Here is a 46,726-nt window from a genome sequence, read left to right on the forward strand (position 1 = left end):
GGAAGACGTCCAGCATGGACGGCACGAACTGGGCGACGCTCACGCCCTCGCGCTGGATCAGCTCCGCCAGGTAGGCCGGGTCGCGGTGCCCGTCGGGCTTCGCCAGCACCAGGGTGGCGCCGGTGATCAGCGGCCAGAAGAACTCCCACAGCGAGATGTCGAAGCTGGCCGAGGTCTTCTGCAGCACGCCGTCCCGGGCGCCGAGCCGGTACTCCTCCTGGCCCCAGCGCAGCCGGTTGGCGATGGCGTGGTGCGGGACGAGCACGCCCTTCGGCCGCCCGGTCGAGCCCGAGGTGTAGATCACGTAGGCCGGGTCCCCGGGGCCGGGGGCGGTCAGTGTGACGCCCTCGGGCGCCGGCAGGTCCTCCGGCGACAGGCAGGGCACGCCCTCGGCGGGGCGCAGCGCGGCGGCCTGCTCCGGGGCGGCGATCACCGCGGCCGGGCGGGCGTCCGCCAGCATGTACGCGAGCCGGTCGGCCGGGTAGTCCGGGTCCAGCGGCAGGTAGGCGCCGCCGGCGCGGTGGACGGCGCACAGCGCCACCACGAGCTCCACCGAGCGGGGCACGGCCACCGCGACCCGGCTGCCCGGGCGGACACCGACCGCGGCGAGCCGGCGGGCCAGCGCGTCGATCCGGCGGTCCAGCTCGGCCGGGCCGAGCGCCCGGCCCTCGAACACCAGGGCGGGGGTGTCGGACGGCGCGGCGAGCCCTGCCGACACCAGGGCGGCCAGCGTGGTCGGGGCCAGCTCCCGCCGCTCGCCGGCGGAGCGCTCCAGCAGCCGCGGCCGCTCGCCCTCGGCGGACAGTTCGAGCCGGGAGATCGGCCGCTCGGGATCGGCCGCGGCCGCGCCGAGCAGCCGCGTCAGGCAGCCGGCGATCGCCTCGACCGTGGCCCGGTCGAACAGGTCGGCGCGGTACTCGACGGCGCCGGTCAGCTCGTCGTCCGGGCCGGCGGGCGCGCCCAGGGTGACGGTGAGGTCGAACTTGGCCGGCGCCGGGCCGGCGGTGACCAGCTCGCTGTCGAGGCCGGGGATCTCCACGGCCGCGCCCGCCTGCTCCATCACCAGGGCGACCTGGAAGAGCGGGTGGCGGCCGGGGGAGCGCTCCGGGTTGACCAGCTCGACGATCCGCTCGAACGGCAGGTCCTGGTGGGCGTAGGCGGCGAGGTCGGCGTCCTTGACACGGCGCAGCAGCTCCCGGAAGCCCGGGTCCCCGTCGGTGTCGGTGCGCAGCACCAGCGTGTTGACGAAGAAGCCGACCAGGTCGTCCAGGGCCTCGTCGGTGCGCCCGGCGATCGGGGTGCCGATCGGCAGGTCGGTGCCGGCGCCGAGGCGGGTGAGCAGCGCCGCCAGACCGGCCTGGACGGCCATGAAGAGGCTGGCGCCGTCGGCCCGGGCGAGCTCCGCCAGGGCGCGGTGGTCCGCGCCGCTCAGCCGCAGCGGCACCCGGCCGGCCTCCTGGCCGGTCTCGGCGGTGCGCCGCCGGTCCACCGGCAGCGCGATCTCCTCGGGCAGGCCGGCCAGCGCCCCGCTCCAGTACTGCCACTGCCGGGCGGCGGTGCTGCCCGGGTCCTCGTCGTCCCCGAGCAGCGCGAGCTGCCACTGGGTGTAGTCGGCGTACTGGACGGGCAGGGCGCTCCACTCGGGGGCCCGGCCGGCCGTCCGGGCCTGGTAGGCGGCGCCCAGGTCGCGGGCGAGCGGGCCCATCGACCAGCCGTCGCAGGCGATGTGGTGGACCGTCAGCAGCAGGACGTGCCGCTCGGGGGCGAGGGCGAAGAGGTGGGCGCGCAGCGGCGGCTCCGACGCGAGGTCGAAGGGCTGGGCGGCGGCGGTGCGCAGGGCCTCGGCCAGGCCCTCCTCGGTCACCGTGGCGGCGCCGGACTGCCGCAGCAGCGGCGGGAGTTGCTCCGGGGCGAGGATCCGCTGCCGGGGGGCCGCGTCCTCGCCGCGGGGGAGCGGGAAGACGGTGCGCAGGGCCTCGTGGCGCACGGCGCAGTCGTGCAGCGCGGCGGCGAGGGCGTCCCGGTCCAGGGCGCCGGTCAGGCGCAGGGCCAGCGGGATGTGGTACGCGTCGCTGTGCGGGTCCAGCTGCTGGAGGAACCAGAGCCGGCGCTGGGCGTGCGAGAGGGGGATCCGCTCGGGGCGGGCGGCGGCGGTCAGCGCCGGGCGACATCGCCCGGCGTCCACCGCGCGGGCGAGCCCGGCGGCCGTCGGGCTCTCGAAGACCGCCCGGATGGGCAGTTCGGCCCCCAGCGCGGTGCGCACCCGGCTGACCAGCCGGGTGGCGAGCAGGGAGTGGCCGCCGAGCGCGAAGAAGTCGTCGTCGGGGCCGACCTCGGCCACCCCGAGGACCTCGGCGAGCAGCGCGCACAGCGCGGCCTCGCGGGCGTCCCGGGGGGCCCGGGAGCGGCCGGTGGCGGCCCGCAGCTCGGGCTCGGGCAGAGCGGAACCGTCCAGCTTCCCACTGGAGTTGAGCGGGAGCCGGGCCAGGACGGCGTAGGCCGCCGGGATCATGTAGTCGGGCAGTTGCCCGGCCAGCAGCTCGCGCACCTCGGCGAGGTCGGGGGCGTTCCCGTCCTCGGTCACCAGGTAGGCGGCGAGGTGGCGCTCCTCGGCGCCGGCGCCCCGGGCCAGGACGGCGGCCTGCACGATCGCGGGGTGGCGCAGCAGCACCGCCTCGATCTCGCCGGGCTCGATCCGGAAACCGCGGATCTTGATCTGCCCGTCGGCCCGGCCGAGGTACTCCACCTGGCCGTCGCGGCGCATCCGGGCGAGGTCGCCGGTGCGGTACATCCGGGCGCCGGGCGGGCCGTACGGGTCGGCGACGAAGCGCTCGGCGGTCAGGGCGGGGCGGCGCAGGTAGCCGCGGGCCAGGTGCGGCCCGGACAGGTAGAGCTCGCCGGGCACGCCGAGCGGGACGGGGCGCAGCAGGTCGTCCAGCAGGTACGCCCGGGTGTTGTCGAGCGGGCGGCCGATGACGGGGGTGCGGCTGTCCGCCAGGGAGCAGGCGAGCGCGTCGACGGTGCACTCGGTCGGGCCGTAGTAGTTGAACACCGCCACGTCCGGCAGGGCGGAGAGTTCGCTCCACAGCGCCGGCCCGACGGCCTCGCCGCCCAGCATCAGCACGGCCGGGCGGTGGTGGCCCTCGGCGAACAGGCCGGCGGCGGTGAGCGCCGGGACGTACGTCGGGGTGAGGTCCAGGAAGTCGAGGCGCTCCCGGCGGACGTAGCCGACCAGGGCCTGCGGGTCGAGCCGGACCTCGTCGCTCAGCAGGTGCAGCGGGTGGCCCTCCAGCAGCCAGAACAGCGGCTCCCAGGCGGTGTCGAAGGTGATCGAGGCGACCAGGCCGAGCTGGAGGCGCTGGCCCCGCGGGCCGCCGGACGGGCGGACCATACGGGTGCGGTGGTGGTGCATCAGGCTGCTGAGGCCGCCGTGCGGGATCACCACGCCCTTGGGCACCCCGGTCGAGCCGGAGGTGTGGATGACGTAGGCCGGGTCGTCCGGACCGGTGGGGCCGGTGCGGTCGGCGTCCGCCAGGTTCCCGCCGGGGTGGGCGGCGACGGCGGCCCGCGCCCCGGGCTCGTCCAGCACCAGGACGGGCGCGCCGTCCGGCAGCCGGCCGGCGTCGGCGGCCGTGGCGAGCACGCAGACCGGGGCGGCGTCGGCGAGGATGCCGGCCAGCCGCTCGCGCGGCATGGCGGGGCTGACCGGTATGTAGGCGGCGCCCGACTTGAGGACGGCGAGCAGCGCGATCAGCAGGTCGGTGGTGCGCGGCAGCGCCAGGACGACGTAGCGCTCGGGGCCGGCCCCGCGCCGCACGAGCTCCCGGGCGAGCCGGTTGGCGTGCTCGTTGACCTCGGCGAAGGTGAACCGGCCGTCCTCGGCGACGAGGGCCGTGACCTCGCCCTCCAGGGCGGCGCGCTCCTCGAAGGCGCCGTGGTACGTCACCGCGGGGGCCGCCAGGGTGGGCAGGGCGGGCCCGTGGCCGCGCTCGAACAGGTCGAGCCGCTCCTCGGCGCCGAGCAGGTCGTACCCGCCGATCCGCTGGTCCGGGTCGGCGGCGGCCGCGGCGAGCAGCCGGCCGAGCCGGGCGGTCAGGGCCTCGGCACCCGCGCGGGTGAACAGGTCGGTGCTGTACTCGACGAAGCAGCCGAGCCCGGCCGGGGCGCCGTCGGCGTCGTGCACCTCGCGCATGTTGAAGGACAGGTCGAACTTGGCTCCGCCCGGGCCCGCCTCGGCGATCTCGGTCTCGATGCCGGGCAGCGCGAGGGAGGCCTCGGGGGTGTTCTGGAAGGCCAGCATCACCTGGAACAGCGGGTGCCAGCCCAGCGAGCGGTGCGGGTTGAGCGCGGTGATCAGCCGCTCGAACGGGAACTCCTGGTGCGCGAAGCCCTGGAGGTCGGTGCGGCGCACCCGCTTGAGCAGCTCGCGGAAGGTCGGGTCACCGGAGGTGTCCAGGCGCAGGACCAGCGGGTTGACGAAGTAGCCGACCACGTCGTCGTAGCGCTCGTCGGTGCGGCCCGCGATCGGGCTGGCGATCGGGATGTCCGTACCGGCCCCCGACCGGGTCAGCACCGTCGCCAGCGCCGCCTGGAGCACCATGAACATGCTGACCCGGCAGGAGCGGGACAGCGCTAGCAGCTCGCGGTGCAGCTCGGCCGGGAGGTCCCACGGGAAGTACTCGCCCCGGTGCGACATCACGGCCGGGCGGGGGTGGTCGGTGGGCAGCTCCAGGAAGTCCGGCAGGCCCGCCAACGCCTGTCGCCAGTAGGCGAGTTGGCGCCCGCCCTGACCCTGCGGGTCGTCCAGGTCGCCGAGGTTCGCGTGCTGGCGTACGGCGTACTCGGCGTACGTGCCGGGCAGCGGGGACCACACGGGCGCCCGGCCCTGGCTGCGGGCCAGGTAGGCGGTGCTCAGGTCGCGGGCCAGCGGGGCCAGCGACCAGCCGTCGCCGGCGATGTGGTGCAGCACCATCAGCACCACGTGCTGCTGCGGGCCGAGCACGAACAGGTGCACCCGCAGCGGGGCCTCGGCCTCCAGGTCGAAGACGTGCCCGGCCCCGGCCTCGATCAGGGCGGGCAGCTCCTCCTCGGTGACGGGCACCACGGTGAGGACCGGCGGCAGCTCGGCCATCGCCAGCACCTGCTGGCGCGGCACGCCGTCGCGCTCGGGGAAGACGGTGCGCAGGGCCGCGTGCCGCTCCACCACGTCGGCCAGGGCGGACCGCAGCGCCTCGTGGTCGACCGTGCCGGTCAGCCGCAGCGCCACCGGGACGTTGTACGAGGCGTCGCCGCCTTGGAGGCGGTCGTTGAACCAGAGCGCCAACTGTGCGTACGACAGCGGTGTCTCCGCGGGCAGGCTGTGTTCGCCCAGCACGGGGCATCCCTCCAGGTGGAACCGCCCCGCCGGCCGGGTGGGTCGGGCGGGCCGGACGGTGGTTTCCGGTGGCTCTTGGCCGTTGTGGGCCCCGGCCGTGGTGAGTCGCGGGGCGTCGTGGGCGCCGCCGTGGTGATGTACGGACCGTGGTGATTCGCGGGCCGTCGGGGGCCCCGGGGCCGTCGCGGGCCCCGGCCGTGGTGGCTTCCGGGGGTCCTTGTGGGCTCCGGGGCCGTGGGGGGCCCACCGACGTCCCTCGGCGGGGGGACTACCGGCTACCGCGCTGTGCGGGCGGGAGTCACGCGGTCCAGCGGTAGGTCATGTCCGGCTCGTTCTCCTCGTTGCGGCTGCCGTCGTTGGTGTCCACCACGACGAAGCCGTGCCGCTCGTAGAAGGCGCGCGCCTCGGTGTTCTTCTGGAAGACGTGCAGCGAGAGCTCCTGCGGGCTGGCCGACCTGACGGCCTCCAGCAGCACCGTCCCGATGCCGCGGCGGCGCGCCTCGGGGCGCAGGTAGAGGTGGTCGAGCAGGCTGCCGTCGAGCGAGGCGAAGCCCAGCACGGCCCCGGTCCCGGCGTCCTCGGCCAGCCACACCCGGGTGTCCGGGAGCACGACGTGGGTGATCCAGCTCAGGGTGGCCTCGTCACTGTGCAGACGGGGCAGGTACGGCATGGTCGCGGTGCGGGAGGCCAGGAAGACCTCGGTGACGACACCGGCGTCCTCGGCTACCGCGGCCCGCAGGCGGACGTTCGCGGTGAGCGGTCCGTCGGACTGCATCCACATCTCCTCAGTCAGGTGCGTGAAGGGGTGGTGGTGCCGCGGGTGACGACCGAAGGAGGAATACGTGATCAGCACCCGTCGCACACCGACGCTACGGTCGCGAACTACGGGTGATGGAGCCGAATTTCCCCCCGGATGGGCCGACATAGTGCGTCCCGGCGGCATTGATCTTCGAGCAACCTAACACCTGGTCATGGACAGGGGAACCCCCGAAAGCAGGTTCCTGACAAGTCGATTCTGCGGTTAGATGATCGCGCGGGCCCGGCCCCCGGGGAGCGAGGATTTCGGCGCACCGGGCGGTGACATTCCCCGACTTCCCTTGTACCTTCCCCGACGCCGAACTTCCCCTGGCTTCGCCCGACTTCCTCCGCCTTCCCCTGCACATCCCCTGCACTTCCTCTGCGCTTCCCCTGTACTTCCCCTGCCTTCCCCGACTCCCCGAAAGGAGCGCCCGCGTGGACACTCCTGCCGTCCGAATCAGCGGCGCGGTCAAGACGTTCGGTGCCACCACCGCGGTGGGCGGCCTGGACCTGGAAGTGCCGCCCGGCATGTTCCTCGGCCTGCTCGGGCCCAACGGCGCGGGCAAGTCCACCACCATGCGGATGCTCACCGGGCAGACCCGCGCGGACGCGGGCACCGTGGAGGTGTTCGGGCACCGGATGCCGGAGGACTCCCGCCGCGCCCGCTCCCTGGTCGGCGTCGTCCCGCAGCACGACAACATCGACCCCGAACTGACGGTGCGCCAGAATCTCGACGTCTTCGTCCGGTTCACGGCCCTGCCGCGCGAGCGCTACCGTGAGGCGGTCGACCAGGCACTGGCCGCCGTCCGGCTGACCGACCGCGCGAACACCCGCGCCGACGCGCTCTCCGGCGGCATGCGCCGACGGGTCCTGCTGGCCCGGGGCATCGTCAACAACCCGCGGCTGCTGCTCATGGACGAGCCCACCGTCGGCCTGGACCCGCAGATCCGGCAGGACCTGTGGGACGTCATCGACGGGATGCGCGAGAGCGGCACCACGGTGGTCATGTCGACCCACTACATCGAAGAGGCGGAACGGCTCGCCGACGAGGTGGCCGTGGTGACCGGCGGCCGGGTGATCGCCCGGGGCACCCCCGCCGAACTGCTGCGCGCGCACGCGGGCGCACAGGCCGCCGAGTACCGGGGCGACGCGGCCCGGCGCGAACTCGTCGAGGCCGAGGCCGCCCGGGCCGGACTGCCCAGCCGGCGGACCGGGCCGGCGGTCTCCGTCCTGCGCGCCGAGACCATCTCCGCGCAGCTGCGCGAGCGTCTCGGCCCGCCGGACGTGCTGCGCCCGACCTCCCTGGAGGACGTGTTCGTCGCGCTGACCGGAGAGCTGTTCGGCTGAGCCCGGGCCGGCCGCTCCCTCGCCCCCCCGCTCCCTGGCCTACCGCCCGCCTGATCGCCCGCCCGATCGCTCCCACAGAGAGGACACCCGATGACCACGGCGACGCCCACGCCCCGCACCGAGGCCCAGACCGGCCCCGCCCCAGGCCTCCCGCCCGCCCTGTGGCCGACCATGCGGGCGGTGTGGCTGCGCGAACTGCTGCTCTTCCGCCGCTACTGGCCCGCCATCACCTTCGGCTCGCTGATCGAGCCGCTGGTCTACATGACCGGCTTCGGCATCGGCTTCAGCCGGCTGATCGACTCGGTCCAGGGACACCCGTACCCGCAGTTCGTCGGCGTCGGCATGGTGGTCACCTCGGTGCTCTTCGCCTCGGCCTTCGCCGGGATGTTCGAGAGCTTCAACCGCCGCAAGTACCAGAAGATCTACGACGCCGTCCTGTGCCAGCCCGTCGACGTCTGGGAACTGGTCACGGCCGAGGCGTCCTGGATCGCCGTCAAGTCCTCCGTCTACGGCACCGCGCCGCTGCTGGTCTGCCTCGCCATCGGCCTGCCGCCGGGGCCGGAGCTGCTGCTGGTGCCGCTGGTGGCGCTGGTCTCCGGCTTCGCCTTCGCCCTGCTCGGCATGTGGGTGTCCTGCCTGGTGCCGGCGATCGACTGGCTGCGGCTCGTGGTGTCCGGCGTGCTCACACCGCTGGTGATGGCCGCGGGCGTGTTCTTCCCGCTGGACGGGCTGCCCGACTGGGTCCAGGGAGTGGCGGCCGTCAACCCGATCTACCACTGCACGCAGCTGGTGCGCCACGCCGCCTTCGGGACGCTCGGGGCGGGCGACGCCCTGCACGGGGCCGTCCTGGCCGCATTCGCCGTCCTCGCCTGGTTCCTGGCCGTCCGCGGGATGCGCCGCCGGCTCATCGACTGAACCGGCCCCGGACCCTCCCGGAGCAACACGAAGACCCGCAGACCCGCAACACGTAGACCGTGCAGCACGCAGACCAAGGAGAACCACCCCGATGACAGCCCGCGCCGCGAGCCCGCGCCGTTTCCTGATGTGCCGGCCCAGCCACTTCGGCGTCAGCTACTCCATCAACCCCTGGATGCACCCGGAGAAGCCGGTCGACGGCGCGCTCGCGCTCGCCCAGTGGACCAGGCTGCGCGACCTCTACCGCGAACTCGGCCACACCGTCGAGGAGATCGACCCGCTGCCCGGACTGCCCGACATGGTCTTCGCGGCCAACGGCGCGACCGTGGTCGACGGAAAGGTCCTGGGCGCGCGCTTCCGCCACGCCGAGCGCACCGCCGAGGGCCCGGCCTACCTGTCCTGGTTCCGCGAGCGGGGCTGGTCCGAACTGCTGTGGCCCGAGCACATCAACGAGGGCGAGGGCGACTACCTGCTGGTCGGCCGCCGGCTGCTGGCCGGCACGGGCTTCCGCACCGACCCGAGGTCGCACGCCGAGGCCCAGGAGTTCTTCGGCGTCCCGGTGACCAGCCTGACCCTGGTCGACCCGGAGTTCTACCACCTGGACACGGCGCTCGCCGTCCTCTCCGACGACGAGATCATGTACTACCCGGAGGCCTTCACCCCCGGCAGCCGGGCGGTACTGCGCGAACTGTTCCCGGACGCCATCCAGGCGACCGCCGAGGACGCCGCCGTCTTCGGCCTCAACGCGCTCTCCGACGGCCGCCACGTCCTGCTCCCCGAGTCGGCCACCCACCTGATCGGCGAACTGCGCCGACGCGGCTTCGAACCGATCGGCGTGGACCTCACCGAACTCCTCAAGGCGGGCGGCAGCGTCAAGTGCTGCACCCTGGAACTGCGCGGCCACTGACCGCACCGACAAGCCCACCGGTTTTCACCAAGCACGAGAGGACGACGTGGTGACGAATCCCTTCGACGACCCCGACGCCGACTACCTGGTCCTGGTCAACGGAGAGGGCCAGCACTCACTGTGGCCCGCCTTCGCCACCGTGCCCGAGGGCTGGAAGACGGTGTTCGGCGCAGCGCGACGCCAGGCCTGCCTCGACCACATCGAGCAGACCTGGCCCGACATCCGCCCCCGCACTCTGACCCACGACTGACCACCACACCGCCCCGCCCACCAGCGCAGCCGCCCCGCGCAGTGGCGGGGCGGCTGCGCTGGTGGGCTGGTGGACTGCCGTCCTGGAACGTGGTCCGGGGCGATGATCGGCCGGCGCTTGCCTACCGGTATCCGTCCGAAGATCAGAAGGGCGACCAGCCGCTCCAGTTGCCGGAGAGGTTGTTACGGGAGTTGACCCACTGCCTGCCGTCGGTGCCGATCGCCGAGATGGTGTAGCTGTCGGGGTTGGCCCACGTGCGGACGGCCGGTGTGTTGACCTGGAAGTGCCCCCCCATGCTCTTCCAGTCGCTCAGCCATGTCCCGTTCATCCCGTTCCAGCGGGTCCAGACCTGCCCGTCCGTGCCGATGACGAATATTTCGTCCTGGCCCTGGGGCAGGTGCAGCCATGCCTCGCCGTGGTTGGGGTCGTCCGAGGCACAGTAGAAGTCCCCGCCCCAGACGGAGTGGCAGATGCCGACCGTCGCCGTGCCCGCCTCCGCCGGGGCCGCCGCGAACGCGAGCGATCCCGAGACCGCTGCGGCCACCATCAGTGCCTTGATCCTGCTCCTCATGATCTGTCTCCTTCTTGCCGCCCCCGATGGGTCCGGGTGGTGGCATGTGTGGAACATGACATGGTTATTGGTGCTGTCGGGCGGCTCGGCCTGGGCTGTTCGAACGATCGGCCGGGACGCGTCTCACGCATCCTCACAATGGCAGCGGGTTCATGACAATCCCAGATTTCTGGGATGTCGATCCGACGAATCTCTGTGCTCGCCCCGGGCTCCGAGCGGCCTGCCCTCGTCGCCGAACCCTGACCCACGACTGACCACCGCACCGCCCCACCCACTCGCCCCGGCCGGTCGTGCCGCAGAAACGCAGCACCCCTCCCCGGCCTGCAGACGGCTGTCCCACGGGATGGCAGAGTTCCTGCTGGGGCCGCTGCGCGACGAGTTCGACGGATGGCCGATCAGGAAGCGGGCCGGGAGCTGCCGAAGGATACCCGGGAGTGACCGGCTGCGCCCGGTTGAGAACCTTTGGGGTGGGACGTTGTACACGGAGAGTCCGGTCAGGGAATCGGCGCGGGTGATGTGGGAGCACAAGGCGCTGCTGCTCCTGCCCGGGATCGCCGGCGTGGTGCTCGCCGGGTTGGTCGGGGCGCTCGCCTTGGGGGTGGCGGGGCTGTGGTCGGGGGCCGTCCTGGGGAACGTGGCATTGGTGGTGGTCGCGATCCTCGTCGTGGCGGTCTTCGCCACGTTCTTCAACGCGGTGCTGATCGTCGCGGCGGATGACGCGATGCGGGGGCGGCCGGTCGGGATCGGGGCCGGCTACGGGCGGGCGCTGCGGCGGCTGCCGGCGATCGTGGTGTGGGCGCTGGTCGGTGTGGTGGTGATCTTCTTCGGGTCGCTGCTGCTGGTCGGGATCCCGTGGGCGATGGCCTCCTACCTGGTACTGCCGGCGATGATGATCGACGGCATCGGGGTCCGTGAGGCGATGCGGACTTCCCGGCAGGCGTTCCGCGCCCACGGCGGGGATACCGCGCGCAGTTCGACCTGGATCGCTCTGCCCGTCACGCTGTCCTTCTTTCCGTCGGTGGCGGTCTTCGGCGTGGGCCTCACGGCGGTCGACCGGGTCTTCGGGGTGCTGGCCATGGCGGGCTCCACCCTGTGGCTGGCGGTCGCCGTGACCGTGATGGCGACCCTCTCCGGGATGTTCCGGGTGCGCCATTACCGCGAGTTGACGGGACGACCGGCCACGGCGCCAACGCTTCCTGCTCTGCACGTTTCGCCGGTGGAGTAGCGCGGGTGGTCGGCGGCCGTCGACCACCCGCGCTCTCGTACTCACCGGGGAGGCGGCGTCGAATGACGTACGCGGTCGGCCGGTGCTACTTGGAGTCGACCCGGCCGAGCGGGTCGGCTTCGGCTGACAGTGCGTCGCTTGCCGCCTGCCAGGCGGGGTCGCCGGGGTGGAGCGCGGTGCGCAGGTAGGCCCAGGTGAGTCGTTGGAGCAGCGCGACCCGTGCGGGGTTCTCGTCCGTGGTCTCGGCGACGTCGTATCCGGAGATCCCGCCGAGTCCGTGCTCCGCGTCGAACAGGGTGAGCAGCGACTTGGGGCCGGGGGAGAGGGTGTACGGATCGGTGTGCCAGTCCGGGCCCCGGACCGTCAGGTGGGCGGAGGCGTCCTTGTCCCCGGCGACCACGAGCGTGGGCGTCGTCATCCGGGAGAAGTCCGGGGTCGAGAGGAAGGGGTAGTTCTCGGCCACCTGCGGGGTGAGGGCGTCGCCGCCCCTGCCGGGTGCGGCCAGGAGGACACCCGCCGTGATCCGGGGCTCGGCCAGGTTCACGGTTGTCCCGTCGTCGGGGTCGGTGAGCCGGGCGCCCAGCAGCAGGCTCGCGGTGTGCCCGCCCATCGAGTGTCCGGCGACGGCGACCCTGCCGTGGTCCAGGCGTCCGAGGAGCTGGGGGACGGCGGCCTCGATCGCGTCGAGCCGGTCGAGGATGTGCGTCATGTCCTCGGCCCGGGACCGCCAGTACATGGGCGCCCCGGGGGTGTTGGGGGCGAGGTCCAGCGTCGTCGAGCTGAGGTGGGTGGGCTGGATCACGGCGAAGCCGTGCGCGGCCCAGAAGTTGACGAGGGGGGCGTAGCCGTTCAGCGAGGAGAGGTTGTTCGAGTGGCCCTGGCCGTGGGAGAGGAGGACGACCGGCAGGTCGGTCCCGGTCAGTGGCGCGGAGACCCGCACCTCCAGGTCCACGGCCCGGCCGGGCACCGGCAGGACGACCGGACTGACGGAGAGGACGGGGACGGGGGCGGGCGGGCCGAAGGTGTCGGCCGGGTGCGTCGATTCGCTCATGGTGCGCATGTCCCTTCGGGGGCCTCTCCTCGTCGGGCCTGAGCGGCCGGCGGCGGGGGAGGCGGTCGGGAGCGTCCGGTTTCGGCTATGCTGAAACCGGAACCTTGTTCCACTTACTATACGGAACATTGTTCCGCTTAGTCAACGGCCAATGGTCATCGGTCATCGGCTGTCGGAAGGAGAACGTCGTGTCCACTGCGGGCCAGTCCAGGGAGACCCAGCCAGGGGAGACTCAGTCAGGGGAGGTCCGATCCGGGGAGGTCCGATCCGGGGAGTCGCCAGCCAGGGGAAGGCGGGCCGACGCGCAGCGCAACCGGCAGACGCTACTGGCCGCCGCCGCCGAGGTGTTCGTCTCCTCCGGCGTCGACGCGCCGATCCGCGAGATCGCGGCCAGGGCGGGCGTCGGAACGGGGACGATCTACCGCCACTTCCCGACCCGCGCGGATCTCGTCGTCGCCGTCTACCGCCACCAGGTCGAGGCCTGCGCCGAAGCCGGCCCGGCCCTGCTCGCCGAGGCCGACTCCCCGTTCGCGGCACTTCGCCAATGGGTCGACCTCTTCGTCGACTTCCTGGTCACCAAGCACGGACTCGCCAACGCGCTGCAATCGGACGGCAGCGGCTTCGACGCGCTGCACGCCTACTTCCTCGACCGCCTGGTGCCCGTCTGCGCCCAACTGCTCGCCGCCGCGGCCGAGGCCGGCGAGATCAGGCCCGGAACGCAGGCCTACGAACTGATGCGCGGCATCGGCAACCTCTGCGCCGGCCGCGACGGCGACCCCCGCTACGACCCCCGCCGCCTGGTCGACCTGCTCCTCCAGGGTCTCCAGCGACCCCCGTCATCCTGACGCGCGAGGGCCTTCCGCAACCGCGAGCTCCCCGGTTCAGCCCGTCCTGGCCAGCATGGCGTGGACGGACCTGATCACCACGTCGGGGCGGTCGAGCGGGACGTCGTGCGAGCTGTTGTCGGCCACGACCAGGTCGCGGTCGGGGGCGGCGTGAGCGAACGCCGCCTGCGCGTCGCGCCAGAGCTGGGCATCCTGCGGCGAGGTCCCGAACGGTGTCCTGGCCGAGGCGATGACCGTCGCCGGAAGGTCCTGAGGCCAGGACGCCTGGTGGTACGCGCGGTGCATGGCCGCGTAGTCCTGTGCCACGGAGAGCAGTTGGCGGGTCTGGGGGGTGGAGGGCTGGGACGCGAGGGCGGCGACCTGGTCCTTGTTCGCGGCCACGACCCGGTCGATCTCGCCGTCGGTGTAGAAGTCGGGCAGGCTGGCGTCGATCAGAACCGCACCCCCGACCCACCCGGGGTGGCTGCGCACGAAGTAGGTGGCGATCTCCCCGGCCTCCGAGTGCGAAGCCAGGACCACGTGACGCGTGGCGCCTGCCGCCGTCAGCACCGCCGCCAGATCCGACACGGCGTCGTCGACCCGCCACGGTCCGGCCACCTCCTCGCTGGCACCCAGACCGGCCCGGTCGTACGTGATGATCTCCGCACCGGTGTCCTTGGCCAGGGCCGGCACCAAGTCCTTCCAGTAGGACGAGTCCTGCCCGCCGCCGGCATCCAGCACGACCGCCGGCAGACGGCCGGGCGTGACATGGAAGACCAGCCGGTGCCCGTTGTTGACGACCGTCCGGGCGGAACCGCCGGAGCCGTCGGAGTCGCTGGAGCCGTCGGAACCGGCGGAGCCGGCCGCCGAACCGGGCGAGCCGACCGCACCCGGCACGCGGGACGTGCCGCACGCGGCCGCGCTTCCCAGTGCGAGAGCGGCGGTGGCGAGCAGGAGCACTGCTCGCCGACTGCGTGACGTCATGATCCGTCCTCCGATTGCATGATGAAGGCGCGTCAGGACAAGTCACCCGCCACCGACGCCCGGCCTTCGCCTCTACGAGACGACCACCAGTCTTCGCCGCCGCCCCGCCCCCGGTCGATGCGACCAACCCCCCGACACCCCCGGGGGCTCCCCCCACCACCCACACCAGGGCGCACCCCCGAGCCGCGTCCGGCAGGAGGACCCGGTATCGCGGCAGTGCACGTCACCGTGTGGCGGCGGCTGCGGCAGTCCGAGGTGGAAGTCGACTCCGTACGCGTCGCGCACCCGCTCGCCGCCCTCCCCGGTCGCGACGGCGGCGAACTCCTCACGGACCGGCTCGAACCCGGGCCTGCACGACCGCGCACCTCGCCCCGGGCCTGGCCGACCGCGTTGAGATGGTCCGGCGGAGTGACTATCTTCGTGAGGTGAGTGAACGTGTGATGCAAGAGCCCACCCTGATGGTGCTGACCGCCCTCGCGGACGCGCCCCGGCACGGATACGCCATCGCGCAGGAGGTCAAGACGATGACCGGCGGCCGGGTCGCGCTGCGTACGGGTGCGCTGTACGGAGCCCTGGACCGGCTGCTGGCCGACGGTCTGATCGACATCGACCGCGAGGAGATCGTCGACGGCCGGGCCCGGCGGATCTTCACCCTGTCCCCGGCGGGGCGGGAGCGGCTCGCGGTGGAGGCCGAGCGCCTGGCCGCGGCGGCGAAGGAGGCGACTCGCCGCCTGTCCATCGCCGAGCCGCCGGCGGCCTCCGCATGATCGAGCGCGTCCTGCGGCTCTATCCCGCCGCCTACCGCCGGGCCCACGGCGGGGAGATCGTCGCGACCTTCCGCGAGATGACCGCGGGCGAGCCGCTGGGCTCGCGGCTGCGGGAGGGCGCGGGTCTGGCGGCGCACGCGACGAGGATGCGGATGGGGCTGGGCACGGCCGCGCCCGTCGTGAAGGTCCTCGCGCTGGCGTACCCCTTCGCGCTGGCCGCCGCGGCCGCCGCTTGCGGCCTGCACCTGCTGACCTGGTACGCCGGTGTCGTCTCCTCGCCCGCCCCGCTGGGGGTACGACTCGGAACCGACCTGTCGGGGGCGTGGGGCGCGCTGCTCGTGTCGTCGCTGGTCGTGGTCGCGGGGTCGGTGGCGGCGCTGGCCGGCCGGTGGCGCGTGGGGGTGCCCTGCGCGGTGGCCGGGCTGCTCTCCTTCGCGGCGGCCGCGGTGGTCAGCGGGCGGGCGTTCGGTGATCCGGTGGTCACCCCGGCCGCGATGGTCCTGGCGGCGGCTGTGCTGCTCGCCTGCCCGCAGGACCGGCGGGCGGAGGGCGTCGCGGCGGGGCGGGCGGGCGCGGCCGGTGCCGTGGTCGCGCTCGTGGTCGTGCCACGGGCGGCCATCGCCTCGCACGGGGTGCCGTGGGTCAGCACCGACTACGGGTGCTGGCCGCTGGTCGTCCTGGCCGCGACCGGTGTCGCGCTGACCTGGTCCAGCGGATCGCGGGGCGGCCGCGAACTGGCGGCGATGGCCCTGGCCTCCCCGCCGCTGCTCGCCCACGCCTACACGGTGGCGTGGGGCGAGGCGGCTGTCGTCGCGTGCCTGGCGGCCGCGTTGCCGGCCACCGCGGTGGCCGCCGGGCTCGCCGGCCGCCTGAGGCGAAGCGGCCGCATCCTCCGCTGAACGGCCTGCCGCGGCTGGTGAACTTGACGGGGTGATGTCGGAGCCGATTTCTTCGGAATGGCTGGGGCGCTGGCTCACCTTCCGCCCGGGAGCAGATGCTTCAGGCAGCACGAGGGCCCAGCCGCAACCAGCGGCTGGGCCCTCTTCGCATCCCCGTTCAGCCTGGCTGCGAGCTGCTTGACGTCGGGTGCGAGGTGTCCGTCCTACGGGTCGGATCGACGTCGGCCGGGATGCGCGGTGCGTCGAGCGGATGGTCGGCGTACGGGTCGGGCGAGCGGGTCAGCTCTTTCCGTCCTCGGCCCAGGTGATGTCCATCTGGTCGATGAAGTAGCGGCCGTCGAAGCAGAGGAAGACCTTGGACGTGGTGTCGTTGTCCGCGATCCAGGTCTTGTTCCACTGCACGACGGTGCCGGCGCCGTCGCGCTTGGGGAAGTAGAGGCCCTCGCGGCGTTCGGGCTGGTTGTAGAAGGCGTGCCCGTTGGGCAGCCGGTACGGCGTCCGGAAGATGGCGTCGTGGCCGCCGATGCGGTCGAAGAGCGCGGCGGGGAAGTTGGTGCGGGCGACGAGCTTCGGAGGGACGTAGTGGACATCGACCTCGTCGGCGTCCACGTAGCGGGCGGGTTCCCCCGGCAGCCGGTGGAAGGCCCTGCGCACGGCGCCCGCGGTGTCGTAGCTGTCCGTGAAGGTCACGAGGCTTCCCTCCCGCCCCTCCTTGTACCAGTCGCCCTGGGAGTACTGGTCGAAGTCGAAGGTGCCGATGCGGGTGCCCGGGGCGAGGAGCTCGCCGGGGACCTCCCGGAAGCTGGTCTCGTCGAAGATCTGCTCGATGGTTCGCACGTGCTTCTCGTAGCGGCGGGCCGGCACCCGGACCCGTCCCGTCCCCACCGGGAGGTCGGTGGCCTTCGGCGCCGGAGCGGGTGCGGGCTTCGGCGGCGGGACGGGCGCGGGCGCCCAGGCGGTGCAGGACCGGTCCTCGGCCCCGGCACCCTTCTCCAGGACCAGCGGTCCGCCCGGCCGTTCGGCGGCCGGGTCGGCCAGGCCGAGGAGGCAGTTGGAGGAGTCGTGGAGGGCCATCAGCCGACCGGTGTCGCGCTGGACGAAGGCCCGCCACGCCTGCCGCCAGTACGAGGAATCGCTGCCGGTGTCGGGGAACTTGGGCCGCAGGGTGACCGTGGCACCCCGGCTCGATTCCTCGGCGGTCAGGTAGAGGCCGGTGGCGACGTGCCGGATCCGGTGGTTGATCACCCGGAACCGCTCGGCCACCCACTGCTCGCCGTCACCACCGGTCTCGGGTCCGAGCACCACGGGGGTGCCCTCCGGGCTCCCCGCCGGGGCACCCGCCACCAGGCCGGGAATGCGGTGCAGGCGCAATACGAAGGTCTCGGCGGGCCAGTCGACCAGCATCGTGAACAGCCTCTCGGTAGTCGAATATGACATGACGTCACAACATGATCACCTGATCGGGTGGGGATGCGCCATGGCGTACGGCACACCGCGGGCGCCGCACCAGGAGGCTGCGCTCCGGCACCCGCCGAAGGCCACCCGCCGAAGGCCGCCGGCGGGTCGGGCCCCGGCAGCTGTCCGGCTGGGACCGGGCTGAACGCGCGCTGCTGGCGCTGGTGGCCGAGCGCCGCATGAGCAACGCTGGTGATGCGCGGTGAGAGGGTCCCGGACGGGGGCGCTGGCTGGGCAGCCCGATCGCCGCCTGGCCGGCGGCCGGGGCCGCCGCCGCGGTCGTGGCGGAACCGGCGGAGGCGCTGGGCCGTGGCGGAAGGGGAGTACGTCAAGGTGCGGTAGTCGTCACGGACGGCACACTGCACCGGGTGTCGGTCGCGGTACGCGTTCCCCGCGTACGGCGGCCGGCGGCGTTGCGGAGCGGTCGCGGGTGGCTGGACCTCGGGCGGGGGCGTCGGGCGGGGCCGTCAGGGCGCCGGGCTCTGCGCGCCCTCGACGTCGGCGAGCAGTTTGCGCAGGAGCCCGTCCAGGGTGGCGCGTTCCTTGCCCGAGAGGGCGGAGAGCAGCGCGGTCTCGTTGGCCGCGTGGTCGGTGAAGGCGGCGTCCACGAGGGCTCGTCCGGCCGGGGTGAGGGCGATGCGGACGCTGCGCCGGTCCGCCGGGTCGGTGCGGCGTTCCACCAGGCCCGCCGATTCCAGCCGGTCGATCCGGCTGGTCATGCCGGCCCGTGACATCAGCAGCAGCGCGGCGAGTTCGGAGGGCGTCAGTTCGTACGGCGTACCGGAGCGGCGCAGGGTGGCGAGAACGTCGAACTCGCCGCGCTGGAGGCCGTGTTGCTTGAACACCTCTTCGACGACCCGGCCCGCGAGCAGCGCGAGGCGGCCGAGGCGGCCGACGGTGCCGACCGCCGCCAGGTCGAGGTCCGGTCGCTCCCGGCTCCACTGGTCGAGCATGACGTCCACGTGATCCATGGGGGCATGTTATTCGATGGGAGATAGTTAGACGTAGTACTATCAGTCACGGAACTATCGGAGCGCTCACTGTAGGGAGAGGCCAATGACGTTGATCGGACCGGAAGCCGTGGTGGTGCGGGGCGACGAAGCCGAGACCGTCGGAATGCTCGGCGGCAAGGGGCGGCTGCTGGCGGACTCCAGCGCCACCGGCGGCGCCCTGAGCACCCTGCGCGTCACGCTGGGGCGCGGCAAGGACGGCGCCACCCCGCACTACCACGGGGGCTCCTCGGAGCTGTTCTTCGTCGTCGACGGCTCGGCCCAGGTGCTGGTCGGGAACGAGGTGGTCACCGCCCGCAGCGGCGACCTCGTGGTGGTGCCGCCCCATCTGCCGCATGCCTTCGCGGCGGCGCCGGACTCCGGGGCGGACCTGCTGATCGTGATCACCCCCGGGGTGGAGCGCTTCGACTACTTCCGCCTGCTGGAGCGCATCCGCGCGGGCGAGGCGACGGTCGAGGAACTGCTCGCCAAGCAGGACCTCTTCGACAACCACTTCCTGGAGTCGCCGAGTTGGCGCGACGCCCGGGAGGAAGCCGCCCGGTCCGAGCCGTAGACCGCCCGGCACCGAGCTCGGCCCGACACCAGGGAAGGAACCCCGTGACCGACACCCGCACCATCACCAACCCGCCCGGCCTGCACGACCCGACGCCGTTCGGCTACAGCCACGCCGCCTCCGCGCCCGGCGAACCGGTGTTCATCGGCGGCCAGTACGCCTCCGACGCCAGCGGTCAGGTCGTGCCCGGCGACTTCGCCGCCCAGGCGGAGCTCGCCCTCGCCAACCTGCGCACCGCGCTCGCCGGGGTCGGCCTCGGCTTCGAGCACGTGGTCCGGCTCGGCTCGTACATCGTCGACCACGACCCGGAGAAGCTGGCCGTCCTCGGCAAGGCCCTGGCCGGGGCCTGGGGCGACCGGCTGCCCGCGCAGACGCTCAGCGGGGTCGCCTCGCTCGCCCTGCCGGGGATGCTCTTCGAGATCGATGCGGTCGCCGTCCGGCCGACGCCGGGGGCAGCGGGCTGACCCACCCGCGCGCAGGGGTCCCGCCGGTCGGTGGGACCCCTCGCCGTGCCGCCGCCGTTCGAGCCGGCGCGGACCGCTCACACGGCCCGGGTCGCCGCGCACAGCCGTCGTTCCACGGTGTCGGGGCCGTCGCCGAGGAACAGCACCCGCAGGAACGGGCCCTCATCGGTGGCGGCCGTGTCGAGGATCCGGAGCAGGGTCGGATGCCGAGCCAACCGCGGTAGCCCACGCGGGTTCGAGTGCGATCTCGTCCAGGAGTCTCGGAACCTGCGCGCTTCGGCCGGTACGGACAGCAAGGGATGACGCGGTGCTTCCGCCAGAGGCTATTAGTCCGTTTGACGTAGCATTCCGTTCGACGGACTATTGGGGTCTGTGCGAGAGGATGCTCATGCCGTTCACCCTGGCCCACCCCGCGGCCGTACTGCCGTTGCTGCGGAGGCCCTTCAGTCGGGCCGCGCTGGTCGCCGGAGCCGTCGCACCGGACCTGCCCTACTTCGTCGTCACCACGGGACTGCCCGTCAGCGCACAGTCCTGGTACGAACCCTTCGTCAACGCCACGACCTCGCACAGCGCCCCGGGCGCCGTCACCGTCGCCCTGCCGTACGCCCTCGCCCTGTGGGCGCTGCTCCGCGCCGGCCATCGCCCGCTGGCGTCCCTGCTGCCGGTGCCGGCACCGGTGCCCGTCACTCCGTCGCGGCGGCTCCGCACTGCCGGCGCGCCGGCGCGGCGAGCCGGGTGGATCGTGCTGTCCGCCCTGATCGGCATCGCCACGCACCTGGTCTGGGACGCCTTCACCCACTTCGACGGCTTCGTGGTCACCCGTACGCCCTGGCTCAACTCCACGCTGGTGGGCAGCCTCACCTGGGCGCGGGCGTTGCAGCACGCGAGCACGATCGGCGGGCTGGCCGCCATCGCGGTGTACGGGTGGCCGAGGCGGGCCCGCCTCCTCGCCGGTGAGGGCCGCACGAAGCCCGGCAGCGCGCTCCGGCGCCCCGTCCTCCTCGCCATGGCCCTGGTCACGGTCGTCGGAGCCGTCGCCCACGCCTGGCGGTGGCTCGCCGGCCCGGAGGCGGCGACGGACGGGCTGCCGCTGGGCGCCGTGATCGAAGGGGTGCTGTCCGACGCGGCGAAGGGCGCGGGCGCCGGCCTGATCGGCAGCCTGACCCTGTACGTCCTCATGTGGTGGAGTCGGCGCGCCCTCACGGCAACCCGCCTTCGCAGGGTCAGAGTTGACACAGTATGCCCGGGCCCGCAGGGAGAACCCGGGGCCGTTGGCCGACAATCGGAACACCAGCCAGAGGCTGATGGCCGGTTCGGCACCCGGCCGACCAGATGAGGGGAACATGTGCGTCCAGATCATGATCAGGATTCGCTGAGCTTCGCGTTGCTCGGCACGCTGCGGGTCCGGCGCGCCGGCACGGACCTGCACCTCGGCGGCCCGCAGCAGCGGTCGGTGCTGGCCGCCCTGCTGCTGCGCCCGAACGCGGTCGTGACGGTCGACGAGCTGATCGCCGACCTCTGGGGAGACCAGCCGCCCGGTGCGCCCGACACCACCTTGCGCACCTACGTGTGGCAGCTGCGGAATCTGCTGGAGCCCGTGCGCACGGCGCCCACGGTGCTGATCTCCCGAACGGGCGGCTACCGTCTGGCCGTCGAGCCGGACCGCGTGGATGTGTGGCGGGTCAAGCGCTTGCAGGAGCTGGCCGGAACGTGCGCCGCCGAGCGGCCGCAGGACGCCCGGAACGTACTGGGAGAAGCCCTGGCCCAGTGGCGCGGAGAGCCGCTCGCCGGCCTGCCGGGACCGCTCATGTGCCGCGAGCGGGAACGGCTTTCGAGGCTGCGCCTCACCCTCCTGGAGGAGCGCCTCGCCCTCGACGTAGCCCTCGACGTAGCCCCTGACGTAGCCCCTGACGTGACCCCTGACGTGGCTCTCGACGCGGCACTCGACGCTCCCTCCGGCTACCTGCCGGAGCTGGAGCAGCTGGCCGGTGACCACCCGCTCCACGAGCGCCTGCAGGAACTGCTCATCCGCGCGCTGCACCGGCAAGGCCGCACGTCCGAGGCGCGTGCGGTCTACGACGCGCTTCGATTACGGCTGGTGGAGCAGCTGGGGATCGAACCGGGGCCCGTGCTCACGGAGTTGTGTCACGATCTCGGTGTGGATGCCACCATGCGATCGAGGACCGGTGCACCCGGGCCGGACTTACGCCCAGACGTACCGTTACCGCCCGAGTCGGCCGACCGCCGGGCCGACAGTGCGGCCGACCGAGACGCCGACCGCGGCGCCGACAGTGCGGCCGACCGCGAAGACCTGGACCAACTCCCCCCAGTGCTGCCGCAGTTCATCGGACGGCAGGACCACGTCGCCCGGATCGGGCAAGCACTGACCGGACAGGGGCCGACCGGGCAAGCACCGACCGGACGGACCAGCCCCGCACTGCGACTGGTGACCGTGACCGGGATGGCCGGGGTGGGGAAGACGACCCTCGCGGTGCGAGCCGCCCACGCCGTGCGCCCGGACTTTCCGGACGGCCGGCTGTACGCGGATCTGCGCGGCGCCGACCTGGTGCCCGCGAACGCGTCCGACATCCTGGCGGACTTCCTGACAACGCTGGGCGTGCGGGCGGCAGTTGTGCCCAAGGACCTCGAAAGCAGGGCGGCGCTGTTCCGGACCGCCAGCGCGGGACGACGGCTGCTCATCCTCCTGGACAACGCACGCGACGAGGCCCAGATCCAGCCGTTGCTGCCCGGCTCGTCGGACTGCGCGGTCATCGTCACCAGCCGCACGGTGCTCACCAGCGTGCCGTCGGTCCTGCACGTCGCGCTGGACGTGTTCAGCGAGCCCGAGGCGATCGGCCTGCTCGACTCGGTCATCGGCGTGGCACGCCGGTCCGAACAGGGCCCCCAGGCCAGGATGCTGGTCGATGCCTGCGGCCGGCTCCCGCTGGCCGTACGGATCGCCGCGGCCCGGCTCGCCGCCACCCCGGACCAGCCGATCGCCGAGCTCGTCCGGAGCCTGGCCGACGACCGCGAGGGCATCGACGCCCTCCGTACGGGCGACCTGGCGATCGAGCAGGTCTTCGAGCTCAGCTACCGGCTGCTCCCCCCGCCCCTGGCCACGGCGTTCCGGATGCTCTCCTGGGCGGAGCCCGACCTCGGTCTGGCGTCGGCAGCCGCGGTCCTGGGTCTGGCGGAGTACCAGGCGGAGCGGCTCGCGGAGTCGCTGGTGGACCAGGCGCTGCTGGAGTCGATGGGCGCCGGGCGCTACCGCTACCACGACCTGGTGCGCGCCTTCGCCCGCCGGGCGTCGTTGCGGACCGGCGACCACGAACGGGCCGGCGCCCAGCAGCGGCTGCTGACCCATCTGCTCGGCTGCGCCCGTACGGCCTTCACCCTCGCCGTACCCGGCGACCCGGTCGCCGACGTCTTCGGCGAGCCGCTCCGGCAGCCGACCGCCCGTCCTGGCCGCCCCCCGGCCGCCCCGGCTTCCTTGCGCGCTCAGGTCGCCCCGGTCTCCCCGGTCTCCCCGGTCTCCCCGGTCTCCCCGGTCTTCGCGGATCTGGCGGACGCCCGCCGGTGGGCCCGGACCGAGACACCCGGCGCCGTGGCGCTCGCGGCCGCCGTCGCGACGGACACCCTGCGAGTCCCCGCCGACGGCCGGCCCTCGGCGGGGACCAACCTGCGCGCGGCCGTCAACCTGCTGATCGCCCTCAGCCCGCTCGGCCTCGGCGCCGTGGGCGGCCGGGCGGAAGACGCCACCCGCACGCTGATCGCCGCCGCCGTCGCGGCCGGCGACCGTTGCGCGGAGGGCCGGTCGCGGTTCCTCCTCGGCACGGTCCTGCTGGCCCGGGCCCGGCTCGGCGAGGCCGGCGGACAGGCCCGGCAGGCTGCCGAAGCCTGCCGGGAGGCGGAGGACCCGGCCGTTCTCCGGCAAGCCCTCAACGACCTGGGCCTCATCGCCCAGGCCGAGGGCCGGCACGAGGAGGCGATCGCCGCCTTCGACGAGGCGGTGGTGCTCGCCCGGCGGCTCGGCCACCGGTCCGGCGAGGTGGCGAGCACCGCGAACGCGGCCCTGTCCCGCATCCGCACCGGTCACGCGGCCACGGCGGTGCAGACCTGTCAGCGGATCCTCGCCGAGCCCGGGGGGACCGCCGACGTCGCGATGACCGCGTACGTGCACTACGTCCTCGGCCTCGCCTACCAGGAGCTGGGCCGACTCGACGACGCCGCGGCGCAGTTGCAGTCCTGTATCTGCTGCGCGGGCGTCACCGGCGATCTCAACCGGGAGTCGGCCGCCCGAAGCCGCCTGGCCGACGTCCTGCGCCTGCTCGGACGGCTCGACGAGGCCGTGCAGCAGGCGGAGCGGGCACTGGACCTCGCAGAAGAAGGTGGGCGACAGCGCGAACGCGCCCTCGCCCACCTGGTGTTGGCCCACGCGATGACCGCCCGCGGCGACCACCACGCCGCCCGGCATCAGGAGGCGAAGGCGCGTCTACTGCTCAGCCGCCTCAGCGCCCCGGAGGCCGCCGACGTGACGTCGATGCTGGCCGCCCTGGCGACCGCCGACCGGACTCCTCACCCCCGGTAGCGGATGACGAGACCGGTCCCGTTCCACGTGATGTGCCCCGAGAGGCAGTGCACGTCGGCCGACCCGCCGCAGGCCTGTGCCGACGGCTCGGTCGGCGAGCCCTGTCGCACGGGGGCCCCCGCGCCCACGGCAACAGCGCCCACCACCGGCGCCAGCACGGCCGCACCGGTAACAGCCGTACGGACAACAATCGTTCGAAACACGGATGACGCTCCCTACGTACCTATGGCAAGACGTCCGAACGCTCGCAGGGGCCGGTAGACATCAGATCAACGCAACCGTCACTCCAGTCACTCCCGCACACGGACACCGCCCCGCACCACATCGCACCGCACCGCACCAACAGGAGGTTGGGAACCATGGCCCAGCAGTTCGGTGACTACCAGAACGAGATCTACTTCGACGGCCTGCGCGGGGTGCTGCCCGCCCTGCCGATGACGTACGCCGGGCTGGAGGCCGGGGCGCAGGCCGCCCTCCCCCCGTCGATCTGGTCGTACGTGGCCGGCGGCGCCGGGGACGAGCACACCCAGCGCGCCAACGTCCGGGCCTTCGAGCGGTGGGGCCTCTACCCCCGGATGATGGTCGGCGCCGCCCGTCGCGACCTGACCGTCGACCTGTTCGGCCACACCCTGCCCTCGCCGCTGTTCCTGGCGCCGGTCGGTGTGATCGGCCTCTGCGCCCAGGACGGCCACGGAGACCTCGCCGCGGCCAGGGCCGCCGCCCGTACCGGCGTGCCGATGGTGGCCTCCACCCTCACCGTCGACCCGCTGGAGCAGGTCGCGGCCGAGTTCGGCGACACGCCCGGCTTCTTCCAGCTCTACACCCCGACCGACCGCGACCTCGCCGCCAGCCTGGTGCACCGCGCGGAGGCGGCCGGCTTCCAGGGCATCGTGGTCACCCTGGACACCTGGATCACCGGCTGGCGCCCGCGCGACCTCGCGACGTCCAACTTCCCCCAGCTGCGCGGCCACTGCCTGGCGAACTACTTCACCGACCCGGTCTTCCGGGCCCGCCTGGCCAAGGCCCCTGAGGAGGATCCGGGTGCGGCGATCCTGGAGTGGGCCGGTCTCTTCGGCAACCCGCTGACCTGGGACGACCTGCCGTGGCTGCGCTCGCTCACCGACCTGCCGATCATCCTCAAGGGCGTCTGTCACCCCGAGGACGTCCGCCGGGCCCGGGACGGCGGCGTCGACGGCCTCTACTGCTCCAACCACGGCGGCCGCCAAGCCAACGGAGGCCTGCCCGCCCTGGACGCGTTGCTCGCCGTGGTCGAGGCGGCGGGCAGTCTGCCGGTGCTCTTCGACTCCGGGGTGCGCAGCGGCGCCGACGTGGTCAAGGCGCTCGCCCTCGGCGCCACCGCGGTCGGCGTGGGCCGCCCGTACGCGTACGGGCTGGCGCTCGGCGGCGAGGACGGCATCGTGCACGTGCTGCGCTCGCTGCTGGCGGAGGCCGACCTGCTCATGGCGGTCGACGGCTACCCGACCCTGGCCGATCTGACCCGCGAGGCGCTGGTACGCCTCTGAGGCGGCCGGCGCCCGAAATTCACGACACGTATTCGTTGGCGATGCGGTCCGTACTTCCCCGAACTACTTGAACCCGGTTGGGGGGAAAGCGGTCCTGGCCGGATCCCTGCGGTCGGCCTTGACCATCAGGAAGTCATATGGATGACTGACCGTCACTTGACTGTTATCTACGGGTTCGTGGAACAGTCAAGACCTTGAACCAGCCATGTCGCGTACGTAGATCTATCGTTGACTGATCATTGATCAGCGGCCCATAGGTTTTTCTCGTCGGAGGCGATCGGTTCCACCCCGGGCGGACGTCGCCGATGGCACGAGAGGTCCCGCGGGGAGTCGTCCCCTGAACCGAAACGGAGTATCCATCTTATGAACACCAACGACTTCGACCAGGTCATAGCCGAGTTGACCCGGATCAAGAAGGAGTACGTCGAGCAGCGTTCGGCCTTCGTCCCCGGAGAGCGCATGGCCGGCTTGCTGAAGGGGCTCGGCGCCACCGATGCCGACCTGGCCCAGCTCCAGCGGGTGAGTGACGACCTGCCGGACGATCCCACCCTCCCCTTCCGTCAGTCGAAGAACAGCCGCTTCCACTTCGACGTGAAGAACGGGACGGTCGACCGGGGCGAGTTCCAGCCGTTCGCGCTGTCGGCCGACGAGGACTTCGTCCGTCATGACTCCGGACAGAAGCGTGAGTTCGCGGAGGTCGGTGACGACCTCCAGCTGAACCGGGCTTTCCAGGGGCTGCTCCTGTTCAAGGCGTTCATGGTCCAGGACGTGGAGATCGCGCACCGCCCGAAGCTGGACTACGACTACCCCGGCTGGGTGTGCACCCTGTTCAACCTGCGGACCGTCACCACGCCCGAACTCGTCGGCGAGCCCGCCCTCGAAGGGGTGCACAGCGACGGCGTGGACCACACCATGACCACCCTGCTCGGCAGTGAGAACATGACCGCCGACAGCGCGATCACCTTCCTCCACGACATGCAGCAGATCAACGCCGTCCGCTGGGACGAGGTCGACCCGGAGCTCGTCGTGGGCCAGTACCAGCACCGCCACTTCCTCGACACCATGCTCGTCGTCGACCACGAGCGGAAGCACAGCCTCTCCCCGGTGGTCGCCGCCGACCCGCAGCAGACCTCCACCAGGGACATGCTGATCTTCTTCACGCGGAAGCCTGCCCTGGAGGGTCACATCTCCCACACGCACGACTCCCTCGCCTGCCATTCCGCCCTACCGATGTCGGTCGAACTGCTTCCCTCGGTGGCGGTCTGATGGCGGCGGACGAGATCACGATCACCGACTTCCTGAACGTCGACATCCGTGCGGGCCGGATCGTCCGCGCCGAGGCGTTCCCGCGCGCCCGCCGACCTGCGTACAAGCTGTGGATCGACTTCGGTGACCTGGGCGTTCGGAAGTCCAGCGCCCAGATCACCGACCTGTACGCGCTCGATGACCTCGAAGGCCGCCTGGTGATGGCCGTGGTGAATCTCCCGCCCCGGCAGGTCGCGGACTTCATGTCCGAGGTCCTCGTCCTCGGGGTGCCGGGCGAGGGCGGCGGCGACGTGGTCCTGATCGCCCCGGACCGGGAGGTCAAGCCGGGAGCACGGCTGCTCTGACCCGAACCGGCAGGTGACCGGCCGGACTTCACTCTGTGGGGGCCCGGGGGTGAATTCCCCCGGGCCACCCTTCCGCTGATGGCTGCGGCCGGGGGCGGCGTCGGCTACGAAGGGCTGGTCGAGCGGATGCTCCTCGGCGCTTCCACGCCGTGCGACGGAGGGGGAATGAGGAGGTCGCCGTGGCGCTGGTGGAGGAGGCGTTCGTGGTCGGGGCTGAAGTGCTCGCGCCAGCCGCGCACGGGGAGTTCACCGTTCTCGGCACTGACGTTCCGCGGCCCGGGCAGGGTGGCGAGGGCCGCGGCCGGGTCCGGGTGGCCGGTGGCGGCCAGCAATCGGCTGAGGGCCTGGTCACGGGCTTCGGCGGGGCCCGTGAGTTCTTCGTGGGTGAGCACGCAGACGGCGGGGTGGCGCAGCAGCCACTGGCAGCGGCGGGCTTCGCGCATGCCGGGGAAGCCGGGGTCGGTCAGGGCGAGGGTGATCCTGGCGTCCATGGTGGGCAGGGCGCTGACGATGTCGCGGTAGACGAGGTGTTCGGGCATGGAGCCGACGTTGCCGGCGGGTTGGGAGAGCAGACGGATCTGCTCGACGATGCGGTCGCGGACGTCGCGGTGGTGGTAGACGATCGGCGGCCGTGCGGTGGCGTGCCAGGCGCGCAGGAAGCCGGCGTCGGCACGCTCCAGGTCCAGGCTGTTGACGTACCAGCAGCCGCGGCCCGGCAGCAGCCGGGGCAGGTCGGCATCGGGGACGCGGGCCAGGCGGTCTTCGAGGCCGGGGTCGACGGGTGAGGCGGCGGTGACCGGCTGGCCCAGTCGTGTCCACCACACCCGCCACAGGGCGTTCACCGCCTTCTGGAAGGCGGTTTCCAGCTCTTCCAGGTGGTCGCGCTGCCTGCTCAGCAGGCGTCCGGCCTCGTCCTGCCCGTAGGCGGCCCGGAGCAGCGGGGAGACCTCGCCGGGGCCGGGCCGCTCGTCGCCGTCGTCCTGGAAGCCGCTCATCGTGCCGTAGGGGGTGTAGCCGAGCGCGGAGGTGATGCGGGCGAGCAGGGGTGTGCCGCTGCCGCGCAGCGAGACGACGATCAGCTGGGGCACGGCCATGGGAGGGCTCCCGGAGAAGAGGGGGCGGCGGAGGAGTCAGTGGGTGGGGTGAGGAGGAGGTCCTCGTAGGTGTGGTGGCGCCGGGTTGTGACGCGCTCGTGCAGCAGGTGGGCCGCGCGGGCGTGCTCGCCGGTGTCGATCAGGGCGCGGGCCAGCGTGTCCTGGACGATCTCGCGTTCCACCCGTACGCCGCCGATCCGCTCGACCTGCCCGCCCAGTCCGGTCGGGCCGCCCAGGCCGGTCAGGAGGTCGACGGCGGCCTGCGGGCGCCCTGCGGTCACGTGGGCGAGGGCCCGGACCACCGGGGCGAGGACTTCGCTGTAGTCGGGGCGCTGGTCGGCGGCCGCCTGGCGGGCCAGGGCCTCCAGGTCGTCGGTGGCGGACTCGACGGCCAGGGCCAGCGCCAGGTTGAAGGTGTGGAAGACCTCCGCCATGCCGCCCGGACCGGCCAGCAGGCCGCGTACGTGGTCGAGGTCGCAGCGGCCGGCCGGCTCCTGCCCGGCGAGCAGCAGACGCCAGTTCGTCGCCGACCGCATCCCCACGTCCGCGCGGCCCAGGACTTCGTCGGCCCGTCGGCGCGCGTCCGCGAAGTCCCCGCAGGCCAACGACTGCAGGGCGGCATGCCAGTTCAGGTGCTTGAACTGCACCGCCAGCGGGTCGACGGCCAGCCACCGGTCGAGGAAGGCGGTGGAGGCGGGGCCGGCTCCCAGTTCCTGCTCGGCGTGTGCGCGGGCGTGCGCGGCGAGTCCGGCGCGCGGGTACCGGGCCAAGGTGTGCTCGGCCAGCTCGAAGGCCTCCTCGGTGCGGCCCTGCTCCGCCCGCGTCCACGCCAGCCGGCCCGCCCACGGCCAGCTGTCCGCACCGGCCAGGGCGTACTGCCGCTCGACCAGCACGTCACCGTGCGCGCGGTAGGCGGACTCCCCGCAGGCGTGGAAGGCGTCCAGCAGCAACGAGGCCACCTCGTCCCCGGGCCACCGCGCGAAATGCGCCACCAGGTGGTCGGCCGTCAACCGGAACTGCCGGTGGGTGTGCAGGAAGACCCCGTACACCAGGCTCGCCGACCGCGCGCCGGCGGCCTGCGCGTCCCGGTACGCGACCACCAGTTCCTCCCGCAGCACCTCGTCGCTCAGGCCCGCGCCGGTCGCCAGCATCAGCAGCGCCCTCGCCGCACCCAGCCGGGGGCACGCGCCGACCCACTCCCGCAGCAGCGGCACCGCGCGCCCGCTCAGCGCCGCCAACTCCCGTACGGCGGCGTCCTCCAGCGACACACCGGCCACCCCGGGACCGCCCACGACACCACCCGCCTCGCACACCGTCGGTCCGGCCGGATCAGTAGGCGGCCCTGATGATGGCCGTGCAGACGATCCCGCTGCTCCCGCACTGGTTGCGGGGCAGGCTCAGCGGCAGGCCGACCTGGTTGCCGGCCGCCGTGCCGCTGTCGGAGACGGTTCCCCCGGTGGCCTGGGTGCCGCCGTGGTTCACGCAGGAGTTGTCGAACACGGCGTTGCCCACGCCGACGATGCTGGCGTGGGCGGCGCCGACCGGGACCAGCGCGGCCCCCACGGCCGTGCCCAGGACCGCCACCCGCTTGCCCACGGTGCGCGCACCGCTGCCCGCACCGCTGCCGGGGGCCTGGCGCCCCTCACCCGTCACCATGCTCATCGCACTCCTTCCTCGCACAGCGCCGCCCGGCGAAAGCCGGCGCCCGTGCAGACCGCGCCCCGGGTAACCACCCGGGACCGCAGCCTGGTCAACGACGGAGCCACCCTTCGGATGCGCACCGTCGGGCTCAGGCCGGCGCCGGCCCGTTCGTCAGCGGCCAGGGGCGCGGAGGTGGTCGGCGCGCACGCCTGCGCGTGGCCGGTGGGCCGTGCCGGTGTGCGCGCCGCTCCGCCGGGTGTTACACGGCGGGCTGTTGCTGGGTGACGCAGTGGATGCCGCCGCCGCCGGCGCCGAGGGAGTCGATGTTGAGCTGCTCGACGGTGCGTCCGGGGAAGAGCCGGGCCAGGGTCGCCCGGGCGGCGGCGTCGGCCGTGCTGTCACCGAACTGGGCGGAGATCACGGCGCCGTTGCACGCGTAGTAGTTGGCGTAGGAGGCGACGAAATTCTGGTTGGTGGAGCGGATCTTGTAGTAGTCCGGGCCCTGGAGTTTGGTCACCGCGGTCGGACCGCCTGCGGCCGTCGTGGCGGCGGACAGGATCTGGTACTGCTCGCGCGCGTCGTTCGCCCACGCGTCGGTGTCGGTCGCCAGCGGCATCTGGACCAGCCCGGCGCCGGGTGCGAGGAAGCGCGAGGTGGCGTCGACGTGGTCGTCGGTGATGTCCTGGTTCCTGATGCCGGTGAACCAGATGACCTTGGACGCGCCGTAGGCCTGGCACATCGCGGCCTCGATCTGCGCCTGGCTCATCCCGGGGTTGCGGTTGTCGTTGACGATGCTGCTGCGGGTGGCCATCAGGGTGCCGGCGCCGTCCTGTTCGATGGCGCCGCCTTCGGCGATCAGACCGGCAGCCGTGAACGGCACCCCGACGTAGGCGGCGATGCGCTGGGCGACCAGCGCGTCGTTGGCGTGGGTCTGCCGGTTTCCCCAGCCGTTGAAGTTGAGGCCGACGGCGTCGAGGGCTCCCGGTCCGTTGGTGCGGAAGACCGGGCCGGTGTCGCGCATCCAGCAGTCGTCGACGGGGATCGTGGTGATCACGGTGACCGACGAGCCGCACAGGGAGCGGGCCTTGGCGGCGCTCGCGGGGTTGGCGCACATGACGACCGGCTCGTACTTGGCGATGGTCTTGGCGATCAGCGCGATGTTCGACTGGACGCCGCTGAGCTGGCTGCGCCAGATCGCGGTGCTGTCGGGCCAGGCCATCCAGGTCCGGGTGTGCCGCACGCCGTCGATCGGGACGGCGAACGCACCCGACAGCGCGGTGTCCTTGCTGCGGGAGCCGCGGAGGCCGGACGCCGCGGCGGCGGTGGAGCCTGCCGCCGACGTCACGGCCAGGCCGGCTGCGGTGAGGCCGGCCGCGGTGAGGAACTGTCGTCTGCCCAGGCCGGGTCTGCCCAGGCCGGACCTGCTCGGGACGTGATCGTTCATCGGGTCCTCCGGTCAACTGCCCGTCTCGGCAACGGGATTGACTCGAAAGGTAGAACTAACCAAGCGCTCGGTCAATTATCTGCGCAGGATCGGACGAAGATTCCTGGAGCGGGGGCCTGGCCGGACACGTCCTAGAGTTGCGCCATGGCGACAGGCGAGAAGGAACAGGTTCAGGCGGCCCCCGTGGTACCGCAGGGGCGCACGCGCTCGTCGGCCAAGGGGGAGCAGACCCGGTCACGGCTCGTCTCCGCCGCCCGGACCCTGCTGGCCGGCGAGAGCGCCGGGCGCTTCACCACGCGCAACGTCGCCGCGCTGTCCGGCGTTTCGCACGGGATGTGCCACTACCACTTCCGCGACCGCACCGACCTGATCGTGGCGGTGATCGAGGACATCCGGCCGGAGTGGATCTCCCCACTGGAGGAAGCGGTGGACGGCCCCGGCGACTTCGCCGAGCGGGCCGAGCGCGTGATCGGCCTGCTGACCCGGGGCGAGAGCCCGGACCTGTCGCACCTGCACGCGGCCCTGCACTGGCACGCCCTCAACGACGAACGCGTCCGGGGGAGTCTGGAGCAGGAGTACCTGCGCTGGCGGTCGTGCTTCGTCCGGCTCTTCCAGGTGCTCGCCGACGAGCGGGGCGGCGGCATCGACCCGCGGCCCCTGGGCGAGGCGGTCGCGGCGGCGGTGGACGGCCTCGCGGCCATCCAGTCCCTCGACTCGAACGTGGACGCGGCGACGGTGCTGGGGACGCTGGTGCGCGCGCTCGCCGGAGCACCGTCCGGGACGGCGTAGCACGCCCTGCGCCCCGGTGTCGTCCGCCCGTCGGCCGAACGACACCGGGGCCCCGTGGAGTCCGCCGACCCCGCGGGACCCCGGCAGTCCGGAGGGTCCGATAGTCCGGAAGGCCCGGCTACAGGGCCCGGCGGGCGTCCGCGATGGACCGCGGGTCCCAGCCCGGCCTGGGCACGGAGTCGAGCAGCAGCCGGGTGTAGGCGTGCCGGGGGCGGGCGAGGACCTCGGCGGTGGGGCCGGACTCGACGATCCGGCCGTGCCGCATCACGACCACCTCGTCCGTGACGCACCGCACGACGCCCAGGTCGTGGGTGATGAACAGGTAGCCGATGCCGGTCTGTTCGCGGATGTCGGCGAGCAGGTTGAGGATCTGCGCCTGCACCGAGACGTCGAGGGCGGCCACCGCCTCGTCGAGGACGAGGACGGCGGGCTCGACGGCCAGCGCGCGGGCGATGGCGACGCGCTGGCGCTGGCCGCCGGAGAGCTGGCGGGGCAGGGCCTCGGCCTCGCGCTCGCCGAGGCCGACCTGGTCGAGGAGTTCGGCGATCCGGCGGGGGTGGTCCGCGTCGGGGAAGTGCAGCCTGAGCGTTTCGCGCAGCGCGGCGCCGACGCTGGTGCGGGGGTCGAGGGACAGGTACGGGTCCTGGAAGACCATCTGGACCTCGCGGGCGCGGGCCAGCCGGTGGGCCCGGCCGCGCCGGTGCTCGGTGCGGTCCCGGCCGTGCACCAGGACCCGTCCGGTGTCCGCCCGTTCGAGCCCGACGACGATCCGGGCGGTGGTGGTCTTGCCCGACCCGGACTCGCCGACGATGCCCAGCGATCCGCCTTCGGCCAGGGTGAAGGAGACGTTGTCGACCGCCTGGACGCTCCCGTAGGCGCGGTGCAGGCCGACGGCCTCCAGGACGGTCTTCGGCATCGCTGGTTCTCCTCCAGGGCTTGTCGTGACGGGGCTGGTCGTGGCGGGTCCGGTCGTGGCGGGGCCGGTCGTGATGGGGCTGGTCGTGGCGGGGCCGTCGGCAGTGCTCCTAGGCATTGGCGGTCACCTCCGCGACGCGGTCGCCGTGGTGGCAGGCGGCCCGCCGGGCCGGCTCGTCGGCGAGCGGCAGCAGGGCCGGCGCCCGCTCGGTGCACACCTCGGTCGCGAGCGGGCAGCGGGCGGCGAAGGGGCAGCCCGTCAGGTCCTCGCGCAGGCTCGGTGGCCTGCCGCCGATGGCGGCCAGCCTGCCCCGGGGGGAGTCCAGGCGGGGGGTGGAGGCGAGCAGCGCGGCCGTGTAGGGGTGGCGCGGCCGCTCGAACAGGGCCTCGGCCGGCCCGGTTTCGGCGATCCGCCCCGCGTACATGACGTAGACGCGGTCGCTGATGGCGGCGGCGAGTCCGAGGTCGTGGGTGACGAAGACCAGTGCGGTGCCGAAGCGTTCGCGCAGGTCGCCGAGGAGGGCGACGACCTCGGCCTGGGTGGTGACGTCCAGCGCGGTGGTGGCCTCGTCGGCGAGGATCAGGGCGGGGTCGCCCATCAGCGCGCCCGCGATCATGACGCGTTGCAGCATGCCGCCGGACAGCTGCCCCGGGTACTTGCCGAGCGTGGCCTCCGGGAGCCCGACGGCGGCCAGCATCTCCGCGGCCCGTCCGGCGGCGGCGTCGGCCCCGCCGGGGCCCCGGCGGCTGGTCTCGGTGAGGAAGTCGCCGATGCGCCGGAGCGGGTTGACGGAGGCGCGCGGGTCCTGGAAGACCATGGCCGCGGTGTCGGTGCGCAGGCGGCGCAGCTGTTCCGGGCTCATGGTGAGGACGTCGTCGCCGTTGACGCGCACGATGCCCTCGGTGGTGGCGCCGCGCGGCAGCAGCCCGAGGACGCTGCGGGAGGTGAGGCTCTTGCCGGAGCCGGATTCGCCGACGAGGGCGACGGTCTCGCGGGTGTCGACGGTGAGGTCGACGCCGTCGAGGACGGGCCGGGCGGTGCCGGGCAGGCGCAGCCGCAGGCCCTGGATGTCGAGGACGTTCATCGGTCCCTCCTGGCGACCTGGTCGGCCCAGCGTTCGCCGACGACGTTGAAGGCGACGACGGTCAGCACGATGGCGACGCAGGGCAGGATCGCCGACAGGGGGTAGCCGTGCTGGATGGCGGTCTGGCCGTCGAAGACCATGCGGCCCCAGTCGGGGGTGAGCGCCGGGACGCCGAGTCCGAGGAAGGAGAGGCCGGCGAGGTCGATCAGGGCGTAGCCGAAGTTGATGGTGGATTGGGCGAGGACGACGGGGGCGATGCCGGGGATGATGTGGCGCAGGCAGATCTGGAGTCCGGAATGGCCCTGGACGCGGTAGGCCTCGACGTAGGGGCGGGAGCGTTCGGCGAGGACGAGTGAGCGGCTGAGGCGGCTGACGTAGGGCAGGTAGGCGATGGCGAGGGCGATCACCGGGGCGATCAGGCCCTCGCCGTAGACCGCGACGATCAGGATCGCCAGCAGCATGCCGGGGAAGGCGAAGACCAGTTCGGTGGAGCGGGACAGGACGGAGTCGAGCCAGCCGCCCCGCCAGGCCGCGGTGACGCCGATGGCGACGCCGGCCAGGGTGGAGAAGGCGACCACCCCGAGCGGGCCGAGCAGCGAGGTGCGGGCGCCGAGCATCAGCCGGGACAGGGTGTCCCGGCCGGCGGCGTCGACGCCGAGCAGGTGGTCGCCGGAGGGGCCGGCGAGGGCGTTGCCCAGGTCGACGGCGTTCGGGTCGTACGGGGCGAGCCAGGAGGCGAGCACGGCCGCCAGGACGACCACGGCGACGAGGCCGAGGCAGAGGTGGTACAGGGGTGCTCGGGCGGTGCGCAGGCGGGCGAGGCCGGGGCGGCGCAGGACGGTGGTGCTCATGCGGCGGACCTCTTCGGCGCGAGGGTGACCCTGGGGTCGACCAGCGGGTGCAGCAGGTCGACGACGAGGTTGACCGCCATGAACAGCCCCACCATGAGCAGGGAGATGGCCTGCACGGTGGGGAAGTCCTTGGTGGTGGTGGACAGTTCGAGGAGCTGGCCGATGCCGCCGACGCTGAACGCGGACTCGACCAGGACGGTGCACACCAGCAGGGTGGAGACGATCAGGCCTCCCGTGGTCAGGACGGTGCCCAGGGCGTTGCGGAACACGTGCCGGCGGATCACCTCGTGCTCGGCGACGCCCCGGCTGCGGGCCACGGTGACGTGCTCCTGGCCGAGGACCTCCTGCATCGCGGCGCGGGTGACCCGGGCGAGCATGCCGATCAGGTAGAGCGCCAGGGCGACGGCGGGCAGGGCCAGGTGCCAGAGCATCTGGCCGAGTCCGTCGCCGGTGCCGCCGGTCGGGAACCATCCCAGCTTCACCGCGAACAGGCCCTGCAGCAGGACGGCCGCGACGAAGGACGGGGTGCCGACGGCCACGGTGGTGGCGACCAGGATGGTCGAGTCCACGGCGCCGCCGCGGACGGCCCCGATCCAGCCGAGGAGCACGCCGATGGCGACGACCAGGAGCAGGGCCATGGTGACGAGCAGGAGGGTGGCGGGCAGCCGGTCGGCCAGCAGCCGCGACACGTCGGTGCGGTAGGTGATGGAGCGGCCGAAGTCGCCGTGGACGATCTGGCCGAGCCAGCGCAGGTACTGCAGCAGGAACGGTTCGTCCAGGTGGTACTGGTCGTTGATCGCCTTGAGTGCCTCGGGGGAGGCGGAGCGGCCCGAGAGCAGGAAGCTGGCCGGGTTGCCCGGCGCCAGGTACATCGCGCCGAAGATCACGAAGGAGGCGCCGAGGAGGGTGGCCGCCATCTCGGCCAGCCGTCGTGCGGTGAAGCGCAGGAAACTCACGTGGAAGCCCTCACGTCCGGGGGCGGGGCGGCGGCCGGGAGGACCGGCCGCCGCACGGTGGATCCGGGAGACGTCACTGGGCCGAACCCACGTCGGCCGCCCACGGGTAGTACATGTAGGAGATGGTGGTCGGGGCGCCGGTGATCCTCTTGTTGAGGAACACGGCGGTGGGCCACTCGGCGACCGGGATCCACAGCAGCTGGTCGGACGCGGTCCTCTGGAGCTGCGCTTCGAGGGTGAAGCGCTCCGCCGGGTCGGCGGCGACGGTCGCCTTGTCGACCAGGTCGTCGTAGGCCTGGTCGCTGTAGCCGGCGAAGTTCTGGTAGGCGCCGGTCTTGAAGTTGGCCAGCAGGTCCAGCGGGTCGGTGATGGAGTCGTAGTACGTCTCCGGGAACAGGTCGATGCCCTCGCGCGCCTTCGCGTCCGTGAACAGCGCGGTGAAGGCGTTGGGCGCGATCGTCTTGAGCTGGATGTCGAGACCGATCCTGGCGCCGGCCGACTGGACGGCGGTGGCCAGCAGCGAGACGTCCTGGCCGATGGAGCTGGTCGCGACCGTGACGGTCTTTCCGGTGGCGCCGGCCTCCTTGATCAGGGCCTTGGCCCGGTCGATGTCCGGGGCGGTCGGGGTGAGCCCCTCGAACGCCTCCTTCCTGACGTCCGGCGGCGCCGCGGCCCAGGCCGCGCGGGAGGTGAGGGAGCCGGTGGCGCTGCCGGCGCCGGCGAGCCCGGTGCGCACGAAGCCGGAGCGGTCGAGGGCCAGCGACAGCGCCTTGCGGACGCGGACGTCGCCGAGCACGCCCTTCATGTTGGTGACGTTGACGTTGACCGTGCTGAGGCCCTCGCCGAAGTAGAGGGTGCCCACGCCGCTCTTGCTCAGGCGGTCGTAGCTCTCGGTCGGGATCAGGTAGCCGCCGTCCGCCTCGCCGCTGATCATGGCGTTGACGCGCGCCGAGGGGTCGGTCAGGAAGCGGAAGTCGACCTTCGCGGACTTGGCCTTGGTGCCCCAGTAGCCGTCGAAGCGCCGCAGCTGGATGGACTGGCCCTTGTTCCAGGAGCCGAGCTGGTAGGGGCCGGTGCAGTCCAGGCTGCCGGAGGTGCCGTAGTCCTTGCCGGCCGCCTCGATGCCGGCCTTGGACGCGACGACGCCCGCCGCCGTGGCCATGTACTGGTTGAACTGCGAGTCGGGCTGCTTGAGTTTGACGGTGACCTGGAGCGGGCCGCTCTTGGTGACGGTGCTGACGTTCTGGAACTGCTGGGCCCAGGCCGCCGCGTTGTCGGGGTTCATCTGCCGGCCGAGGCTGTACACCACGTCGTCGGCGGTCATCACGCCGCCGTCGTGGAAGTGCACGTCGGGCCGCAGGTCGTAGACCCAGGTGGTGGGGTCGGGGCTGGTGGTCTTCGCCGCGAGCCCGGGGGCCAGGGTCAGCTGCGGGGTCCACCGCATCAGGCTCTCGCACACGTTGGACAGGATGGTGTTCTGCGGGTAGTCGAACGCCGAGATGTAGTCGAGGGTCGGCGGCTCGGCGTAGACGGCCCAGCTGAACGAGTCGAGCTGGCCCTTCGCGGCGGGGGTGTCGGCGGACAGCTTGTACGCCTGGTCGCCGTTGCCTCCGTCACCGGTCTTCGGCGGCCCGGCGCAGGCGGCGACCAGGGCGAAGGCTGCCAGGGCGGCGGCCGGCAGGGCGTAGCGGGGGTGCGGGGATCTGTGCTCCGGGCGCTGGCTTCGTGGCATCGAGGGTTCTTTCTTCCAGGCTCAACGGGGGTCCGGCGGGCGGGGGAGGGGGCGGCCCTGGCAGCGGGGGTTCGCTGCTCGGGCCGCGGCGACGGGTTGGTGGTTGTGCGTGCGGGCGGCTCAGGCGGTGGGCACCTGCTGGGTGATGCAGTGGACTCCGCCGCCGCCGTAGGCGATCACCCGGGAGCGGACCCCGACGACCTTGCGGCCGGGCAGGGCGGCCGCGATGGCGGCGAGGGCCCCCTCGTCCTCCGGGACGTCGGCGACCGGGACGACGACGCCGCCGTTGGCGATGTAGAAGTTGAGGTAGCCGACCTCGACGTCGGTGCCGTTGACCTCGACGAAGGCGCTCTGCGGGACTTCGAGGATCTCCAGCTTGCGGCCCCGGGCGTCGGTGGCGGCCGCCAGGACGGCGTGGTTGGCGCGCATGCGCTCGTAGTCGGGGTGCTCGGGGTCGGCGGGCAGCTGGACGATCACCTTGCCGGGGGCGACGAACGCGCAGACGCCGTCCACGTGGCCGTCGGTCTCGGTGTCCAGCAGACCGCCGTACGGGAGCCAGATGATCGTGCTGACGCCGAGCTTCGCGATCAGCTCGGCCTCGATCTCCTCCTTGCTCATCCCCGGGTTGCGGTTCGGGTTCAGCAGGCACTGCTCGGTGGTGATCAGCGTGCCCTCGCCGTCGACCGTGATCGCCCCGCCTTCGAGGATCATCCGGGAGTCGATGCGCTCGACGCCCAGGCGCTCCAGCAGCCGCCCGGCGATCAGGTCGTCGGTGTCGTACGGGTGGTGCTTGCCGCCCCAGGCGTTGAAGCGGAAGTCCACCCCGGCCCGCCGGCCGTCCTCGCCGAGTACGAAGATCGGCCCGGAGTCGCGGAACCACGAGTCGTCGATGGGGAGTTCCACGACCTCGACGCCCTCCCCGCACAGCTCCTGCGCCTCGGCGCCCCGGTCCGGCAGCGCGACCATCGTGACCGGCTCGAACTCGGCGATCGCCCGGGCGACCTGCGCGTACTCCCGCTTGGCCTCCTCGAAGGTCTCCCCCCAGAGGTCCGACCTGGTCGGCCAGGCCATCAGGCACCCGTCGTGGGGGGTCCACTCGGCCGGCATCTGGAACGTCATGACGGATCCTTCTCTCTTGTTCTAATTTTCAGTCAGGATGGGGTCGAGAGTGGCCGACCGAGGTGGTCGGCGGGAGGCTCGGCTGCGCTCAGCCGCGCTCGGCCGCGCTCAGCCGGCGGGCGGTACGGCGGGCTGCGACTGGGTGGAGCAGTGGATGCCGCCGCCGCCGCTCGCGATGTTGTCGATGTTGAGCTGGACGACGGTGCGGTCGGGGTACTTGGCCTGGAGGATCGCGTAGGCGACCCCGTCCGCGTAGCCGTCGCCGAACTGCGGGACGAGGACGGCGCCGTTGGCCGTGTAGTAGTTGGTGTAGCTGGACAGGAAGTCCTTGCCCGTCCCCCGGATGGAGTTGCGGTCGGGGCCGGGCAGCTCCGTGATGGCCAGGCGGCGGCCCTGGGCGTCGGTGGCGCTCTGCAGGGCCTGCCTGGTCTGCTGGTAGACCTCGACCCACCGGGGGTCGGTGCCCGGGCCGGGCTGGTCCAGCATGACCTGGCCGGGGGAGATGAAGCGGGCCAGGCAGTCGATGTGGCAGTCGGTGATGTCCTGGCCGGCCAGGCCCGGGACCCAGATGACCTTGTCCAGGCCGAGCGTCGACCTCAACGCCTGCTCGACCTGGTCCCGGGTCATGCCCGGGTTGCGGTTGGGGTTCACCAGCGAGCTCTCGGTGGCCAGCAGGGTGCCCTGCCCGTCGGTCTCCAGCGAGCCGCCCTCGCCCACGAACGGGGCCTGGACGCGGGCGATCCCGTACTGGGACAGGAGCGTGCCCGCGGCCGCGGCGTCGTTGGCGTACGGCTGGTAGTAGGAGGTGCCGCGCTTGCCCCAGCCGTTGAAGTTGGTGTCCACCCCGGCGATGGCGCCGGGTGCGACGACGAAGGTCGGGCCGAAGTCCCGGATCCACAGGTCGTCGTTCGGGATCTCCAGGACCTCGATGCCGTAGTAGGCGCCGGAGCCGCAGGAGTACCGGGCGTCGGCGGCCTGCCCGGGGCGGGCCAGCACCGCGACCGGCTCGTAGCGCGAGAGCTCGTACGCGACGTTCGCGATGTCCCGGCGGACGCCCGACAGCTGGCTGCGCCAGACCGAGGACAGGGCGGGCCAGGCCATGAAGGTGCGGGTGTGCCGGTCGGTCTCCGCGGGCATCCGCAGCGTGGCGCCGGACGGCGTCGCGGCTGCGGCTGTGTCCGTGGCTGTTTCTGCGGCCGCGGCGACCGAGGTGCCGAGGCCGGTGGCGAACGCGGCGCCGAGGGCCGCTGCGGGCAGGGCGGCAGCGCCGAATCTGAGCAGGCTGCGGCGGGTGGGAACGGGCGTGTCCAAGAGGACTCCCTTGGGGGCGGGGAGGTGTGGGGTGACGCACATCTTGGCTGCAACTAAAAATTCAGTCAATACCCGATACGTACGGTATCGCGGTTTTCCTTGCCGCACCGGCTTGGCCTGAGCCTGCCGTGAACCTGCCGTGAGCCCCGATCCGAGGTCACCCGCCTGGTTACAGGGTCATTGGGCCCTGAAACTTTGATCAGGAATTCCTCCACGAGAGGCCCCGGCCGGGTAGGGTGATCGCTTGTGTCGGATCGTCGAACAGAGATACTCATCGCCGCCACCCGCGTCATCGCGCGGCGTGGCGTGCGCGGGCTGCGCGTGGGCGAACTGGCCGCCGAGGCGGGGGTGTCCACCTCGCTGCTGTACTACCACTTCACCGACCGGGCCGGGCTGCTCCGCAAGACCCTGGAGTTCATCAGCGACCGGGCGGACCGCTACACCGCCGAGGGGGACTCGGCGGGGTACTCGGACGATCCCCGGCGCGATCTCGAACAGGTCCTGCTCCTGGAACTCCAGGACACCCCGGACGTGCGCGAGAACAGCACCGCCTGGGGGGAGTTGAGGGCCAGCGCGGTCTTCGAGCCCGATCTCCGGGAGGAGCTGGCACGGGCCACCCACGCCTGGGTGCACGACGTCGCGGACCTGCTCGGCCGCGCCCGCCCCGAGGCCACGGCGCCGGCCCACACGGCCTCCGCCGAGCGTCTCACCGTCCTGATCGAGGGCCTCAGCGCCCGCTGGCTGACCGGCTCGATGCCGCTGGAGCACGCGCGACGCCTGCTCCGGGAGGCGATCGAGGTCGAGCTGGAGGTGCTGCCGGCCGTCGTACGGTGCCGCTGCTGACCGACCTTCCACCTGCCCGCAGTTCGCCGGGGACGCCGCGGCCCAGTTCTTCACCCGACACCCGAGGTGAGGCCGGGCCGTCGGACCGGCGGCAGACGGTAGCCGATGTCGGCCGGCCTGCCACTCGTCGAGGGCAGGTCCCGGCCGTCTACAGATCTCTGCACCGTGGGCCCCTGCCGAACTCTCGGCAGGGGCCCGTGCTGCCTGAAGTCAGAACTGGTCGATTTCTGCAGAGCTTCGAGGAGGCCGCACGCCCCGGCGGGTGTCAGTCGAACCGCGCGTTCACCCGACGGCCGGGATGTCGTGGGTGGCGCAGTGGATGCCGCCACCTCCGGCGGCGATGTTGTCGATCTTGACGGGGACGATCTCGCGGTCGGGGAAGTGCTGCTTGAGGATCTGCTGGGCGCGGTCGTCGGCGCGGTCGTCGCCGAACTTCGGGAGGTAGACGCCCTTGGAGCCGACGTAGAAGTTCATGTAGGAGGAGACGAAGGCGTCGCCGCGGCCGGTGATCTTGTCGGGGTCGGGCTGCTGGAGTTCGATGACGTCGAGCTTCTTGCCGCGGGCGTCGACGGCGTCCTTGAAGACGCCGCGGGCCTGGTCGGCGGAGCGGGACCAGACGTCGGCGGGCGAACCGGGGAAGGCCTGGTCGAGCAGGACGACACCGGGGGCGGCGAAGCGGGTGAGGCAGTCGACGTGGGCGTCGGTGATGTCCTTGCCCTTGACGCCGGCCAGCCAGATCACGGTGGTGACGCCGAGGGCCTTCTTGAGCTCGGCCTCGACCTGGTCGCGGGACATGCCGGGGTTGCGGTTGCCGTTGACGACGGAGCTCTCGGTGACCAGCAGGGTGCCCTGGCCGTCGGTCTCGAAGGAGCCGCCCTCGGCGACCAGCTTCGTCTCGATGCGCTCGACGCCGTACTTGGCCAGGACGGTGCGGGCGATCTTGCCGTCGTTGGCGTGCTGCTGTTTGTTGCCCCAGCCGTTGAAGTTGAAGTCGACGCCCTTGACCTTGCCGCCCTCCTCGACGAACACCGGCAGGGTGTCGCGGGCCCACAGGTCGTCGACGGCGATGGGGACGACCTCGACCGCGGAGCCGCACGCGCTCTGCGCGGCGTCCCTCTGCTCGGGGCGGGCCATCAGGACGACCGGTTCGCGGGCGGCGATGGCCCGCGCCAGGCCGGCGATGTCCTTCCGGACGTCGGGGAGCTGGTCGCCCCAGACGTTCTCCGAGGCGGGCCAGGACATCACGGTGCGGACGTGCTTCTCCCATTCGGCGCCGAAGCGGCGTCCGCCGGGCGCCGCCGGGGCCCCGGACGGCTGTGGCGCCCCGGAAGACTGCGGCGCCCCGGACGGCTGCGGGGCCTGCGTGGCGTCCTCGACGGGTTCGTCGAGGTCCGAACAGGCGGTCAGGCCGAGGGCGAGGACGCCCGCGCCGCCGAGGGAGCGCAGGATGGTGCGGCGGGACAGATCAGGGTGGGGCACGGGATTCTCCGGTCATGGGGTAGCGCCGACTTCGAGCTCGCCGTCAACACTTTCATTGACTGAAAAGTCAGTCAAGCGCGAGGACCGGCCCGCCCACTGATGACGGGCGCCGGAGACCTGCGACGGCCGCCCCGCCGGACCCGTGCTCCGGCGGGGCGGCCGTCGAATCATGAGCCGTCGGCTGTCAGCTGTCGGAACGGAATGCCCCGTGGACCCGCAGGTCGCCGTTGATCGCCACCTGCCCGTCGTTCGTGTGCACGATCCAGGCGTCTCCGGTGCGGACCGACAGGTGCCCGTTGGCGTTCACCTTGCCGTCGAACCGCGAATCCCCCAGGACGCGCAGGACGCCCTTGGTGGTGAGGTCGCCGGCGACGGTGACCGTGCTGGCGGCGAGCACCTCGCTCTCGGCGTCGAGGCGGCCGTGGACGATCAGCCGGGGCGGGCCGTCCTGCGTCTCCAGCACGTTGTCGACGGTCAGCCCGCCCTGGAGGGTGAGACGTTCCCTGACCTGGGCGCGGTGGGTCAGCAGGTCGTTGAGGTCCGCCTTGCCGGCCGCGACGGTTCCCCACTGGTGGTTTCCGGCGCCCTGGTACACGTTCAGCCCGGCGGGTGGGAACTCGATCCACCCGTCGTCGGCCGTGCGGCCCTGCACCCACCTGGTGTTGATGCCGTTCAGGTCGGCCTTGTCGGCCGCGACGGATCCCCAGTTCTGGCTTCCGTCCTTGCGGATGTTCACCCCGGACTGCGAGAACTCGATCCAGCCCTTGGCGGCGTCGCGGTCGCCCACCCAGGTGGTGTTGATCCCGCTCACCCTGAGCTTGTCCGCCGTGACGGTCCCCAGGTCGCTTCCCCCGCCGTGGCCGACCCTGATCCCGTCGGACGGGAACTCGATCCACCCGGCGTCGCCGCCGCGGCCCCGCACCGACGCGGCGGTCACGACATCCACGTCCGCCCTGGTGGCCGAGACGGTGCCGGCGGAGACGGTGCTGGCCGAGACGCTGTCGGCCGAGACGGTTCCGGCCGAGACAGCGCTGGCCGAGAGGGAGCCGGGCGCGTCGGAGTCGTCGCGGACCTGCGCGCCCTGCGGGGTGAAGGTGACCCGCCCCCTCTCCGTGGTGCCCCCGACCCACGGGGTGCGCACCCCGGCCGTCGCGGTCACGGCCTCGAACTCGGGGCTGCGCAGGTGGACGGTGGTGGTGAGGAAGTACCCCGGCAACTGCTGGCCCCGGGACGTGGCCGTCAGGGTGTACGTGGCGTCCCGCTTCGGCTCCGCGCCCGGCAGCGGAGACCACTCCCACGTGGTCGTCCCCTTCCTCGGCTGGACGGGAACCGGGGGGCCGTCCGGCCCCTGGATCTGGTACGTGAGGGTGTCGGGCCCCTCCCACTGCAGGACGACGTCCTTGCCTCCGGCCACCAGGGACGCCTTCGGGCGGAAGTTGCGCGGCACCTTGGGCAGTTGCTTCAGCAGGCTCAGGGTCACGGGGTTGCGCTGCACCCTGGCGCCGTTCGCCGCCCGCTCCGTCACCTGGAGCAGGACCGGCCCCGGCTTGCTGGAGACCGGGAAGCCCTCCAACGCCAGGACCAGGGACCCGGCCTCCCTGAACAGCGCGCCGGGCCGGGCGGACACGGTGAGGACACCGGCGGTGTCGTCCCAGACGGCGGTCGGCTCTTCCGTCTTCTTCGTCGCGTCGTTCTGCGCGATCCGCGCCTTGATCGACTTCGGGTCGACCGTCAGATGACCTTCCTGCTGGCCGCAGGGCACCCGCACCTCGATGGAGTACCAGATCACCTCGTCCATAGTCGGGTTGGAGACGACGATGTAGACCGCGCCCTCGGACTCCTCGCCCGCCACCGGCACCTGGAGCGGCGCCGGGTCGGTGAGGATGTCGTAGTTCAGAGAAGCCACCACTGCTGAAGACCCCCTGTTGTCTGCTGTGCGGGCTCTCGCCTCCACGGGCGCAGCCCCTGTAGCACAGCACTGTCCCGCCGGACGGCACCCCTGGACCCCCGATTCGACGGGACCGGCGCGAACCGGACCTGCACTGGCCGAAACGGAATCGTGTCGTCCCATCGGCCTCCCGCGCGCCCTCTGCTCGCACCCGTGGTGCCCCTTCACCACGGCCTCACCAGGGCCTGTCCGGTGGTGCGGCGCCCGGCCTCGACGCCGTGTGCGTCGTAGATCACCGCTCTCCCTGGATTTGACTGAATTTTCAGTCTAGTAAAAGATGCGGGGGCACCCCCGGCCCCAGGACCAGTCCGCCGCAGCGCGGGCTCCGTGCCCCCTGGCGGCCCGTCCACCCCCCCACGGAGGCGGGCCGCCAGGGCCTCCGCCGCGCACGCGTCGGCCGCCGCCCCGACTCCACAGCCTCAGGAAGGACGACCGTGCAGGTCACCACCGATGACACCAGCGCGACCAGCCCGGTTGCGCGCCGCGCTCCTCGCCACCGCTGGCGGTTCGCCGTCGTCCTGGCGATGGTCGTCGCCCTGTGCGGGAGCGGGATCGGGCTGTACCTCAACGAGCGCAACACCCGGGAGCAGACCCGCGAACTGGCGATCCCCTCGGCCCAGGACTGGATCGAACTCGACGTCACCGCCCAGGACGTGGACCCGGCGGCCCAGCAGCTGACGCTCTACATCACGCCCGTACCGCACGGCAGGCTCGCCGCCGGCGCCGACGGCCAGGCCTTCAGCCGACCCGTCGAGATCACCGTCACCGGCACACCCAGGACGACCATCCGGGCAGCCGAGGGCGAGAGCGCGGCGCCCCAGCTCGTCCACGTCGGGATGTACGACGGCACCATCACCGACTACCCCTTCGACCGCTACCGCATGGAGGCCGGCTTCACGGCCACCAGCGGCGCCACCCCCGTGCCGGTCGGCCTGGTCCTCACCGACACCGACCCGTTCTTCGTCGTGCGCCCGCAGGCCACGGCCGGGGCCACCGGCGCCGTGGCCCTGGACGCGAAGATCACCCGCTCCCGCAGCACCTTCATCCTCGCCTGGTTCATGATCGCGGCGATGTGGGCCATCGCCCTGGCCGTCCTCGGCGCCGCCGAGGTGCTCTACCGCAAGCGCGAGGGCCTGGTCTGGCCCTCCCTGGGCTGGATGGCGGCCAGCCTGTTCGCCCTGATCGGCATGCGCAACGCCGCCCCCGGCTCACCGCCGATCGGATCGCTGATCGACTACCTCGCGTTCTTCTGGGCCGAAGGAATCATCGCCGCCAGCCTGGCCTGCACCGCCTGGTGCGGCATCCGCACCGAGCACCGGCAGCGCCGCGAACGCGAGGCCGCCGCCGACCAGCCGTGAGGCCCTGCGGCGGCACCCCGTGGGCCGTGCGAGTCGCACCGCTGTCAGGTCCGGAGCCCCGCGGCCGGAGAATGGCCGGAAAGTGCCGCAACTACCTTGCGCAGCAGGATTGTTGGGGGTCCCTGACGCGCCCATGCTGAATTCGCCCGGCCTGTGCCGGGCCGCCGGGCGGCCGGGTGGCTCAGGTACCCCACGCCCCGACGCTCGCGCGCCCCACCCTCACCCCCCACCTCAGGCTTCGCGGGAGAACCCTCATGGGAATGACCTCTGCTCTGCGACGTGCCTCGGTCGTGCTCGCCGGCGGCGTGGCCGCGGTCGGGCTGTTCGCGCCGACCGCCGCGGCCGCGGACACCCCGGTCGTCCTGGCCTGCCAGGCGACTCCGCCGATCGGGTCGGCACAGACCTTCAACCTCAACGCCGGTGTCAACGCCGCCGCGCCCGCCACCGTCGCGGCCGGCAGCCAGTTCACCGTCACCCTGGCCCCCGACGCGCTCACCGTGCCCACCACGGTGGGCGGTTACAGCATCCAGTCGATCAGCAACATCGTGCTCACCGTGCCGGTCCCCGCGAACGCCACGCTGACCGGCGAGTCGCTGACCGGCGGCTCCGGCTACTCGGGCAGCGCGAGCGTCGCGGTGAACAACGGCAACGTCGTGCTCACCGTGAACGGGTCGGTCGACGGCGGCGGCACCTTCACGCTCCCCGCGCTGACCCTGAACCTGGCCGCCGGGGCCTCCGGCAGCGTCATCAGCACCTCGGTGGCCGGTACGAGCTACGCGGACCCGGGGCTGACCTTCACGGCGACCGTGCCCGTCTCGTTCTTCACCGTCGACGTGCCCACCGCCTGCTACCCCGCCACCGCGCAGGCGCTCAGCACCACGACAGTGAGCTGACCGGGGGCCCGCACCGAAGGCGACCACGGGAGAACAGCACTGGGGCCGACGCACAGTGTGCGTCGGCCCCAGTGGCAGAAGTAGCGGGGACAGGATTTGAACCTGCGACCTCTGGGTTATGAGCCCAGCGAGCTACCGAGCTGCTCCACCCCG

39 protein-coding genes, 1 tRNA gene and 1 pseudogene (1 of these 41 running past the window's edge) are annotated in these 46,726 nt (G+C 72.6%); 19 read left to right on the top strand and 22 right to left on the bottom strand.

Translation table 11 applies throughout. The annotated features are described in order from the left end of the window. Nucleotides 1-5,374, bottom strand: the 5' portion of a protein-coding gene (locus tag AB0R04_RS26935) for an amino acid adenylation domain-containing protein (RefSeq protein ID WP_363375618.1). It extends 1,832 nt beyond the left edge of the window; the window shows 5,374 of its 7,206 coding nt (coding positions 1-5,374); the start codon lies at nt 5,372-5,374; its stop codon lies off the left edge, out of view. 298 nt (nt 5,375-5,672) lie between these two features. Further along, nucleotides 5,673-6,149 (bottom strand): GNAT family N-acetyltransferase, encoded by a 477-nt coding sequence (locus AB0R04_RS26940; protein ID WP_063352790.1) that lies wholly within the window; start codon nt 6,147-6,149, stop codon nt 5,673-5,675. Between the two features lie 458 nt (nt 6,150-6,607). Between AB0R04_RS26940 and AB0R04_RS26945 the strand changes: the two genes are divergently transcribed. The 4 genes and pseudogenes from AB0R04_RS26945 to AB0R04_RS26960 all read left to right on the top strand — a co-directional run bounded on the left by AB0R04_RS26945 (nt 6,608) and on the right by AB0R04_RS26960 (nt 9,591). Next, the gene (locus AB0R04_RS26945) at nt 6,608-7,519 is read left to right on the top strand and encodes an ABC transporter ATP-binding protein (RefSeq protein WP_363375621.1); all 912 of its coding nucleotides are present in this window, start codon (nt 6,608-6,610) and stop codon (nt 7,517-7,519) included. Nucleotides 7,520-7,609: 90 nt separating this feature from the next. Then, nucleotides 7,610-8,434, top strand: coding sequence for an ABC transporter permease (locus tag AB0R04_RS26950; protein ID WP_363375624.1), 825 nt, complete (start codon nt 7,610-7,612; stop codon nt 8,432-8,434). An 85-nt stretch (nt 8,435-8,519) separates the two neighbouring features. Further along, nucleotides 8,520-9,341: pseudogene (gene ddaH / locus AB0R04_RS26955) on the top strand (dimethylargininase); the annotation flags it as partial. Nucleotides 9,342-9,390: 49 nt separating this feature from the next. Beyond that, nucleotides 9,391-9,591: an MbtH family protein gene (locus AB0R04_RS26960; RefSeq protein WP_363375627.1), complete on the top strand. Its 201-nt coding sequence runs from the start codon at nt 9,391-9,393 to the stop codon at nt 9,589-9,591. 142 nt (nt 9,592-9,733) lie between these two features. On the opposite strand, the gene AB0R04_RS26965 is transcribed toward AB0R04_RS26960, so the two are convergent. Beyond that, nucleotides 9,734-10,162 (bottom strand): hypothetical protein, encoded by a 429-nt coding sequence (locus AB0R04_RS26965; RefSeq protein ID WP_363375629.1) that lies wholly within the window; start codon nt 10,160-10,162, stop codon nt 9,734-9,736. A gap of 343 nt (nt 10,163-10,505) precedes the next feature. On the opposite strand from AB0R04_RS26965, the gene AB0R04_RS26970 reads away from it, so the two are divergent. After that, nucleotides 10,506-11,387 carry a hypothetical protein gene (locus AB0R04_RS26970; RefSeq protein WP_363375632.1) on the top strand — a complete coding sequence of 294 codons (882 nt, stop codon included), beginning with the start codon at nt 10,506-10,508 and terminating at the stop codon, nt 11,385-11,387. An 85-nt stretch (nt 11,388-11,472) separates the two neighbouring features. Here AB0R04_RS26970 and AB0R04_RS26975 read toward each other — a convergent pair whose 3' ends face one another. Then, a complete protein-coding gene (locus AB0R04_RS26975; RefSeq protein WP_363375634.1) occupies nt 11,473-12,438 on the bottom strand; it encodes a chlorophyllase in 966 nt (321 codons plus the stop codon). A 326-nt stretch (nt 12,439-12,764) separates the two neighbouring features. On the opposite strand from AB0R04_RS26975, the gene AB0R04_RS26980 reads away from it, so the two are divergent. After that, nucleotides 12,765-13,283, top strand: a complete 519-nt coding sequence (locus tag AB0R04_RS26980; protein ID WP_363375697.1) for a TetR/AcrR family transcriptional regulator — start codon at nt 12,765-12,767, stop codon at nt 13,281-13,283. Nucleotides 13,284-13,319: 36 nt separating this feature from the next. Here the strand turns inward: AB0R04_RS26980 and AB0R04_RS26985 are convergent, their stop codons facing one another. After that, entirely contained in the window at nt 13,320-14,246 is a 927-nt protein-coding gene (locus AB0R04_RS26985) for an alpha/beta hydrolase (RefSeq protein WP_363375637.1), read from the bottom strand. A 425-nt stretch (nt 14,247-14,671) separates the two neighbouring features. Between AB0R04_RS26985 and AB0R04_RS26990 the strand changes: the two genes are divergently transcribed. Beyond that, nucleotides 14,672-15,013 carry a PadR family transcriptional regulator gene (locus AB0R04_RS26990; protein ID WP_363375639.1) on the top strand — a complete coding sequence of 114 codons (342 nt, stop codon included), beginning with the start codon at nt 14,672-14,674 and terminating at the stop codon, nt 15,011-15,013. Next, complete coding sequence (locus AB0R04_RS26995; protein ID WP_363375642.1) at nt 15,010-15,912, top strand: hypothetical protein; 903 nt, start codon at nt 15,010-15,012, stop codon at nt 15,910-15,912. The genes AB0R04_RS26990 and AB0R04_RS26995 overlap by 4 nt, the downstream gene beginning before the upstream one ends. Nucleotides 15,913-16,191: 279 nt before the next feature. Here AB0R04_RS26995 and AB0R04_RS27000 read toward each other — a convergent pair whose 3' ends face one another. Together AB0R04_RS27000 and AB0R04_RS27005 are read right to left on the bottom strand one after the other, a co-directional pair. Next, nucleotides 16,192-17,349 carry a hypothetical protein gene (locus AB0R04_RS27000; RefSeq protein WP_363375645.1) on the bottom strand — a complete coding sequence of 386 codons (1,158 nt, stop codon included), beginning with the start codon at nt 17,347-17,349 and terminating at the stop codon, nt 16,192-16,194. Nucleotides 17,350-17,834: 485 nt separating this feature from the next. Then, complete coding sequence (locus tag AB0R04_RS27005) at nt 17,835-18,338, bottom strand: MarR family transcriptional regulator (RefSeq protein ID WP_363375647.1); 504 nt, start codon at nt 18,336-18,338, stop codon at nt 17,835-17,837. An 85-nt stretch (nt 18,339-18,423) separates the two neighbouring features. On the opposite strand from AB0R04_RS27005, the gene AB0R04_RS27010 reads away from it, so the two are divergent. Further along, the gene (locus tag AB0R04_RS27010; RefSeq protein WP_063352400.1) at nt 18,424-18,930 is read left to right on the top strand and encodes a cupin domain-containing protein; all 507 of its coding nucleotides are present in this window, start codon (nt 18,424-18,426) and stop codon (nt 18,928-18,930) included. Nucleotides 18,931-18,974: 44 nt separating this feature from the next. Continuing rightward, nucleotides 18,975-19,394: a RidA family protein gene (locus tag AB0R04_RS27015; protein WP_363375650.1), complete on the top strand. Its 420-nt coding sequence runs from the start codon at nt 18,975-18,977 to the stop codon at nt 19,392-19,394. A 77-nt stretch (nt 19,395-19,471) separates the two neighbouring features. On the opposite strand, the gene AB0R04_RS27020 is transcribed toward AB0R04_RS27015, so the two are convergent. Beyond that, complete coding sequence (locus AB0R04_RS27020; protein WP_363375652.1) at nt 19,472-19,609, bottom strand: hypothetical protein; 138 nt, start codon at nt 19,607-19,609, stop codon at nt 19,472-19,474. A gap of 173 nt (nt 19,610-19,782) precedes the next feature. On the opposite strand from AB0R04_RS27020, the gene AB0R04_RS27025 reads away from it, so the two are divergent. The 5 genes from AB0R04_RS27025 (at nt 19,783) to AB0R04_RS27045 (ending at nt 27,115) form a co-directional block, all read left to right on the top strand. Beyond that, on the top strand, nt 19,783-20,730 hold the full coding sequence (locus AB0R04_RS27025; RefSeq protein ID WP_363375655.1) for a DUF4184 family protein: 948 nt from the start codon (nt 19,783-19,785) through the stop codon (nt 20,728-20,730). A gap of 9 nt (nt 20,731-20,739) precedes the next feature. Next, complete coding sequence (locus AB0R04_RS27030) at nt 20,740-23,982, top strand: BTAD domain-containing putative transcriptional regulator (RefSeq protein ID WP_363375657.1); 3,243 nt, start codon at nt 20,740-20,742, stop codon at nt 23,980-23,982. Between the two features lie 359 nt (nt 23,983-24,341). Next, nucleotides 24,342-25,505, top strand: coding sequence for an alpha-hydroxy-acid oxidizing protein (locus tag AB0R04_RS27035; protein WP_363375659.1), 1,164 nt, complete (start codon nt 24,342-24,344; stop codon nt 25,503-25,505). Nucleotides 25,506-25,868: 363 nt separating this feature from the next. Then, nucleotides 25,869-26,771, top strand: a complete 903-nt coding sequence (locus tag AB0R04_RS27040; RefSeq protein WP_363375662.1) for a 2OG-Fe dioxygenase family protein — start codon at nt 25,869-25,871, stop codon at nt 26,769-26,771. Then, nucleotides 26,771-27,115, top strand: a complete 345-nt coding sequence (locus AB0R04_RS27045) for a tRNA-binding protein (protein ID WP_063352396.1) — start codon at nt 26,771-26,773, stop codon at nt 27,113-27,115. The genes AB0R04_RS27040 and AB0R04_RS27045 overlap by 1 nt, the downstream gene beginning before the upstream one ends. A 104-nt stretch (nt 27,116-27,219) precedes the next feature. Here the strand turns inward: AB0R04_RS27045 and AB0R04_RS27050 are convergent, their stop codons facing one another. From AB0R04_RS27050 to AB0R04_RS27065, 4 genes are all read right to left on the bottom strand, one after another. Next, nucleotides 27,220-28,209, bottom strand: coding sequence for a hypothetical protein (locus AB0R04_RS27050; protein WP_363375665.1), 990 nt, complete (start codon nt 28,207-28,209; stop codon nt 27,220-27,222). After that, on the bottom strand, nt 28,191-29,477 hold the full coding sequence (locus AB0R04_RS27055; protein ID WP_363375666.1) for a hypothetical protein: 1,287 nt from the start codon (nt 29,475-29,477) through the stop codon (nt 28,191-28,193). The genes AB0R04_RS27050 and AB0R04_RS27055 overlap by 19 nt, the downstream gene beginning before the upstream one ends. Nucleotides 29,478-29,538: 61 nt before the next feature. After that, complete coding sequence (locus AB0R04_RS27060; RefSeq protein ID WP_363375668.1) at nt 29,539-29,871, bottom strand: chaplin family protein; 333 nt, start codon at nt 29,869-29,871, stop codon at nt 29,539-29,541. A gap of 238 nt (nt 29,872-30,109) precedes the next feature. Then, nucleotides 30,110-31,294, bottom strand: a complete 1,185-nt coding sequence (locus AB0R04_RS27065) for an agmatine deiminase family protein (protein WP_363375670.1) — start codon at nt 31,292-31,294, stop codon at nt 30,110-30,112. Nucleotides 31,295-31,438: 144 nt separating this feature from the next. Between AB0R04_RS27065 and AB0R04_RS27070 the strand changes: the two genes are divergently transcribed. Further along, nucleotides 31,439-32,083 carry a TetR/AcrR family transcriptional regulator gene (locus AB0R04_RS27070; RefSeq protein ID WP_079136533.1) on the top strand — a complete coding sequence of 215 codons (645 nt, stop codon included), beginning with the start codon at nt 31,439-31,441 and terminating at the stop codon, nt 32,081-32,083. A 118-nt stretch (nt 32,084-32,201) separates the two neighbouring features. On the opposite strand, the gene AB0R04_RS27075 is transcribed toward AB0R04_RS27070, so the two are convergent. The 7 genes from AB0R04_RS27075 to AB0R04_RS27105 all read right to left on the bottom strand — a co-directional run bounded on the left by AB0R04_RS27075 (nt 32,202) and on the right by AB0R04_RS27105 (nt 40,052). After that, nucleotides 32,202-32,999 (bottom strand): ABC transporter ATP-binding protein, encoded by a 798-nt coding sequence (locus tag AB0R04_RS27075; protein WP_363375673.1) that lies wholly within the window; start codon nt 32,997-32,999, stop codon nt 32,202-32,204. Nucleotides 33,000-33,108: 109 nt separating this feature from the next. Further along, nucleotides 33,109-34,083, bottom strand: a complete 975-nt coding sequence (locus tag AB0R04_RS27080; protein WP_363375675.1) for an ABC transporter ATP-binding protein — start codon at nt 34,081-34,083, stop codon at nt 33,109-33,111. Then, nucleotides 34,080-34,934 (bottom strand): ABC transporter permease, encoded by an 855-nt coding sequence (locus tag AB0R04_RS27085; protein ID WP_363375677.1) that lies wholly within the window; start codon nt 34,932-34,934, stop codon nt 34,080-34,082. The genes AB0R04_RS27080 and AB0R04_RS27085 overlap by 4 nt, the downstream gene beginning before the upstream one ends. Next, complete coding sequence (locus AB0R04_RS27090) at nt 34,931-35,890, bottom strand: ABC transporter permease (protein WP_079136532.1); 960 nt, start codon at nt 35,888-35,890, stop codon at nt 34,931-34,933. Before AB0R04_RS27090 ends, AB0R04_RS27085 begins: the two co-directional genes overlap by 4 nt. Before the next feature lie 73 nt (nt 35,891-35,963). Then, a complete protein-coding gene (locus AB0R04_RS27095) occupies nt 35,964-37,622 on the bottom strand; it encodes an ABC transporter substrate-binding protein (protein WP_363375681.1) in 1,659 nt (552 codons plus the stop codon). Between the two features lie 120 nt (nt 37,623-37,742). Beyond that, nucleotides 37,743-38,741, bottom strand: coding sequence for an agmatine deiminase family protein (locus tag AB0R04_RS27100; RefSeq protein WP_363375684.1), 999 nt, complete (start codon nt 38,739-38,741; stop codon nt 37,743-37,745). Nucleotides 38,742-38,849: 108 nt separating this feature from the next. After that, complete coding sequence (locus AB0R04_RS27105; RefSeq protein ID WP_363375687.1) at nt 38,850-40,052, bottom strand: agmatine deiminase family protein; 1,203 nt, start codon at nt 40,050-40,052, stop codon at nt 38,850-38,852. A gap of 246 nt (nt 40,053-40,298) precedes the next feature. On the opposite strand from AB0R04_RS27105, the gene AB0R04_RS27110 reads away from it, so the two are divergent. Continuing rightward, entirely contained in the window at nt 40,299-40,895 is a 597-nt protein-coding gene (locus AB0R04_RS27110) for a TetR/AcrR family transcriptional regulator (RefSeq protein ID WP_363375689.1), read from the top strand. 282 nt (nt 40,896-41,177) lie between these two features. Here AB0R04_RS27110 and AB0R04_RS27115 read toward each other — a convergent pair whose 3' ends face one another. Then, nucleotides 41,178-42,374, bottom strand: coding sequence for an agmatine deiminase family protein (locus AB0R04_RS27115; RefSeq protein WP_063352385.1), 1,197 nt, complete (start codon nt 42,372-42,374; stop codon nt 41,178-41,180). 184 nt (nt 42,375-42,558) lie between these two features. Beyond that, nucleotides 42,559-44,280 carry a hypothetical protein gene (locus AB0R04_RS27120; protein WP_363375692.1) on the bottom strand — a complete coding sequence of 574 codons (1,722 nt, stop codon included), beginning with the start codon at nt 44,278-44,280 and terminating at the stop codon, nt 42,559-42,561. Nucleotides 44,281-44,756: 476 nt separating this feature from the next. On the opposite strand from AB0R04_RS27120, the gene AB0R04_RS27125 reads away from it, so the two are divergent. Further along, a complete protein-coding gene (locus tag AB0R04_RS27125) occupies nt 44,757-45,680 on the top strand; it encodes a DUF4436 family protein (RefSeq protein ID WP_063352383.1) in 924 nt (307 codons plus the stop codon). A gap of 260 nt (nt 45,681-45,940) precedes the next feature. Continuing rightward, entirely contained in the window at nt 45,941-46,573 is a 633-nt protein-coding gene (locus AB0R04_RS27130) for a cyclase (protein WP_363375695.1), read from the top strand. Nucleotides 46,574-46,654: 81 nt separating this feature from the next. On the opposite strand, the gene AB0R04_RS27135 is transcribed toward AB0R04_RS27130, so the two are convergent. Beyond that, nucleotides 46,655-46,726, bottom strand: a tRNA-Met gene (locus tag AB0R04_RS27135).

This window comes from Kitasatospora sp. NPDC056731, from assembly GCF_040687675.1.
GTDB lineage: Bacteria > Actinomycetota > Actinomycetes > Streptomycetales > Streptomycetaceae > Kitasatospora.

Bases quoted from the DNA above. Each gene is read 5' to 3' on its own strand.
- AB0R04_RS27040 (WP_363375662.1), top strand. From the start codon at position 25,869: ATGAACACCAACGACTTCGACCAGGTCATAGCCGAGTTGACCCGGATC.
- AB0R04_RS27005 (WP_363375647.1), bottom strand. From the start codon at position 18,338: ATGGATCACGTGGACGTCATGCTCGACCAGTGGAGCCGGGAGCGACCG.
- AB0R04_RS27130 (WP_363375695.1), top strand. From the start codon at position 45,941: ATGACCTCTGCTCTGCGACGTGCCTCGGTCGTGCTCGCCGGCGGCGTG.
- AB0R04_RS27060 (WP_363375668.1), bottom strand. From the start codon at position 29,871: ATGAGCATGGTGACGGGTGAGGGGCGCCAGGCCCCCGGCAGCGGTGCG.
- AB0R04_RS27050 (WP_363375665.1), bottom strand. From the start codon at position 28,209: ATGGCCGTGCCCCAGCTGATCGTCGTCTCGCTGCGCGGCAGCGGCACA.
- AB0R04_RS27010 (WP_063352400.1), top strand. From the start codon at position 18,424: ATGACGTTGATCGGACCGGAAGCCGTGGTGGTGCGGGGCGACGAAGCC.
- AB0R04_RS27095 (WP_363375681.1), bottom strand. From the start codon at position 37,622: ATGCCACGAAGCCAGCGCCCGGAGCACAGATCCCCGCACCCCCGCTAC.
- AB0R04_RS27070 (WP_079136533.1), top strand. From the start codon at position 31,439: ATGGCGACAGGCGAGAAGGAACAGGTTCAGGCGGCCCCCGTGGTACCG.
- AB0R04_RS27065 (WP_363375670.1), bottom strand. From the start codon at position 31,294: ATGAACGATCACGTCCCGAGCAGGTCCGGCCTGGGCAGACCCGGCCTG.
- AB0R04_RS27075 (WP_363375673.1), bottom strand. From the start codon at position 32,999: ATGCCGAAGACCGTCCTGGAGGCCGTCGGCCTGCACCGCGCCTACGGG.
- AB0R04_RS26985 (WP_363375637.1), bottom strand. From the start codon at position 14,246: ATGACGTCACGCAGTCGGCGAGCAGTGCTCCTGCTCGCCACCGCCGCT.
- AB0R04_RS27025 (WP_363375655.1), top strand. From the start codon at position 19,783: ATGCCGTTCACCCTGGCCCACCCCGCGGCCGTACTGCCGTTGCTGCGG.
- AB0R04_RS27045 (WP_063352396.1), top strand. From the start codon at position 26,771: ATGGCGGCGGACGAGATCACGATCACCGACTTCCTGAACGTCGACATC.
- AB0R04_RS26975 (WP_363375634.1), bottom strand. From the start codon at position 12,438: ATGAGCGAATCGACGCACCCGGCCGACACCTTCGGCCCGCCCGCCCCC.
- AB0R04_RS27035 (WP_363375659.1), top strand. From the start codon at position 24,342: ATGGCCCAGCAGTTCGGTGACTACCAGAACGAGATCTACTTCGACGGC.
- AB0R04_RS27000 (WP_363375645.1), bottom strand. From the start codon at position 17,349: ATGTCATATTCGACTACCGAGAGGCTGTTCACGATGCTGGTCGACTGG.
- AB0R04_RS26965 (WP_363375629.1), bottom strand. From the start codon at position 10,162: ATGAGGAGCAGGATCAAGGCACTGATGGTGGCCGCAGCGGTCTCGGGA.
- AB0R04_RS26970 (WP_363375632.1), top strand. From the start codon at position 10,506: ATGGCAGAGTTCCTGCTGGGGCCGCTGCGCGACGAGTTCGACGGATGG.
- AB0R04_RS26940 (WP_063352790.1), bottom strand. From the start codon at position 6,149: ATGCAGTCCGACGGACCGCTCACCGCGAACGTCCGCCTGCGGGCCGCG.
- AB0R04_RS26950 (WP_363375624.1), top strand. From the start codon at position 7,610: ATGACCACGGCGACGCCCACGCCCCGCACCGAGGCCCAGACCGGCCCC.
- AB0R04_RS27085 (WP_363375677.1), bottom strand. From the start codon at position 34,934: ATGAGCACCACCGTCCTGCGCCGCCCCGGCCTCGCCCGCCTGCGCACC.
- AB0R04_RS27080 (WP_363375675.1), bottom strand. From the start codon at position 34,083: ATGAACGTCCTCGACATCCAGGGCCTGCGGCTGCGCCTGCCCGGCACC.
- AB0R04_RS26995 (WP_363375642.1), top strand. From the start codon at position 15,010: ATGATCGAGCGCGTCCTGCGGCTCTATCCCGCCGCCTACCGCCGGGCC.
- AB0R04_RS27100 (WP_363375684.1), bottom strand. From the start codon at position 38,741: ATGACGTTCCAGATGCCGGCCGAGTGGACCCCCCACGACGGGTGCCTG.